The following is a 56,265-nucleotide window of genomic DNA, read 5'->3' as shown; positions in this document are numbered from 1 at the left end:
GTACGTCCACTGGCATTTCGCCTCGACGTCGGCCGCCTCGAGGCCGGATTCGCGCACGAAATCGGCGACGGCCATCTCGGTCGCGTTCCGCCACGCTTGAGCGGGCGGTTCCGGGAGGTCGAGCAGGCGCGCGGAATTCACGAAGCGTTTCAGGTGCGCGTCGAGATTCGTGGGCGTGCCGGCAGTGACGAGGATGGTCTCAAAACAGCCGTCGCCGCGCGTGACCGCCGCGTCGTCCCAGTACACGTGCGGCAGATTAGCGTTTTGCCGCCGCAGGGAACCGCCGAACGGCTCGACGAGGTAAATGACTGCGTTGTTCGGGCCCATGATTCCCCATTATGCCCGCGTACTATTGGGGGACGTGAATAACTACCGTTCGCCCCTTTTAAGCTTCACTGGTGCGGCCGAGCTGCCCGTCGCAACGAGCACGCTTATCGACGCCGCTGGCGTCCCCTCCCACTACGGCGATCCCCTGCGCGAACAGCGTTTCGTGCAACGCGGCGGTGTCGCTGTGGACCGCAGCCACCGGTGCGTGATCCGCGTTGCCGGACCGGATGCCGCGGATTTTTTGAACAACCTCCTGTCGCAGAAACTCGACGACGCCCCCGACGGGTATTCCGCCGCATTCTGCGATCTGGACATACAGGGGCGCATTCTCCACCACGGCGACATCACGCGCGCCGGCGACACGTTCTACCTGGATACCCCGTCGTATCTGGGCGAATCCCTGCTGGAGTACCTGACCAAGATGATCTTCTGGTCGGAGGTGACGGTCGATAAGGCGGACCTCGGCATCATCACTGTGCTCGGCGCTCCCAGCTCGTTCGCTGTGCCGGAATCCACCGGCGCCGTCTTCTCCCGCGAGGTGGACTGGGCCGGCCCGCGCCGCATCGACATCGCCGTGCCACGCGCTCAGCTTGCCGACGCCTACCGGGCGCTCACCAGCGCTGACGCCGGCCTGGAAAAGGCAGGCCTGATGGCGTTCACCGCCGAACGCGTCAAGGCCTTAGAGCCAGAACAACGCGCGGACCTCGACGCGAAATCCATCCCGCACGAGGCACCGACGCTCATTGCCCGCGGCGGCCACGTCGGCGCCGTGCACCTGAATAAGGGTTGCTACCGCGGGCAGGAGACCGTGGCACGAGTTGAGAACCTCGGCCGCTCTCCGCGCCTGATGGTCCTCGTGCACTTGGACGGCTCTGCCCCAGCGGAACCGGAAGCGGGCTCTCCTGTCACCGTGGGCGGGCGCACCGTAGGACGACTCGGCACTGTCGTCCACGACTGCGATTTCGGGCCGGTCGCCCTAGCGTTGGTGAAACGCTCCGCACTCAATGCACCAGGAGATGGCATCACCCTGGACATCGAAGCGGGCGACGTGGAAAACGGCACCATGACCGTCACCGCCGCTGTGGACATTGATTCCCTGCCGGCGGATGAAGGGGAAAAGGCGGGGCGCGCCGCCGTGAATAAGCTGCGCGGGCGCTAGTTCTTAGCGCTTATCGTCGTCAGCGTCCCAGTCGGCGTACTCGGCGTACTGCGGGTCGACCTCGTAATCGTCGTCCTCGTCATGGTCGTCGTCCCACTGGTTATTCGAAGGGGCCTTGCCCGCGAGCTCCCGCTGGAGCGAATCAAGATCCATGTCGGGCGTGTTGTACTTCAACTGGCGTGCGACCTTGGTCTGCTTTGCTTTGGCGCGTCCGCGACCCATGGCGTGACCCCCTTGAGGTGTCTAAAGGGCGGCTCGATTAATCGGCGGCCCTTCTGAAAACGTCTGAAAATTTGTCCTGCATGCCATAATAGCGTGCGCGTCAAATTATGTCGCTTACCTCCACCACCAGCACAAACCGCTCGGGGCGCGGTGTGCGCGCCTTAAGCTACTAGTGCACGTGCGTCCCGACGAGCGTCGCGCGCGCCCCTGCATCCTCCCCTGTCGCGGTGCGCACGACGCCGAGCTCCCAGCAGTCCACGTGGCGCGCGGTGAGCATCGCCAGCGCGCGGTCCCGGTCCTCCGGCGCGACGACCGCGACCATGCCGACACCCATGTTGAATGTCTTTTCCATCTCTTCTTCCGGAACCTTGCCCACGGTGCGGATGGTGCGGAAAATCTGCGGCGGCTCCCACGACGCGCGGTGCATTTCCGCGACCTTGCCTTCGGGGATGACGCGCTCCATGTTGCCCACGAGACCGCCGCCCGTGACGTGGCAGAACGTACGCACCTCGCACTCGTGCGCCAGCGCCAAGCAGTCGAGGGCGTAAATGCGGGTCGGCTCAAGCAGCTCCTCGCCGAGCGTGCGACCCAATTCCTCGATATGGCCGTCGAGCGGCAGCCCTGCCTTTTCAAGCAGGACGTGGCGGGCCAGGGAATAACCGTTGGAGTGCAGTCCGGACGACGCCATACCGATGATCACGTCGCCGTCGCGCACACGGTCAGGGCCGAGCAGCTCGTCAGCCTCGACGACGCCGACGGCCGTGGCGGAGACATCGTATTCATCCTCGCCCATCACGCCCGGGTGCTCCGCGGTCTCGCCGCCGAGCAGCGCGCAACCGGCCTGGACGCAGCCCTCGGCGATGCCGCCGACGATCTCCGCGACCTTCTCCGGCACGACCTTGCCCACCGCGATGTAATCCTGGAGGAACAGCGGCTCTGCGCCGCAGACCACGAGGTCGTCGACGCACATGGCCACCAGGTCGATGCCGATCGTGTCGTGCTTGTCCATGGCCTGGGCGACAGCGAGCTTCGTGCCCACACCGTCCGAGCCGGCTGCCAACAGCGGCTCCTTGTACTTGCCCAGCGCGAACAGTCCGGCGAAGCCGCCGAGGCTGCCGCGGACCTCCGGGCGTGTCGCGCGCTTGGCGTGCGGGGCGAAGAGCTCGACGGCTTTGTCGCCGGCCTCGATATCCACACCGGCAGCGGCGTAGGAGACAGAAGTGTCAGCCTGGGTGTCCGGGTTTTCCGGCTGCTGGTTGTCGGGGGTGGTCATGAAAGCTACATCCCTTCCTGAATGCGCCGAACCGCATCGGCATTGGCATTGTGCTCGGGCAATCCGAGCGGATAGTGGCCGTCGAAGCAGGCGGCGCACAGATTGTTGGCGGGCTTGCCCGTGGAGGCGATCATGTCGTCAATGCTCACGAACGCCAGCGAATCGGCTCCGATGACGCGGCAGATATTCTCCGCCACGGCTTCCTCATCTCCACCCGCGTTATTGGCGATGAGCTCGCCCGGGCTGGCGAAATCGATGCCGTAGAAACACGGCCATTTCACCGGCGGCGACGCGATGCGCACGTGCACTTCTGCGGCGCCGGCTTCGCGGAGCATCCGGATCAGTTTGCGCTGGGTGTTGCCGCGCACGATCGAATCGTCGACAACGACGAGGGATTTGCCCTCGATGATCTCGCGCACCGGGTTGAGCTTCAAGCGCAGACCCAGCTGGCGCAAGGTGTCCGACGGTTGGATGAACGTGCGGCCGACATAGGCGTTCTTCATCAGGCCCTGTGCGAACGGAATGCCAGATTCCTCGGCGTAACCGATCGCGGCAGGGGTGCCGGACTCGGGAACAGGCATGACGATATCGCCGTCGACGGGCGCGACGCGGGACAGGCGGCGGCCGATCTCCAGACGGGTGGCGTTGACCGTTTGGCCTTCCACCACGGAATCAGGGCGCGCGATGTAGACGTACTCGAACACGCACGTCTTCGGCGTGGCGTCGGCGAAGCGTTCGGTGTGGATGCCGGATTCGTCGATGGCGATGAGCTCGCCGGGTTCGATGTCGCGGACGAAGGACGCACCGGTGATATCCAGCGCGGCAGTCTCGCTGGCCACAACCCAGCCCTGCTCGAGGCGACCCAGCGACAGCGGTCGCACGCCATGCGGATCGCGCGCCGCGTACAAGGTGTTGCCGTCGGTGAAAACGAGGCAGAAAGCACCCTTCAACGTCGGCAGCAGATCGCGGGCGGAATCGAGGAGGGTGCGGTCGTCGCGGACGCCGTCGGCAAGCAATGCCGAGACCACGGCAGTATCCGACGACGAGCCCTGCCCCTCGACCCCCTCGGCGGACACGAGCTTGCGGCGTACCGCCTCATCTTCCAGCGTCTTGAAATTGACCAGGTTGCCGTTATGCGCCAGCGACACATCGGTCCCGTTCGGGGAGGTCCGGAACATCGGCTGGACGTTCTCCCACTTCCCGGACCCCGCGGTGGAATAGCGCGTGTGGCCGATTGCCACATCGCCCTGCAACGCGTCCAGAATCGCCTCGTCGAAGACTTGCGAGACCAGACCGCTGTCCTTGAACACCACGATGCGGCCCTCATCGCCCACTGCAATGCCGGCGCCTTCCTGGCCGCGGTGCTGCAAGGCGAACAGGCCGAAATACGTCAGCTTGGACACATCCTCCCCCGGTGCCCATACGCCGAAGACACCGCACTCCTCGCGCGGCTCGTTCTCCTCGGCCTCCATATCCCGTGGGATACCAGTAGGCACCGAATGATCGGTGACGTTGGCGGCATCGGCAGCATCAGCATTCAGGCTTTGCACGTGCACAACCCTAGTGGATTCACCCACCTAGAGAGCAATCACCGGCAAGCCGGCGGTGACCTCCCCGGCGCGGGAACCCGAGGCTTCCACCAGACCCTCGGCAACGGCGGTGTCATAATCCAGCTTCCCCGTGGCCAATTGCAGCCAGACTTCCGGCGCCATCTCCACCACATTGGGAGGGGTGCCGCGGGTGTGACGCGGGCCCTCAACACACTGAACAGCCACAAATGGGGGCACCCGAAGCTCCACCGTGTGTCCGGGGAGTTCGGCGGCGAGGGCGCGCACGGAGCGTCGACAAGCGTCAGCGATCAGCCCACGAGCCGGAACGGGCGTGCTTTCCGGATCCTCGATCCACCCCTTGACAGCCTCAATCGCGGCGCGGGTAGCCGAAGGGTCGTTCTTAGGAGTCATGATCGCAGTCTACGTATTAAACTCACAGGAATGACCGAGACAGCGGAATCTGTAGATAAGCCCTCATCCATCACTCTTCGCTTCATGGCGGCCCCGACGGACATCATTCACGCTGGTGCGCAAGGCGTTTCCGGCGGACGTGTCCTCGAGTGGATCGACAAAGCCGCCTACGCCTGTGCCGTCCAGTGGTCCTCCACCTATTGCGTCACCGCATACGTGGGCCACATTCACTTCACCCGCCCCATCCCGTCCGGACACATCGTGGAGGTGCGCTCCCGCATCGCCATGACCGGCCGGAGCTCCATGCACATCGTCAACGAGGTCCTCTCCGCCGACCCGCGCGAAGGCGTGTTCACCCGCGCCTGCGACTGCCTGGTCATCTTCGTGGCCAAGGACCCCGAGACCGGCAAGGGCATGCAGGTGCCCACCTACGTCCCGCAGACCGACGAAGAAAAGCGCGTCGAGCAGGCCGCGAAGTCCCGCATGGAGCTGCGCAAGAACATCGAAGAGCAGATGGCGGAGCAGACCTACGACGGCGAGTCCCGCGCCCCGCGCATCATCCACCGCTTCATGGCCAAGCCGACCGACATCAACTGGGGCGGCAAGGTCCACGGCGGCACCGCGATGGAGTGGATCGATGCCGCAGGTACCTCCTGCACGATGGAATGGTCCGGTGAGCAGACTGTGGCCGTCTATGCAGGCGGCATCCGCTTCTACCGCCCGATCTCCATCGGTGACCTCATCGAGGTCGACGCACGTCTGACCCGCACCGGCAAGCGCTCCATGAGCGTGGACACCCACGTGCGTTCTGGCGATCCACGCGGCGGCCGCGAGAACCTGCAGACGGCGATCCACGCCACCTTCACCTACGTCGCCACCGACACGGACGGCGACCCGCTGAAGGCCCGCAAATTCGTCCCCGAGACCGAGGAAGACAAGGCTCTCTGGCAGCACGCCGAGGTGCTCAAGGCGATGCGGGAGGAGTACCGCCCCATGCCGCTCGTCTCCCCGAACCCGTCCACCCAGCGGACTGACTAACCGCGGAGCAAACACAAGGCACAGAAAAAGCGCGGGGACCGCTTCACGGCGGTACCCCGCGCTTTGCGCGTAAGCAGGTGTCTAGACCGCTGCGTTCGGCGCATCGGCGTGCGCGAACAGCCCCGGCAGGGTGCCCGCCCACGCGGTGCGCAGCGCCTGCATGCCGACGGACTGACCGGCGCCGGGGGTGCCCTCAGCAAAGGTGATCTCGCCGCTCATATTCGTCGTGCCGATCACGGCAGCCGGGATGCCGAGCTCGACAGCGTCGGCGACAACGCGGTCGACGCGGTCGGAGCTGCACGCCACGAGCGCGCGGGAGGCGGACTCGGAGAACAGCGCGGTGAACGCGTCCTCGTGAACAGCCGAAAGGTCGAGTTCAGCCCCCTTCTCAGTGTCCTTGAGCATCTCGAACACCGCCTGGCCGAGGCCGCCCTCAGACAGGTCGTGCGCGGCGGTGAGTCCGGCAGACGCACCGGAAGATTCCGCAGGTGCGTCTGCCGAGCCGCAGAAGAAGTCCGCGAGCTTCGCCTCATTAGCCAGGTCGACCTGCGGCGGAAGGCCCGCAAGCCCCGCGCCGGAGATGTCCTGCCAGACGGAGCCGCCGAATTCGTCGCGCGTCTCGCCGAGGAGAACGAGCACATCGGGGTCCTCGTTGTTGACCACGCGGTGGCTCACGGAGTCCGCGACATCGTCGATGACGCCGAGCACACCGACCACAGGCGTGGGCAGAATCGGGGTCTCGCCCGTCTGGTTGTAGAACGAGACATTGCCGCCGGAAACGGGAATATTCAGCTCACGGGAGCCGTCGGCAAGTCCGTGCACAGCTTCGCGGAACTGCCACATCACGTCGGGGTTCTCCGGGGAGCCGAAATTCAGGCAGTTGGTCACCGCGACAGGGCGGGCACCGGTCACTGCGACATTGCGGTAGGCCTCAGCCAGAGCGAGGCGCGCGCCCATATTCGGGTCCAGGTACGTGTAGCGGCCGGATGCGTCGGCGGAGACGGACACGCCGCGGCCGGAGGTTTCGTCGATACGCAAAACGCCCGAATCCGCATGACGCGCCTGAACGGTGTTGCCGCGCACGTAGCGGTCGTACTGCTCCGTGATCCAGTCGCGCGAGCACAGCGCGGGGGACGCGACGAGCTTAAGCCACGCATCAGCGACATCCGCAGGCTTATCGACGTCCACCGCTTCCTGCACCCCGTCCTGCCACTCCGGGCGCTCCCACGGGCGCTCGTAGACCGGTGCTTCATCCGCGATGGTCGACGGCGGGGCATCGAGAACAATCTCGCCATTGTGCTCGATGACCAGACGGTCGTTTTCTGCGGTGACCTCGCCGATCTCTGCGCAGTTGACGTCCCACTTGGCGCAGATTTCCTTGAATTTCTCGACGTTTTCCGGAGCCACGACAGCGCACATGCGCTCCTGGGACTCGGAGGCGAGGATCTCCGCGGCGGACATATTCTCCGCGCGCAGCGGGACGGCGTCGAGGTTGACGCGCATGCCGCCGTCGCCAGCTGCCGCCAGCTCGGACGTCGCGCACGCCAGACCCGCGCCGCCGAGGTCCTGGATGCCGACGACGACATTGGCGCCGTAGAGCTCCAGGCAGCACTCGATGAGGACCTTCTCCGCGAACGGGTCGCCGACCTGAACTGCGGGCAGCTTGCGCTCCGCGCCCTCCTCGAAGGTCTCGGACGCCAGGACGGACACGCCGCCGATGCCGTCAAGACCCGTGCGGGAACCGAAGAGCATGACCTTATTGCCCGTGCCGGATGCGAATGCGAGCTTCAAGTCCTCGACCTTCAGCGTGCCCACGCACAGCGCGTTGACCAGTGGGTTGCCCGCGTAGGTGGCATCAAACGAGGTCTCGCCGCCGATATTCGGCAGACCGAGCGAGTTGCCGTAGCCACCGATGCCCGCGACGACGCCAGGCAGGACGCGCTTGGTGTCGTCCGCGTCAGCCGGACCGAAACGCAACTGGTCCATCACGGCGATCGGGCGCGCGCCCATGGCCATGATGTCGCGGACAATGCCGCCGACACCGGTCGCCGCACCCTGGTACGGCTCCACGTAGGAGGGGTGGTTGTGCGACTCGACGCGGAACGTCACCGCGTCTCCGCCGCCGATGTCCACCACGCCGGCATTCTCACCGATGCCAGCGAGAATCTTCGAGGCCATCTCCTCAGTCATGGTCTCGCCGAAATAGCGCAGGTGCACCTTCGAGGACTTGTAGGAGCAGTGCTCCGACCACATTACCGAGTAGACCGTCAGCTCCGCGTCCGTCGGGCGGCGGCCCAGAATCTCGCGGATGCGGGCGTACTCGTCGTCCTTCAGACCCAGCGCGGCATACGGCTGTTCCTGCTCTGGCGTCGCTTTCGCGGCCTCGACGGTGTCATTGTGCACGAGCGGGTTCTTTTCCTGTTCGCTCACGCGAATCACGCTCCGATCTTCGAGATTTCGGCGATGGCGGACTGGATCAGCCCCAGACCATCGGTGGACGGCCCGGTGAGCAGGTCAATGGCGTGCTCCGGGTGCGGCATGAGCCCCACGACACGGCGGTTCTCGCTAGTCACGCCAGCGATGCCGTTCATGGAGCCATTGAAATTATCGGTGTAACGGAAGACCACGCGACCTTCCGCTTCAAGCTTCTCGACGGTCCCCTGCTCCGCCTGGAACCTGCCCTCCCCGTGCTTTGCCGGCACGAGAATCTTCTGCCCTTCCTCGAATTCGCTCGTCCACGCCGTCTCGGCGTTGGCGACTTCGAGATAGGTGTCGGTGCAGTGAAAGTGCAGGCCCTTGTTACGGGTCAGCGCGCCCGGCAGCAGTCCTGCTTCCGTGAGGATCTGGAAGCCGTTGCAGATGCCCAGCACCGGCATGCCCTTGCCAGCGGCTTCCACGACGGCTGTCATCATCGGCGCCATCGCCGCGATCGCGCCGGAGCGCAGGTAGTCCCCGTAGGAGAAACCGCCCGGGACGATGACGGCATCAACGCCGGTCAAGTCCTCGTCCGCATGCCAAAGAGACTTCAGCTCCGCCCCGGCGAGGCGGACGGCGCGCAGCGCATCAACGTCGTCAAGCGTGCCGGGGAATGTGATTACCCCGATGGTCGCTGCCATCTTTTACGCCTCCTCTTCGCGCACGATGACGAAGTCCTCGATCACGGTGTTGGTCAGCAGCGTCTCAGCGACGCGCTGCAACTCCTCGTCCGTGACCGAATCGGCGACCTCCAATTCGAAGCGCTTGCCTTGGCGAACATCCGTCACCCCGTTCACCCCGATGCGCCCCAGCGCTCGGTGCACAGCCTGTCCTTGCGGATCCAGAATTTCGGCCTTGGGCATGACATTTACAACGACTCGTGCCATGAGAATCCTTCACAGTCTTGACGGTCTGAAGACGCCCGTCAGTATATCGGACCGCCCAACCACTCCCCCTCCCCGCGGCGACCTTCGCGCATCGCCCGCTACCCCTGCTGCGCGTTGAAAACAGTTTTCATTACTGGTTAGATGTCCTCTATGCAGAAGCGTCATCTTCACCGTCCGGCCACCGTCGTCGCAGCAGCACTACTTGTCGGAGCCAGCCTGAGCGCCTGCTCCTCCGACAGCGCGGACACCTCCGCCACCGGCACGGACACCGCCGACTCCTCCGACATCCTGGCCACCACCCCAGTGTGGGCTGATGTCGCGGCAGCCGTCACCGACAACGACGTCGAAGCCGTGATCAACGGCACCGACATCGACCCCCACCACTTCGAGCCTTCCGCCAAGGACCTTGCCCGCGTCCGCGAAGCCGGCACCCTCGTCGCCAACGGCGGCCCCTACGACGCCAGCCTCTACACCGTCGCCGAGCAAGACCGCATCATTCACGCCGTCCCCCTCGTGAGCAAAGAAGAGGCCGAGGCCCACAAGCATGCCCACGAGCACGGCGAGGAGGGTCACGAAGGCCATGATCATGAGGGCCACGACCATGACGGCCACGATCACGGCCACTCCCACGGCATCCCCGACGATCCGAACGAGCTCGAGCACGCCTGGTTCTCGCCCGAAAAGGTGAAGGAAGTCGCGGCCGCGGTGAAGGAGAAGGTCGGGGGGTCGACGGAGGACGTCGATAAGCGAATGGGCGCGGTGGAAGAGCAGCTCGCGGCGCTGCCGCACACGCACATCGCGATGACCGAGTCGATCGCGGCACCGCTCGTGTGGGGTACGGAGCTGCACGACATCACCCCGGAGGGCTACATGAAGGCCGCGATCAACGAGGCTGAGCCGTCCGTGCAGGATGTCGCCGCGTTCGTCGAGGAGATCGAGGCCGGCCACGTCGACGTGCTCATCGTGAACCCACAGAGCACCAACAGCGCGACCGAGCAGCTGGCCAACGCCGCGCGAGAGAACAACGTCCCCATCGTGGAGATGCGCGAGACCCCGCCGGAGGGCGTGAACTTCCTCGACTACTTCGACCAGGTCGTCGACGAGCTCGTGGAAACCGTGGGTTCCGTGCCGCACGACGGTGAAGAGCACATGCACGGCGAGGACGCCGCTTAACGACGCTCCCTGCCGCCCGCGGCTACCGCCCTCGCGAACGGTAACAATCCAACGGTAACAATGCTCCAAAACCTCCGTCTATGTCCCTGATCTAGGACATGAGGCGGCAGGGTTACCGTTGAATTGTTACCGTTCGCCTTTCCGGCGAACGTTGATGCCGCCCCCGCGCCTTTCGGCCCCAGCATTGAAATCGATTTTCAGCAGTGGTTTGATCAGACAGTGACTTCTACCGAACCCCGCGTCCCCGCCGTACTCGAGTTGCGTGGCGCCGCCGTCGATCCGCTGTGGTCCGGGCTCGACCTGACGGTGGGGCGTGGGGAATTCATCGCGGTGCTCGGCCCGAACGGCGTGGGCAAATCGACCTTGCTGCGCGCGATTATGGGCACGCGCAAGCTGTCGTCGGGCACAGTGCGGGCAGCTGACCGGATCGGTTTCATTCCGCAGCAGCACATGTTCCCCGCGGACCTGCCCATCCGTGGCCGCGACCTCGTCTCGCTCGCCTGCGCGCACGGCATCGCGCGCCGCCGCCCGCCCGCAGGAAAAGTCGACGAGCTTCTAAGCCGCGTCGGCGCCACGCATTTCGCGGACCAGCGCGCGGGCCTCATGTCCGGCGGCCAGCAGCAACTCATCCGCCAAGCGCAAGCATTGGCCAGCGAGCCGGAGCTCGTGCTTGCCGACGAACCCCTCCTCTCCCTCGACCTTGCCCGCGAAAGGGACACCGTCGACAGGCTGGCTGGTCTCGACGCCGGTGTGCTGTGCGTGACGCACTCGATCAACCCGTTTCTGTCGGTGGTCGACCGGGTTCTTTACCTCGGCCCGGAAGGACATGTGGTGGGGACTGTCGACGAGGTGATGCGCTCGGATGTTTTGAGCGAGCTCTACGGCACCCACGTCGAGGTCGTCGAGGCGAACGGAAGGATGGTGGTCCTGTGAGTGAATCGCTCGCAACGGCCTGGGACACGACGCAGTATCTGCTCGGCCTCGACTTCGTGCAGGTCACGCTCGTCGCATGCGCGCTCCTCGGGCTGCTATCAGGCGTGATGGCGCCGCTGATCGTGGTGCGACAGATGTCGTTCTCCGTTCACGCGACCTCCGAGCTCGCCCTGATGGGTGCTGCGGCTGCCTTGCTGTTCGGCCTCAATGTCGGCATCGGCGCGGTCGCCGGCGCGGTGATCGCGGCGGTCGTTCTCGCGGCACTCGGGTTCCGCGGGCAGCAGGACTCGGCAGTCGGCGTGGTGATGAGCTTCGGCATGGGTTTATCCGTGCTGTTCATCCACCTCTACCCCGGCAATTCCAACCGGGCGCTGGCGCTACTGACGGGCCAGATCGTGGGCATTTCGGGCCAGAATCTGTGGCTGCTCGCTGGCACGACAGCGCTCGTCGCAGTCGCTGTGGCAGTTCTGTGGCGGCCGCTGCTTTTCGCCTCCGCCGACCCAGTCATGGCGGCCGCCGCCGGGGTCAATGTCCGCGCGATGTCCATTCTCTTCGCGGTGCTCGTGGGCATCGCATCGGCCCAGTCAGTGCAGATCGTCGGCGCGCTGCTGGTGATGTCGCTGCTGATCACGCCCGGCGCGGCTGCCACTCAAATCACTGCCAGCCCGGTGCGCGCTGTCGTCTGGGCAGTCGTGTTCGCTGAGGTCTCCGCGGTCGGCGGCATGATTCTTTCCCTGGCTCCAGGCGTGCCGGTGAGCGTGTTCGTCGCGTTCATCTCTTTCGGCATCTACCTGGTGTGCCGCGTGATCGGCGGACTGCAGCGCCGCCGCGTGGGCGGAACGCGCTAGAGATCCCGGTAGTTCACCGGCTTCAGGCCCTCGCCAGCCGCGGCGACGGCGGCGGCGACGAAATCATCGCGGACCTTCTTCTTCGACAGGTTCCTGCCGGAGACGGAAAGACGGACGGTGTTTCCGCGTTTGGCGCTGCGGACAGCGGCGTCGATGATATTCCGGCGCCACCACCCGGCAGCACCGAAGCCCTCGCCGACGGAGAGGTTGCGCGAATAGACGATCTGACCGGTCCGCAGGAAGTGAATGCCCTGGGTGGACGCTGCGAGGCGGAAGTCGAATTTCTGCAGGGCTTCCAGCGTGCCGTCGGACATGCGCCAGCGCGGCGGGGCGAAGGTATCGAGCTCGAAGCCGAGCTTTTCCATTTGCCGGGTCGCGCCTTTCAGACGCAGTTTCGCCTCGTGGGCTTCCAGGTTGGCGAATTCCGCGCGGCGGCCTTGGACAGGCTGGTCAAAGCCATTGAGGATCAGGCCGCGGCCGCCATCCATCTGCTCTTTGAGCCAGCCACGGGTCTTGTCGTCCTTGGCCAGGTGCCACTTCTTGTCGATGTGCGGCGCGACCAGCAGAGAGACCGGAATCGACTCGCGCTCGAGGTCGCTGACGAGCTTCTGCACATCCTTGCGTGTCTCATCGAAAATCGAGGAAACGGAGACGAGCAAGTGACGGGACATGGCCTACATCTTACTTCTAGGGCATAGCGCCCGCTCGGCGAGCTACCCCACCGCGCCCGCTGTATGCAGCGTCCACGCGTACTCGAACGCGGTCTGCTTCCACTTCGCGTAACGGCCTGAGACACCGCCATGGCCAGCAGCCATCTCGGTCTTGAGCAGGAATTGTCCGCCGGTCGCTGTCGCGCGCAGCTTCGCGATCCACTTCGCGGGCTCGACATACAGCACACGGGTGTCGTTGATACTGGTGACAGCGAGAATATTCGGGTAATCCTTCGCTTCGACATTCTCGTACGGCGCATACGTGGCCATGTAGTCGTAGACCTCGGGGTCGTGGTACGGGTCGCCCCATTCCTCCCATTCGCCGACAGTCAGCGGGAGTTCCGGTTTCAAAATCGAGGTCAGCGGGTCGACGAACGGCACGATCGCCTGGATGCCGGCGAATTTCTCAGGCGCGAGATTCGCCACAGCCCCCATGAGCAGGCCACCGGCGGACCCGCCCTCGGCGACGAGCATTTCTGGGGTGGTGAGGCCAGCGTCGATAAGCGTATCGGCGCAGGCCACGAAGTCGCTGAACGTATTCTTCTTCGTCAGCATCTTGCCGTTGTCGTACCACAGGCGCCCCATCTCGCCGCCGCCGCGCACGTGCGCGCACACCCACACCATGCCGCGGTCGAGCAAGCTCAGCCGCGCCACCGAGAAGCCAGGATCCGTCGACGCTTCGTAGGAGCCGTACCCGTAGAGCAAGCAAGGAGCAGGCTTATCGACGTCCACATCTGCCCTCCTCACCACCGACATCGGCACCTTGGTCCCGTCATCGGCCGTGGCCCACATGCGCTCGGCGACGTAGTCTTCCGGGTTGTAGCCGCCGCGGACTTCCTGCTCCTTGAGCAGTGTGAGCTCGCCGGTGGCGACGCGGTAGTCGAGCACCTGCGCCGGCTGGGTGAATGAGGTGTAGCTGATGCGCACCACCGGTGCATCCCACTCCGGGTTGCCGGCAAGCCCTGCAGTGTAGAGCTCCTCGTCGAATTCCAGCTCACGGAAGTCGCCGAACTCGCCTTCCGTCAGGTCGGCGACGGCGAGGCGGCCGATCCCGCCGCGTCGATAAGCTGCGAAAATGAAGTCGCGGTAGGAATCCGTGCCCTCGATGCGCACCTCGTCGCTGTGCGGCATGAGCTCCGTCAGCTCGCGCAGCGGCGGAAGCTCCGCGCCTGCCGCGCAGACGCCCACCGAGGAATTCGGGCCGTGCGCGTTGTGGGTGACAACCCACCGTTCTTCTTCCTTGCCGTCCTGCTCGAGGACGGCAACGTCCACGTTGTACTCCACGCCCGGCTCGCGAGGCCAAAGCACCTCGAATTCACCCTCTGGGTCATCCATGGGCAGCACTCGGTACTCAGTGGTCAGCGACGACGCGGAGACGATGAAGATGTAGCGCTCGGAACGGTCCGCTGCCACGCCGACACCGAATTTCTCGTCGGTCTCTTCGTAAACGAGCACGTCATCTGCGGCATCAGTGCCCAGCTTGTGGCGCCACACCTGGTGCGGGCGCCACGCATCGTCGACACGGATATAGAAGATGTGGTCCTCACCGGCCCAGGTGGCGCCGTAGAAGACACCGGGGATCTCGTCGTCAAGCAATTGCTCCGTCTCGAGATCCTTGACCTTGAGATCGAAGCGCTCGTCGCCGCGGATGTCCGTGGAAAACGCGAGGTAACGGCCCGACGTGCTTACGCTCGACGCGCCCACCGAGAAGAACTCGTGCCCCTTAGCGAGCGCATTGAAATCGAGCAAAACCTGCTCGCCCGGCAACCCGGAACCATCCTCGGGCAGCGTCGGCGGCACCCACGGATCACTCCCGTCCGCGACGGGCACGCGGCAGCTGATGCCGTAGCTCTTGCCCTCCTCCGTGCGGCCGTAGTACCACCAGTCGCCCTGGCGTTGCGGGACGGACATATCCGTCTCCTTCACACGCGACTTGATCTCGTTGTAAATCGCGTCCGTCAGGCCGTCGAGGTGCGCCGTCTGCTGCTTCGTGTAGGCATTCTCCGCCTCGAGATACGCGAGCGTTTCCGGCGACTCTTTGTCGCGCAACCACTCGTAATCATCCACGAACTTACGGCCGTGGAACGTGCGCGTGATCGGGTGCTTCGCTGCTACAGGTGCTGTGGGCGTTTCACTCATGCCCACCGATGGTAGCGCCCGCGCGCTTAAGCGAACTTACGGCCCGACAGACGCTCGTACGCCTCGATGTAGCGGTCGCGCGTGGCCTCCACGACAGAGCCCGGAAGCTCCGGCGGCGGCGTCCCCTCCTTCGGATCCCAACCCGACTTCGGGCCTGTGAGCCAATTGCGCACGAACTGCTTGTCGAAGCTCGGCTGGCTCTTGCCCTCCTCATACGAATCCGCAGGCCAGTAGCGCGACGAATCCGGCGTCAACACCTCATCCGCGAGCACCAGCGTGCCGTCTTTGTCCAAACCGAACTCGAGCTTCGTGTCCGCCAGGATGATCCCGCGCGACTCCGCGTATTCCGCGGCGCGCGAGTAGATTTCCAGCGTCGTTGCGCGCATCTTCTCCGCGAGCTCCTCGCCGACATGCTTGACGACGTACTCAAACCGCACATTCTCATCGTGCTCCCCCTGCTCCGCCTTCGTGGCAGGGGTGAAAACCGGCTCCGGCAACTTCGACGCTTCCCGCAGCCCTTCTGGCAGGGTGACACCGCATACCGCGCCGTTGCTGTCGTATTCCTTCCTGCCCGAGCCCGTCAGGTAGCCGCGGGCCACGCACTCGAACGGGATCATCTCGAGCTTCTTCACCACGAAGGCGGAGCCGAGGACCTCCTCCGGGATCCGCTCATCGTCGAGCGGGCCTGCGAGGTGGTTCGGGAACTCGTCGAGCAGATCGAAGAAGAACTCACTGGTGTAGGTGAGAATCTTGCCCTTGTCCGGGATCTCCGGCTCAAGTGCGTAATCGAATGCGGAAATGCGGTCGGTGGCCACCATCAGCAAGGTGTCGTCGTCGATCCCGTAGATCTCACGGACCTTGCCGGCGGAAAGATGGTTGTAGTCAGAAAGCTCTGGACGCATGCGTGCGATGTTACGCGCCCGGCTACAGGATCTCTCCTGGAGTGTAGCCAGCAGCCTCCGGATACTTATTCGCCCAGGTCTGAATGCGCGCCAAGACATTGTCCACCTGCGACTCCGCCGCGCCGATGAATGCGTGGCGGTCCTCGAGTGCCGCTTGCAGCTGCTCCTGGTCGAGCGGCAGACGGTCGTCGCCCGCGAGACGCTGCACCAGGTTCTGCTCTGCACCGTTCTCTCGCATGTCTAGCGCCATCGCCACGGCGTGCTCCTTGATCACCTCGTGCGCCGTCTCGCGGCCGACGCCTGCGCGGACGCTGGCCATGAGGATGCGCGTGGTGGCCAAGAACGGCAGGTAGCGGTCCAGTTCGCGGTTGATCATCGCCGGGAACGCACCGAATTCCGCGAGCACCGTGAGGAATGTCTCCATCATGCCGTCGATGGCGAAGAACGCATCCGGCAGCGCGACACGACGCACCACGGAGCAGAACACGTCGCCCTCATTCCACTGCTGGCCGGAAAGATCTCCCACCATGGTGAGGTAGCCGCGCAGAATCACCTGGAAGCCGCCGACGCGCTCGCAGGATCGGGCGTTCATCTTGTGCGGCATCGCGGACGAGCCGACCTGGCCTTCCTTGAAGCCCTCCGTCACGGTCTCGTTGCCGGCCATCAGGCGGATCGTGGTGGCGAGGCTCGACGGGCCAGCACCCAGCTGCACCAGGGCGGACACCGCGTCGAAGTCGAGTGAGCGCGGGTAGATCTGGCCCACCGAATCGAAGATGCGCTCAAAGCCCAAGTGCTGCGCGATGGCCTGCTCCAGCTGATTCAGCTTCGCCTCATCCCCGCCGACCAGGTCGAGCATGTCCTGCGCCGTGCCCATCGGGCCCTTGATGCCGCGCAGTGGGTAGCGGCCCAGCAGGTCCTCGATGCGGTCGAGGGCCACCAGCATCTCGTCGGCGGCCGACGCGAAACGCTTGCCCAGCGTCGTCGCCTGCGCTGCCACGTTGTGGGAGCGGCCCGCCATGACCAGCGAGCGGTATTCGCCCGCCCGGTTGCCGATGGCGTTGAGCACCGCAACCGCGCGACCCCGCACCAGCTCGAGCGAGCGGTAGATCTGCAGCTGCTCGACATTCTCGGTCAGGTCGCGGCTGGTCATCCCCTTATGGATGTGCTCGTGGCCCGCCAGCGCGTTGAACTCCTCGATGCGCGCCTTCACGTCGTGGCGGGTCACCCGCTCGCGTTCGGCAATGGAGTCCAGATCCACCTGGTCCACGACCTGCTCGTAGGCCGCGATCGCCTCCTCCGGGATATCGATGCCCAAATCACGCTGCGCGCGCATCACCGCGATCCAGAGCTGGCGCTCCAGGATGATCTTGTGCTCCGCGCTCCACAGCGTCGCCATTTCGGCCGACGCGTAGCGGTTGGACAGGACATTCGCATTACGGGGTTTCATGTCAGTCACGCGCCCCATTATCGCACGTCGTCCCGGGGACGGGGCTGGGGCTTCCGGGGGCCGCTGGATCTAGATTGACTTCGCGCCGCTCTCCCCGGCAAAACCCCAGGTCAATTTTTGTTGCCGCGGTGAATTTGTCGTCTGAATCCAGACCCCTCGCTGCCCTTGTCCGGGTGCACGTGCCGTCGGCCTGAAACCGCGGCCCGGATGCGGAGCTAGCCGCCTACCGAGATCTGGCCGTCGATCGCCGGGCGGGCGATATCGCGGCGGTAGAAGGACCCGGCCAGGTCAATCCGCTCAATGGTCTCGTATGCCGAGGACACCGCCTCTTCCAAGCTCGCGCCGGTTCCGATGACGTTGAGGACGCGGCCGCCGGCAGACACGTAGCCGGTGCCTTCGCTAGAGGTACCGGCGTGGAGTACGTGGGCGGGGTCGTCGAGAAGCTCGCCTTCTGCGGTGATCGCGTCGCCCTTGCGCGGGCTGGCCGGGTAACCCTCAGCGGCAAGCACCACGGTGACGGCGAAACCGTCCTGCCAGTCCAGCGGCTCGATCTCGTGGAGCGTGCCGGTGGCGGTGGCGTAGAGGACCTCGGCGAGCGGGGTGTTGAGCAGCGCGAGAACAGCCTGCGTCTCCGGGTCCCCGAAGCGGGCATTGAACTCTACCACGGCCGGGCCTTCTGCACCCCACGCCAGACCGGCGTACAGCAGACCGGAATACGGGGTACCGCGGCGGACCATCTCGGCGGCGACGGGAGCGACGACCTCGTCGACAATGCGCTGCACACCATTCTCCGGCAACCACGGCAGCGGCGTGTAGGCGCCCATACCGCCGGTGTTAGGGCCTTCGTCGTTGTCGTAAGCGCGCTTGTGGTCTTGCGCGGGCAGCAGGGGCACGACGGTCTCGCCGTCGACGAGGCAGAACAGAGAGACTTCGGGGCCTTCCAGGAAGGACTCGAAAAGCACGGGGTTGCCTGCCGCCAGTACCGACTCCGCGTGCTCACGCGCGGCGGCGCGGTCCGGAGTGACCACGACGCCCTTGCCGCCGGCCAGACCGTCGTCTTTGACCACGTACGTGGGGCCGAAAGCGTCAAGAGCGGCATCGATGTCCGCGGCGTCCGTCACCTGCCGGGCATCGGCGGTGCGCACACCAGCCGCAGCCATGACGTCCTTCGCGAACGCCTTGGATCCCTCGAGCGCCGCAGCCGCCTTCGACGGGCCGAACACGGCGATGCCGGCCTCACGCAGGGCGTCGGCGACGCCTGCGACGAGCGGCTGCTCCGGTCCGATGACCACGAGATCCGCCCCGATTTCACGAGCCAGCGCCACCGTAGCGGCCCCGTCGGTCACGTCCAGCGCGTGCTGCGTAGCCAGACCCGCGATACCGGCGTTGCCCGGCGCGACGTGCAGCTCGTGCTCACCCGCGCCAGCGCCAGCCGCACCAGCATTGCCGTTCAGTGCATGGACTAGGGCGTGTTCGCGGCCGCCCGAACCGATCACAAGGATGCGCATGCGGCCCATAGTATCGCTACCCTTGGCGGGCATGAGCACAGTCTTCACCAAGATCATCAACGGGGAGATCCCCGGCCGCTTCATCTACCGCGACGAGACCGTCGCCGCATTTTTGACCATCGAGCCAGTCGCGTACGGCCACACCCTCGTGGTTCCGGTCGCCGAGGTGGACAAGTGGACGGACCTCGAGCCGGAGATCTGGCTGCACGCCAACGAGGTCGCGCAGGAGATCGGCAATGCCGTGATCAAGGCATTCGGCTCGCATCGCGCCGGCTACCTCATTGCAGGGTTCGAGGTCCCGCACGCGCACATTCACGTCTTCCCCGCCAACGACATGTCGGGCTACAGCCTGCAGAACATCATGCGTGTCGACGACACCGACCCGGCAGAGATGGACGCCGCCGCCGAGAAGCTCCGCGCAGAGCTCGGCACCGGCGAAGACGGCCGCCGCAGCTAGGCCTCGCTCGACGGCTCCTCAGCGCTGCTGTTCCCGGCGGCGCTCTCCAGGCGCGGGAGGCTGACGGTGAATTTGGAGCCTTCGCCAAGCACGGATCGCACCGTGATCGCGCCACCGTGCTGCTCGACGATGGATTTGGTGATCGCAAGGCCCAGCCCAGAGCCGCCGGAACTCTTCGAGCGATTGCGCGAGGAGTCGGCGCGGTAGAAGCGCTCGAAGATATGGTCGGCATCCTCGGGGGCCAAGCCGCAGCCGTTGTCGGTGACGTCGATGTAGACATTGTCGAGGTATTCGCGGATGGTGATCTTCACGGCAGCGTCCTCACCGGCATGCTTGAAAGCGTTGGTGACCAGGTTGATCAGCACCTGGTGGAGGCGGTCAGGATCGCCAGAGACCACGGGAATATCGGCGGCGGCGTTCTCGACTTCAAGGGTCCGCCCGGGGAATGCGGCGTGCGCGGAGCTACTCACGGACAGCACGAGTTCGAGGACGTCGACGGTGCGCATCTCGAGGCGGGAGCCTTCGGCGCGAGTGAGCGCCAGCAGATCTTCGACGAGGAGTTTCATGCGCGCAGATTCTTCGTCGATCTTGCTCAAGACCATGTCGGCGTCGTCGGTCGCGCCGGCGCGGTACAGCTCGGTGTAGCCGCGGACACTGGTCAGCGGCGTGCGCAGCTCATGGGACGCGTCGCCGACGAAACGGCGCATCTGCTCCTCTTTCGCGCGGGATTCATCAAGCGTCTCTTGCAGCTGGCTGACCATCGTGTTCATCGCGTACGACAGGCGCCCGAATTCGGTATCACGCGGCCACGCGGGGGCACGGGAATCAATATTTCCGTCGGCGATCGCCAAAGCGGTGTACTCCAGATCCTTCAGCGGCAGCAACGCACGGCGCACAAAGAAGGTTCCGGCAACGCCCATCATCGCCAAAACAAGCAAGCTTATCGACGCCAACACCGCCGCCAGCGACTCCAGCATCCCGCTCTCCTGCTCGAGCGACTTGGCCACCACAGTCGATGTTCCATCGGGAGCCTGAATAGCAATGACCCGGAATTTCAGGCCTTCCTTCTGGTCGATGATGCACTCCGCGCCGACGGTCCGGGGGCGGCGGTCGAAAACCAGCTCAGACAGCCGCGGATAGCACCCGCCGATATTGTCGATGCGCGGAGGATGCCCCGGCACAGCCGTCATGAGAATGAACTGACTGGGCAAATACGTATCCGGGGAGGATTTGCGGATCTCGGGGCTTAGAGCCCACGTCGTCAAGCCTCTGCGGAGATCCTTGTCCACCCGCTCGTACGTCTGGTCCCGGGTGAGCCCCCACACCGCGACCGACATGCCCGTCAACCCCAGCCCCGAGATCACCATGAGAATGATCAACAACCGTGTGCGCACACGCAACGTGGGCACACGGTTCCTGACCAAGCGGCTGAGCTTCGCCGGAGCTGGCTCCAATCTCGGCGACGCCATTATTGGCGCGGAGTACGCAGCACGTAGCCCACGCCGCGGACGGTGTGAATCAGCGGCGTATCACCCGTGTCCACCTTGCGGCGCAGGTACGAGATATAAGACTCCACGACGTTGCCGTCGCCGCCGAAATCGTAGTGCCACACGTTGTCCAAAATCTTCGCCTTGGACAGCACCACCTCGGCGTTCAGCATCAAGTAGCGGAGGAGATTGAACTCCGTCGGCGACAGCTCGACGATCTGGCCGTCCTTGGTGACCTCATGCGTTTCGTCGTTAAGCGTCAAATCTGCGTAACGGATCGTCGCATCTTCCGTCTCCCCCTCGGCGACATTGCCGCGGCGCAGAATGACGCGCAGACGCGTGATGACTTCCTCGAGCGAGAACGGCTTCGTCACATAATCATCCGCGCCGATGGTCAGGCCGTGGATCCGGTCCTCCACCCCGTCCTTCGCGGTGAGGAACAGCACCGGCGCGTCGAGGCCTTCGCCGCGCAGCTTGCCCAGCAGCTCGAAACCGTCCATCCCCGGCATCATCACATCGAGGATGTAGGCGTCCGGCTTCAGCTCGCGCGCCATCTTCAGCGCCTCCTGGCCGGACTCCGCAGCCTCAACATCGAAACCCTGGAATTTCAGGGACACCGTGAGCAGCTCGACAATATTCGGCTCATCATCGACAACGAGCACCTTGACGTTTTGCGGAGTAGGCGTATCAGCCATGGCAGTCTCTTTCTTCGTTGAATGTGGTGGCACGCTTCCCAAAAGCACGCCACGCGTGAATGACCTATTTAACAATCGGAGACTGAACGTTTCCTGAATGCCGACTGTACCTCTGTTTCGGCTTGCCGGGGGAGTTCCTCCGACATTAGCTAGCACCGCCGCCACCCTCGCCCGCCAACGTGAAACCCCAGCCAGACAACGAGCCTGACCGGGGTTCCCTTTGAGCTGGAGACGAGACTTGAACTCGCAACCTACGGTTTACAAGACCGTTGCGCTACCGATTGCGCCACTCCAGCACTGCGCGAGATTCTACAAGCAGATCTGCCCTGTCCACAAAAGGGGCCTTTCCTCGCGCCACACAGCACGGGCGGATAGTGTGACGGTGTGGCACCGCTGTTCAAGAGTATGCGTGAGTCGATGCGCACCGATAACCCGGTCGCGACCATCGACCAGGCGCGCACGTCTCCGCCGCCTTCAGTCCTGGCGCCTGTCGATCTGACAGACCCCACCCAGGTCGCGGCTGTGATGACGATCGGCGCGCGCGTCGGCGAGATCCTCATTGCCAATGGCACGACCAGTTCGGATGCGAAGGCGCAGATTCACGCCGTCACGTCCTCGTACGGTCTGCACTACTGCCATGTGGACATCACGATGAACACGATCACGATCAATTCCGTGATCGGCACCGTACGCAAGCAGCCGGTGAACGTGTTCCGTGTGGTCACGGACATGTCGGAAAATTTCTCCAAGCTCCAGGAGGTCGACCGCCTGATCCGCTCCATCCGTGCGGGTGCGACGCCGCCGGAAATCGCGGAGAAGATTCTCGACGAGCTCGATGCTGCTGCTCCGCCGTACCCGAAGTGGGTGTCCATTGCCGGTTGGGCGATCATGGGTGCGTCCATCGCGATTCTGCTCGGCGGCGACCTGCTCATGTCGGTTCTGGGCGCCGTGACCGCATCGTTGATCACCGTGATCAATGCGTGGATGGGCAAAAACGAGCTGCCGTATTTTTACCACTGCGTCGTCGGCGGCTTCATGGCCACGGTTCCGGCTGCGGTGTTCTATTCGTTGGCATCCCGCGCTGGCACCACGATCGTGCCCAGCCAGGTCATCGCCACCGGCATTATCGTCCTGCTGGCCGGTTTGACGCTGGTCCAGTCGCTTCAGGACGGTGTGACCGGCTCCCCCGTCACCGCCAGCGGCCGCTTCTTCCAGGCGGTGTTGTTCACCGGCGCGATCATCGCCGGCGTGGCCGGCGGCATCCAGATCGCCGACTTATTCGGTGCTGGCCTTCCCCCGATTGAGACGCAACCGCCGACCCCGACGTACGGCTCCGCCATCGTGCGCAGCCTCGGCGGCGTGTTCGCCGCAGCTGGTTTCGCTCTGGCGGTGTATGCGGAGGTCCCCGCCATCATCGCGACTGCCGCGACCGCCTTCTTCGGCGGCTTTACTTACTACGCGGTGCTGATCCCCTTCGGGTCCGGCCGCCTGTTCGCCACCGCTCTGTGCGCGATCATGGTCGGTCTCGCCGGTGGTTTGATTGCCCGCCGCTACTTGATCGCCCCTTTGATCGTGGAAGTCGCCGGCGTCACTCCCTTCCTGCCGGGTTCCGGCGTGTACCGCGGCATGTACGCCCTGCTCAACGACCAAACCGTGCTGGGCCTGAACAATATCTTCATCGCCGTGAGCACCTGCATGGCCCTCGCCGGCGGCGTGGTCCTCGGCGAGTGGATCGCCCGCCGCATCCGCCGTCCGCAGATGTTCAACCCCTACAACGCCTTCCGCGCCGCGGGCCGCATCACCTTCCAGCAGATCCGCCGCGCGGAGCAAGCGGCAATGCGTCGCCGCGCCGAGCAGATCGCCCGCAACCAGGCGAAGAAAGAATTGGCTAAAAAGCAGGCTCCGCAAAAGCCCGCCAAGAAGCATCCGAAGAAGCCCGTGCCCAAGATGCACATGCCGATCAAAAATCCCCTGGCGAAGAAGCACCCGAAGCAGAACCCGGCCACCCCGCCCAGCACAGGCGGCGATGGCGTAGAATAAACGGGTCAAATCTGTTCACCGCCCGGCAAGACCCCAGGAGGTTTTTCGTGCCCCCAAAGATCACCGACAGCCGCCCCAACCCGGATGCAGCCGTCCACACGGTCGAGGAGCAGACGGCTTCTGGCGCACGCCGCATCGTGGCCACGTACGCGGACGATCTTGTCGACGGTGTGACGCTCATGTGCATGCTCGGCATCGAGCCGCAGGGCTTGGTGTACAAGCGCTTCGCTGAGGACTTCGAGGCGGAGATCGCGGAGGCTGAGGAGGAAGGCTCCACGGCCAAGAAGACGACGAAGAAGGCCACGAAGAAGAAGTCCACCAAAAAGGCGTCGAAGAAGAAGTCGACGAAGAAGACCGCCAAGAAGACAGCAAAGAAGAAGTCGACGAAGAAGACTGCCAAGAAGGCAGCGAAGAAGACCACCAAGAAGACGACGAAGAAGGCTGCCAAGAAGACCGCCAGCGATGAGGGATAACCAGTTCGTCGTCGTCGCGAACCGCCTCCCGGTCGATCACGTCGACGGGCGGTGGGTGGCATCGCCGGGCGGACTCGTCGCGGCACTCGCGCCCGTACTCAAGGCGAACAAGGGCTGCTGGGTGGGCTGGCCCGGGGCACCGAACGCGAGCTTCGAGCCGTTCGACAACGACGGCATCACGCTCCACCCAGTTCAGCTTGACGACGATGACTTTCACCTCTTCTACGAAGGCTTCTCCAACTCCACTTTGTGGCCGCTGTACCACGACCTGATTGTCACACCGGCTTATCATCGACACTGGTGGCAGCGGTACCGCTCGGTGAACGAGAAATTCGCGCGCGAGGCGGCGAAGGTCGCTGCGGTTGGCGCGACGGTGTGGGTGCAGGACTACCAGCTACAGCTCGTCCCAGGGCTGTTGCATAAGCTGCGTCCCGATGTGACCATCGGCTTCTTCCTGCACATTCCGTTTCCCGGCCCGGATCTCTTCCGCCAGTTGCCGTGGCGCGACGAGGTGCTCCGCGGACTCGAAGGCGCCGATCTCATCGGGTTCCAGCGCGCACGCGATGAGCAGAACTTCCGGGACATCGCCACCACAAGCAGCTTATCGACGCCCCGCACCGGCACCTTCCCCATCTCCATCGACACCTCCGAATTCGGGCGCTCCGACGACGAGGCGATCGACAAGGTCCGTGGTTCTGTCGCCAACCCCCGCACCCTGATGCTGGGAGTGGACCGCCTCGACTACACCAAAGGCATCCTGCAGCGTCTCACCGCGATCGAGGAACTGCTCGAGGAGGGCCGACTCGACTCCGTCGCCATGATTCAGGTGGCGACGCCGTCGCGAGAGCGCATCGCCAGCTACAAAAAGACCCGCGCTGGAGTGGAGGAAGCTGTCGGGCGCATCAACGGCCGCTACGGTTCACTCGGCAACCCTGTTGTGCACTACGAGCACCATTCGGTCCCCAAGTCGAAACTGCGGGACTACTATTCCGCCGCCGACATCATGCTGGTCACACCGTTCAAAGACGGCATGAATCTCGTGGCCAAAGAATATGTCGCCTGCCACCCCGAAGGCAGTGGCGCACTCGTCTTGTCCGAATTCGCAGGCGCTGCCGAAGAACTCGACCGCGCGCACCTGTGCAACCCCTTCGACGTGGAGGCGGTGAAGGGGGCGATCGTGGGAGCCGTCGATAAGCAAAATAGCTCTGACGCCCGTGATGCGATGCTGGCTATGCACGCGCACGTCATGGAACACGACGTCACGCGCTGGGCTGATTCCTTTCTCGACGCGCTGCGGGAGGTCAAACGATGAAACGCGCACTCGCCATCGCCGCGTGCCTGCTGCTCGCCGGATGCTCAGCCGAACCCGATCATGTCCTGGGCGGCCGCACGTGGGAAGTCACCGCCGTCTACACCGATCCCGACGTCCCCGGCGCGGTGCCAGCTGACGCCGCCGGACGCGCGCTCGTCGTCTTCGGCGCCGAATCGCTCACCGCGCGCACCGCGTGCGCCCCGCTGCAAGCCGGCGCTTCGATCGACGACGGTGTCGTGCAGCTGAAAGGCGTGCGCGTCGGCGATGTCCGCGAAGACTGCATCGGCGGCTCCCGCCGCGTCCACGACCAACTCACCGGACTGCTCACCGAAGGTGCCGAATTCGACGTCACGCACCTCACCGACGACGTGATCACGCTCAAGCTCCGCAGCGACGCCCTCGACCGCCCCACCATCAAATTGGTCGCGCAATGACGCTCCCCGACCCGCACGACGCGCTCGCGTACCTCGCCCACGCCGAAACGCTGCTCATCTGCATGGATTTCGACGGCACCATCTGCGAACTTCGCCCCGACGCGTACGCCGTCACGCCGGACCCGCGTGCGATCGACGCGCTGCAAACGCTCGCGGGGCTGCCTGGCACCAGCGTCGCCATCCTCTCCGGCCGCCACCTGGACGGCCTGCGCCGCGTCTGCCCGCTCGGCCCGCCCGTCGCGCTCGTCGGCTCGCATGGAGCCGAGCCCACCAGCGGTGGCCCCGCACTCAGCGCCGACGACCGCGCGTACCTCGACGCAATCCAGGCCGAACTCGAGCAGCTTATCGACGCCCACCCCACCCCCTTCGTCGAATCCAAGCCCTACCAACGAGTCCTTCACGTCGCCGCCCTCGCCGAAACCGATCCTGAGACCGCCGCTTCGCTTCTCCAACAGGCCCTCGCCCTGCCCACCGGCGGCCGCCCCGTGACCCCCGGACACAATGTCGTCGAATTCTCCGCCATCGACACCACCAAAGGAACCTGGCTCGCCGCCGAGAAGACCCGCTTTGCTGCGACTCTCTTCGCCGGCGACGACGTGACCGACGAGACCGCCCTCGCGGTGCTCGACACTGCTGGCACTGACGTCGGCATCAAAGTCCAGCGCCCCAGCAGCCCCAACGACACCGCCGCGAATTACCAGCTCGGCTCGGTTGCAGAGGTCGCGAACTTCCTCACCGCTCTCGCGGCGGCGCGACAGTCCGCCCAGGCGTGAATTCGGTCGGGAGAAGAACCTGCGGGCCACGTTGGGTCTGCGCAGCCGGGCCAGAGTCCTGCGCGGCGGCCTCAATCAGCTCGGTGAGTACCCGCCCTACGGTCTCGCCCTTTTGTTTATTGGGCTGCACCACCGTGGTCAGGTCCCGGGCGAGGGCTTGCTCGACGCCGTCGAAACCGGTGACAGACACATCCCCCGGCACGTCCAGGCCAGCGGAAGCGCAGTAGTCCAGGACGCCGAGGGCCATGGAGTCGGTGGTGCAGAGGACGGCGGTGAGATGGGGGGAGGCGTCGAAAAGCGAGCGTGCGGCGTCGACGGCTGAGGCGTGGTCGTTGAAATGACGCGTCACGATGGGCACTTCCCCGATCCCCGCTTCCGCGAAAACCTCCAGCGCACCCTGGATGCGGCCTCGCTGAACGTGCATGTCCGCGTCGGCGACTTCGGCCGGGGTGACGGCGCCTTCGCGGGACTCGTCGCAAAACAGTCGCTTGCCCACGATCCCGACGTGGCGGTGCCCCGCCTCCACCAGGGCACGCGCCGCCGGCTTGATCGCCTCCGCATCGTCGATGCCCACATACGCGCCGCCGTCTGCCGGGTACGGCTGATCGCACACCACGACGGGTACGCCGCGGGCGAGGACAGCATCCAGGTGGGGTTCGGATTGGGGGACGGAGTAGACGACGAAGGCGTCGACAAGCGCGCTCGCGACAAGTGGGCTGATGCCCGTGCCTTGGCTGGGGCCGAGCGGGATGAGGGTGAGCGCGTTGCCCGCGCCCGCGGAACTCTCGCTCAAACCGGCGAGGAAGTCGATCGATGCCTGGTCCTCGAACGCGTACGCGAGGTGCTCCGTGAGAATCACTCCGACAGCCCCCGCTTGGCGTGTGCGCAAGCTGCGCGCCGTCGGGTCCGGCCCTGTGTAGCCGCGCGCCCGAGCCGCCGCCAGAATGCGCTCGCGCAGCTCGGGCGAGAGCTGGTCGGGGTGGTTGTACGCATTCGACACGGTCGTGCGGGACACTCCCACCTCCGCCGCGATCGATGCCAGCGTGCCCCGTCTTTGCGCCATGTGACTACCCTATACAGCGTGATTGTGAACCGCCGCACCACCGAGCACGACGGCATGCAGCGCCGCTTCACCGAAGTGCTTCCCGACGACCCCGCGCCCGACGCACCCGTGATCCTCTTCCTGCACGGCTCGCTCCAGTCCGGCAGCGTCGCGCGCCGCTTCACGGGCAACACATTCGACGCGCTGGCGGACCGCGGGTGCATCGTCATCTACCCGGACGGCGTCGAGCGGCATTTCAATGACCACCGAGTCGGCTTCCAGGAACAAGCACGCCAATTGCTTATCGACGACTCCTCTTTCCTCTCCTCCCTCCTCCCCACCTCCCGCGGCCCCGTGATCGGGTGCGGATTCTCCAACGGCGGCGCGATGATTCAACGTCTCGCGCTCGAGCGCCCCGGCATGCTCGACGGCATCGCCTGCTTCGGCTCCGCGTGGCCCACCGACGACAACTTGCTGCCGGAGATGGCTGCGCTTCTTCCCGACTGGGTTCCCGTGCCTGTCCTGTGCGTTCAAGGCACTGCTGACCCGCTCGTTCCGTACGAGGGCGGGCATTCCGGCATCGGCAAAGCCAACCGCGGAACTGCCCGCTCCGCCATTGATTCCGCGCGCTTTTTCGCCGAGCTCAACGGGCTGAATCCGGCGCACCACACCTCGGGGTCAGGCGAGGGTGTGCGCGTCGACCGCTTCGGTCCTGGTGTGCCCGGCTCGCCTGCGCGGTCCGCGAGCGTCGAGCTGTGGTCCATCGAGGGCATGGGTCACCTCGTCCCGAGTCCCAAGCAGCTCGACGAGAAAATCGGGCCGGGAACGGACAAGGTGGTGGGGGCGGAGCTCGTCGTTAAGTTCTTTGGGCTTTAGCTCTCGACGCGCCGCTGACGCGCGAACTCGCTGAGCACGACGCCTGCCGCGACGGATGCGTTAAGCGACTCCACCCAGTCTTCGGTGGGAATAGACATGATGACGTCGCAATTCTCCCGCACGAGCCGGGAAATGCCCTTGCCCTCGGAACCCACGACGATGACCACCGGGTCCGTCGCCGCGTGAAAGGTGTCCAGGGTGTGCTCCCCGCCCGCGTCCAAGCCGACGACCATGTAGCCGTTGTCCTTGAACTGCTTGATCGTGCGCGTGATATTGGTCGCGCGGGCGACCGGCAAACGCGCAGCGGTGCCCGCCGACGTGCGCCACGCGACACCTGTGACCTGCGCGGAACGGCGCTCCGGAATGATGACGCCGTGGCCACCGAATGCCGCCGTCGAGCGGATCACCGCGCCGAGGTTACGCGGGTCCGTGATGTTGTCGAGCACCACGAACATGCCGGTCTGGTTGCGCTCTTTCACGTCGGCGATGAGGTCGAAAACGTCGGCGTACTTGTACGGCTGGATCTTCAGGCCGATGCCCTGGTGCAGACCGTTGCCGGTCATGGTGTCGAGCTCCCGGCGCGGCACCTCGTGCACCGGGATCTGCCGGGTATTCGCGATGAGGACCGCTTCGCTGAGACGGTCGTCGTGGCCCGTTCCCTGCGCCACGATCAGCGCTTCCGCCGGCACCTTTGCCTGCAGACACTCGATCACCGGGTTACGGCCGACCACCAGGTCCGCCTGCTCGCGCTCATGACGGCCAGAGTCGCGGCGCTGCCGCTCCAGCTTCTTCTTGTGCGCGGAGTGGTAGACGCGGTCCTCGGCCTTCGGGGTCGGACCCTTTCCTGCGAGACCGCGGCGGCGCTGACCACCCGATCCCTTAGTGGAGCCCTTCTTATTCCGCTTCTGCTTATCGGGACGTTCGTACGGCTTAGCCATGATTTATTTTCCCTTCAGCTCCCACGTCGCACCGTCAGCGGTGTCGGTCACTTCAATGCCGGCGGCAGCGAGACGGTCGCGCACCTCGTCAGCGGTGGCCCAATCCTTGTCGGCGCGGGCCTGCGCGCGGCGCTCGAGCTCCGCACGGACAAGCACATCGAGGGCTTCCTGCGCGCCGGCGGAATCGGCGGAGCCCTCGCCACCAGCACCGACCCCGCCGCGCGAGGTCCATTCGACTGGGTCGACGCCTAGCACCGCCGTCATCGCGCGCACGGAACCAGCGAGCTCACGCGCACGCTCCGCGTCACCGTCCGCCAGAGCCTTATTCGCGGTGCGGACAGTGGTGTGGATTTCGGCCAACGCCTTGGGCACGCCGAAGTCCTCGTTCATTGCGGCCTCGAAAGCAGGGGTCCACTGCCCCAGCTCGACGGGGCCGGTGGCGGAGGTGCGGGTGATGAGGTCCTCGATTCGTCGATAAGCGACTGCCGCTTCCTGCAAAGCGGGCGGCGAATACTCGAGCACGCTGCGGTAATGCGCGGAACCGAGGTAGTAGCGCAACTCGACCGGGCGAACGTCTTCGAGCATGTTGTCGATGCTGAGCACATTGCCCAGCGACTTGGACATCTTCTCGCCCGCCATGGTCACCCAGTGGTTGTGCATCCAGTAGCGCGCGAAGCCATCGCCCGCGGCGTGGGACTGCGCCTGCTCGTTCTCGTGGTGCGGGAACTGCAGGTCGAGCCCGCCGCCGTGAATATCGAACTCCCCGCCGAGATACCAGGTGGACATCGCCGAGCACTCCAAATGCCAGCCCGGACGCCCGTCGCCCCACGGCGTCGGCCAGCTCGGCTCACCCGGCTTCGCGGCTTTCCACAACGCGAAATCATGCGCACCGCGCTTCCCGCGGACCTCGGACTCGCCCTGCTCCATCTCCTCGACGCGGTTGCCCGACAGCGAACCGTAATCCGACCCCTCCGCCGCGACCCACGCGGCGACGTCGAAGTAGACGGAACCGTCCGCCGCGTACGCGAAGCCGTTGTCCATCAAGCGCTGCATGTAGTCGACCATCTGCGTCACGAACCCCGTCGCGCGCGGCTCCACGCTCGGCGGCAGCACACCCAGCGTGTTGTACGCGCGCGTGAACTCGCGCTCGTACGTGGACACCCACTCCCACCACGGGCGGCCGTTGTCGGCGGCCTTGGTGAGAATCTTGTCGTCGATATCCGTCACGTTGCGCACGAACGCGACATCCTGCCCGTTCGCCTCGAACCAACGGCGCACGATATCGAACGCCACGCCCGACCGCAGGTGCCCGATGTGCGGCGAAGACTGCGGCGTCGCACCGCACACGTACATCGAGACATGTCCCTTCCGGACAGGCTCAAAATCGCGGAGAGTGCGGGTCGCGGTGTCGAAAATGCGTTGAGTCACAACCGCAGTCTACAGTTCCGCGGAATCCACCTTGAGTTCCGCATAGCGCGCCTCAGGAACGCTGAACGCATAACGCTTATCGACGGCCTCCCACACCTGATCCTCCGAACACCTCACATCTTGGGCGTCGCCGTCGAGCATGGTGAATCCCCACACCAGGCGCCCCTGCGTGCCGGCGGGCAACGTGTACGGACCGACCTTCTGGTTGAGCGTCCAACTGGCCTCGTGGACGTATTTCCAGCCGTACGCGCGGGAGACATTTTTGACCAGGTCGCCCTTCGGCGTGAACGTGCCCGACACCTCGAGGGTTTCCACCCGCTTTTCCTTCACGTTCTGGGAAACCGGGACGGCCTCCTCCGTGAAATTCGCGACGCTGGCTGCGTCGGTCTGCTTGAACCAGCGCCTCGTCGCCGTCACGTACGTGTCCGTCTGCCCCGGGGTTGCGCAGTGGGATCCCGGAGCCAGGTCGTCGTTCCAGCGCTGCGGAAGCTCGAATTCCGGTGCCGCCGCCTGCGCCGGCGCCGCGAGACCGACAACGACAGCAGCCGACAACAGCGTCGCGGTGAATTTTCTCATTTAGGCGCCCCAGTCCATGTTGTCGCGGGTGCTGACGCGGACGTGGCGCTCCTTCGGCATCGTCGCGGTGAACGTGTTGCCGGCGGCCTGCCAGGTGTTGTCGCTGCCGCACACTGTCTCCTGGCCCTCGAAATCAGAGACGATCCAGCCGGCCTGCATCACGGCAGTCTTGCCAGGCGCGACGTTGTACGGGCCGACCTGCTCGCCGACCTCGTAGGACTGCTCGGTGGTGTAGCTGGTGGAGAAGGTGAACTGAATCAGCTTGGCAACATCAAAGCTCAGACCTGCGCTGACGTTCCACGTCTTGGTCTTCGTCTCCTTGATGGAGCGGGTCAGCGGCAGCGGTTCGTCGTTGTAGTTGGACACCGTCCAGGTGCCGGCGGAGCCATCGAAGTAGCTGCGGACGATCTCGACCGTCTGGCCGCGGTCGCCCGGGTTGGCACAGCGCTCGCCGATGGTCGTCGGGTTGGCCGCGTCGAAGTTGCGCTGCGGGAGGGCGTTGGCGGCAGGGGCGAAAGCGAGGGTCACAGCGGTGGCTGCGGCAATGATGCGTTTCATGGTCGATTCCTTTTCTGGTTCTAGTTCTTATTAGAGGTGGGACTGGGTGGGGACAGGGAGATTCCGGTACTCGTCCGGGGTGACGTCGAGTGTCCTTGTGGTGCCGTCCGGGGCCGTCACCGTGGCTTCCGCCCAGAAACCGGTCGGGGCGGTGGACTGCGGGTGGGCCGTGATCCGGGAGTACTTGCCGTCTCGGCCGGCAGAGATCTCCCGGTAGTTGATCCGAGTCATCGTGGTCCCGTATTCGACGCGCACGCGCTCGCCGGGCTTCAAGTCGATCGGTTTCAGCTCGGTGCCCACCGGCATGTACGCCCGCTTGACGGCTCCGACAGACGTGAGCCAGCCGGCCGGGAGGCGGCCGTTGTCGCCCATCCAGTTGACGTACTGGTTGTTCTCGGCGCCGACGACGTAATCGGTCACGGGCCGGAAGGTGTAGTCGCCCTTCGACCAGTTCAGGAAGTCCTGGGAATAGCCGGGCTTGCGGAACGTCGGCGTGACCGCCTCAATGTCGTACGGGTAATACGACATGTCGCCCTTGCGCGCCGGCTGCCCCTCGGTCGGCCAGTCGGCATCGCGACGGAAACTGGCGTCGGGCTTGACGGTCATATCGCGTTCGCTGGCGATTTTCTCCAGGCTCGGCCCCGACGTCGCCGTGTACGTGTCGCCCGCCGGCTTCGAATTCGCCCCTTCAGCCCGGGACGGGATCTCCATCGCCAGATTGGACACAGAACCGTCCGCCTTGATGATGTACGCGAACGCGTAGCGCTCCGCCGGACCGGTGCCGCGGATGACGTTCGCACCCGGAGCGTTTTGGAGCACACCGTCGTCGCAGGTAATGAACATGGAGATGAAGTCTTTCTCCAGCACTCCGTAATCAACACGGAACGACTCGCCGGGGCCGAGCTTGATCGGACCGAAAGTCTCGCCCTCGATCCAGCCGTTGGATTCTTTGAGACCGATGTCCGTCTTCGCAGTGGTGTCCCAGCCGTTCGGGAGCGTCGCCTTCGAATTGGCTTCGATCTTGTGGTTCGTTCCCGTCTCCACTGTCGCGGTATACGGGACGGTCTGGTCGGTGCGGTTAGTGAACTGGAAAGTGCCGTCCGCGAGATAGCGTCGCGCAGTCTCTGCATACCGCCATTCCGGGGTCACACCGGCCCCGCACTTCGTGCCAAAGTTCTCAATCGGGTATCCCTGCGGCATCGCCGGCACAGCAGCCGCTACCGGCGCGTGCGCCACAGCTAACGCCGTGGCGGCGGCCAGACCCCAAGTCTTCAAGTTTCGCATGACTTAAACGTAAACGTGTCATGCGCTGAATAGAACCTGAAAATTGGAGTAAGAGACCTAAGTTCTTAATGTCGGTACTTTCGTTCCACCAGCGCCGTCGCCACCGCCGCCCGTCCCTCCCCCGCACCGGTGAAACCCATGTGGTCCGTCGTCGTCGCACTCACCGACACCGGCGCGCCGAGCGCCTCCGACAGCACCCGCTCCGCTTCCTCGCGCACCGGGCCCATCTTCGGGGTCTGGGCGATCAGCTGAGCCGACACATTCACCACCTCGACGCCCTCCGCGTCGAGCTTGGCCCGCAGTTCTTGAAGCAGCTGCGCCCCCGTCACCCCGGCGTATTCCGGGCGCCCGACCCCCACGAAACTCCCGAGATCCCCCAACCCCGCTGCCGACAGCACCGCATCCACGATCGCGTGGGACACCACATCGCCGTCCGAGTGCCCCTCGCACCCCGGTGTGTCCTTAAAGAGCAGGCCCGCGATCCAGCACGGCTTGCCCTCCTCGATCTGGTGGGCATCAAACGCAGTTCCGACGCGCAAAGAAGTCATGGCCCCGAGACTAGCTGCCCGGCACCTCGAAGACCGTCGGCTCCGCCTCCTCCGTGATGCGCTCGGCCAGCACGAGGTCGATCGGGGTGGTGATCTTGAACGCCATCGGATCGCCCTGCACCGTCGTCACCGGGACGCCGAACCACTCCATCAGGCTCGCGTCGTCTGTGGCGGTGAAACCGGCCGCAGCCGAGCCGACCTGCGCGAAGTATTTCTCGTTGGCGGCGCGCAACGTGGCTAGGTCGAAGCCCTGCGGCGTCTGGACAGCCCGCAGCGTCGCGCGGTCGGGCGTGCCGAGAACCGTCGCACCGTCGTCGGAAACGCGCTTGATGGTGTCCGCGACAGGCACAACTGGCACGACTGCCGGAGCCCCGTCCAGAACCGCGCGTGCCACGCGGGCGATCATTCCGGGTGGGGTCAGGGCGCGGGCGGCGTCGTGGATGAGCACGGTGGCGTCGATAAGCGAAAGTGCTTTAAGTCCTTCCCACACGGAATCCGCACGCTCCCCCGCGCCGTGGATGAACTGCACGTCGTGGCCGCGCAGCAGCCTGCGCGCGAGCGGCTCCATGTCCGGGCTGACAATCACCCCGATCTGGTCGACGATCTCCGACGTTTCCATCGCCGTGACCGAACGCTCGAGCAGCGAACGTCCGCGCAGCTGCACATACGCCTTCGGGATCTCCGCGCCGAGCCTCGTGCCGCGCCCCGCGGCCGCGACAAGCGCGACAACCGGTGAGCTAGTCCTCGCTGTCATCGTCGTCGAAGCTGAGGTCGTCCAAATCGACGTCATCCTCAGGATCGAAATCATCGCGCGGCTTATCGACGAGCCCCTGCTCCACATGCCGCGCAATCACCGACTGGATCTCCTTCTCCATGCCGTCGGCCTTCTTCTCATCCACCGGCTCAGCCAGCGCCAACTCACCCACCAGGATCTGGCGCGCCTTGCCCAACATGCGCTTCTCGCCCGCCGACAAACCCTTGCCCTGGTCACGGCGCCACAGATCGCGCACCACCTCAGCGACCTTATTGATATCGCCCGATGCCAAACGCTCCTGGTTCGCCTTGTAGCGGCGGGACCAGTTGCCGGCCTCCTCCACGTCCGTCTCACGCAGCACCGAGAAGACCTTCCGCAGGCCATCTTCCCCCACCACGTCGCGGACACCCACCAGCTCCGCGTTCTTCACCGGCACACGCACCGAAAGATCAGACTGCAAGATATTCAGGACCAGGAAGTCGAGCTCCTCCCCGCCCATCTCACGCTTTTCAATGTCGGCGATACGGGCCGCACCGTGGTGCGGGTAGACGACCACTTCTCCGACTGTGAAATCCATGAAGTCTCCTCTTTCGGGGGTTCAAAGCAACGTGACGATTCTAGCACCTGCGATCTTCCCGCCGCCCGGCCACCGTCGCGCCCGGCTGCGCTACCCCTTCGCCTTCCCGCCCCTTGCGCCCGGATACCCCCGGATGACCCCCGTTTTGGCGTGGGGTGCATCTCCGCGCGGTCCCCAAACTGTGTATCGGGGCTGCCGAAAGGCTAAAGTGAATCGTTGATACGCCTTAAAGAACTCTCTATGGAGGACATCGACGTGAAGTCCCTGAAGTCGGTCGCACGCCGCGGTGGCGCAGTTTCGGTCGCTGCCGCATCCGCTTTGCTGCTCGCCGCTTGCTCGGCAGGCCAGATCACCCAGACCTCTTCTCAGGTCGCGGCAGTCAACGGTGCCAGCGCCCAGACCGAGGACGGTTCCGTCGCCGTCCGCGACGTCACCGTGCTTCTCGACGAAACGGGCCAGGCCGCCCTCAAGTTCACCGCCACCAACCAGGACTACGACATGCGCGAGCACAAGCTGCAGTCCGTGGAGGTCGACGGCCAGTCCGTGGAGCTCGGCTCCGTTGACGCGATGCCGTACAACACCGTGATCGTCGGCGATTCCGCGGACGGCCTGCGCAACATGCCGGAAGCTGACATGGACAAGATCCAGTACGTCGAGACCGAGCTCGACAACGAGGATTTCGCGTACGGCGGCAACCTGCCGGTCACGTTCACGTTCGACTCCGGAAAAATTGAGACGCTGGCGACCATCTCGGCGCCGACCGCCAAGTCCGGCGAGTCCCACCGTCAGCCGGAAGCTGAGCACTAAACCCTCCAGCGCCCCCGCACGGGCACGCGATGAAGAAACGCACCGTCCACACGTGTTCCGAGTGCGGCTACTCGTCGCCGAAATGGCTCGGCCGCTGCCCTGAATGCGGTGCCTGGGGCACGCTCCAAGAGCAAGCCAACGCGCCTTCCACGTCTGCTGCGCGCCCCTCGTCGACAGGTCTTACGCCCACGAGCGCCGCTCAGCCGATCACGAAAATCGCAGCTCACGCCGCTTATCGACGCCCCTCCGGCATCTCCGAGCTCGACCGCGTCCTCGGTGGCGGCGTTGTCCCCGGGTCAGTGGTTCTCCTCTCCGGTGAGCCCGGCGTCGGAAAATCCACGCTCCTGCTCGAGGTAGCCAGTCGCTGGGCTGCCGCTGACACCGCGTCTGATTCCGCTGACACCGCGTCCGACTCCGCATCCAATTCCGCCCCCGGTCGCACCGCGCTCTACGTCACCGCCGAAGAATCCGCGGCGCAAGTCCGCGGCCGAGCAGAGCGCACAGGTGGACTCCACGACAACCTCTATCTGGCTTCGGAGTCGAACTTGGATGTGGTGATGGGGCACGTGGGCGTCGTTAAGCCAAGTTTGCTCATTGTCGACTCCGTGCAAACGATGCAGGCGCCCGGTGTCGAGGGTGTCGCGGGCGGCGTCGCGCAATCGCGCGCGGTGACCGCAGCCCTGACGACCTTGGCGAAAACGACCAACCTACCGATTCTTCTCGTCGGCCATGTGACGAAGGACGGCAACGTCGCGGGGCCGCGGGTGCTGGAGCATCTTGTCGACGTCGTCCTCACCTTCGAAGGCGACCGCCAAACCAGCCTGCGGATGCTGCGCGGCATGAAGAACCGCTTCGGCGCCACCGACGAGGTCGGCTGCTTCGAGCAGACCGCCGATGGCATCCGCGAAGTCTCCGACCCCTCCGGACTATTCCTCTCCCACCGCGGGCAAACGCCCGATGGGTCGGCTGTCACCGTCGCGATGGACGGCGTGCGCCCCATCCTCGCCGAAGTCCAGGCGCTGACGGTCGACCCGGTGAACAAGTCGCCGCGCCGCGTCGTCACGGGCCTCGATTTCAACCGCGTTCCCATGGTCCTCGCTGTCCTCCAAGCGCGGTGTGGGGAGCGGACGAACGACAAGGACGCGTACGTCGCCACCGTCGGCGGCATGCGCATCACGGAGACCGCAACGGACCTCGCTGTAGCCCTCGCGACCTGGTCGAGTCTGCACAACCAGCCGCTGCCGCCGAAGACTGTCGTCATCGGCGAAGTGGGACTCGCGGGCGAGCTGCGGCGCGTCCCCAACCTCGAGCGCCGGCTCACGGAAGCAGCGCGCCTGGGCTACAAACGCGCCATCGTCCCCGCGGGCAGCGGCCAAGGAGCACTCGATGTCCCCGGCATGCGAATCGCGGAGGTGGGAACGCTGGGGGAGGCAATCGCGTGCGTCGATAAGCGCAACTAGACTGCGTTGCTTATGACCTTCATGCGAGAAACGCTCCAGCGTCTCGCGCCCGGGACGCAGCTGCGTGACGGGCTTGAGCGCATCAAACGCGGCCGCACGGGCGCGCTCATCGTGCTTGGCGACGGCCCAGAAGTCGCAGAGGTATGCGACGGCGGTATCGAATTCGACGTGCCATTCACCCCCACGCTGCTGCGCGAGCTAGCGAAGATGGACGGCGCCGTCATTTTGTCCGACGACGTCACCCGCATCACCAGGGCTAATGTGCAGCTGGTGCCGTCGCCGACCTTCCCGACATCGGAAACGGGCACCCGCCACCGCGCGGCCGAGCGTACGGCGCTGCACACAGGGGTGCCGGTGGTGTCCGTGTCGGCGTCGATGAGCATCGTCACGGTGTACGCCGACGGCAAGCGCCACGCAATCGAAGAACCCGGCGTGATGATGACGCGCGCCCGCCAGGCCATCGCGACTGTGGAGCAGTACCGCTCCCGCGTCGACAAAGCCAACCAGCGCCTCAACGTCGCCGAGGTGAACCGCTACGCCACGGTCGAAGATGTCCTGCACCTTCTCCAACGCCAGCTTCTGCTGCACCGCGCGGCGCGCGACGTCGACGACCAGATCCTCGAGCTCGGCACCGATGCGCGCCAACTGCGCCTCCAGCTCATCGAGCTGCGCGGCAATATTTACCACGACATTGCCATGCTGGTGTGCGATTACGTCGTCGCCGACGGGGCACCAAGCAATTCGCTTATCGACGACACCATCGACTCCCTCGACGCCCTCCCCGACTCCGAACTGCTGAACACCCCCGCACTCGCCAGCATTCTGGGGCTGCCGGCCACCGAAGAAAACCTCATGGAGGATGTCACCCCACGCGGCTACCGCGCGCTGTCCCGTATCCCGCGCGTGCAGAAATTCCTCATCGACCGCATCGTCGCCGAGCTAGGCGACCTAGATGCCATTCGCGCCGCCGACGCCGACGAGATCGCCGCGGCCGAGAATGTCTCGCCGCTGTGGGCGCGACATATCGTGGAAGGGCTGCGGCGCTTCACTTAGCTGTTGCTCGCACCGTTGTTCGCAGCCCTGCCGAGCTGCGGTTTCGTTAGCCTGTGACGTTGAAAGTCACCGGCGCGGAGCTGTTCTCGCCCAGGAAACCGACGGCGGCGTAGGCGCCGGGGGCGGCGGGCTGGCGTGCGTCGCAACGCTCGGGTGCCGAATCCAGCCCCGACCACGCCGCCGTGAACTTCCTCGTCTCGCCCGCCGGGAAGACTTGCTCGCCGGTGATCATCGGCTTGTTGCAGTCGGTGTCGCTCCAGATCTGCTGGTACCCCTCGCGGGCGATCGAGAACGCCGCGAAGCGGAGCTGGTTGTCGTCCGTGTCGATGACGCAGTCACCACCCGTCGGGTTGTGGATCAGGACGCTGAATTTCCGGTTGTCCGCGGAATCATCCTGCGCGAACGCCGTCTTGTTCAGTTCGGTGGTCAGCTGGAGATCTTCAAGCTCGCATGTCTTCTTCGCGGCGAGCGCCTCGGCGTCGGGCTTGTCGGTCTCGGACGCGCCCTTGCTCGGCTCTCCGTCTTCCGTCGCGGCAGCATCGCTTGACTTCGCGTTCGCGTCGGTGCTGGTCGTCTCGGCTGCGGTCGCGTCGGTTTCGCTGCTGGCGGCGTCGGAGCCTTCGGGGTTCGGCTCGGTCGGGGTGGTCACCAACGTCGACGACGCAGGGGCCGGGGTTGCCGGAGCTTCGTCGTCTCCGCCGGAACGAGCGAACGCGGTCAACCCCCACACCACGAGGGCCGCGACAGCGAGGATCACCGCGGCTGCGGCGACGCGTCGCCGGGTGTAGATCTCCTGTGGCAACGGCCTAGCGTCGGCGTGGCTGGCGCGTTCAGCACGGTCTGCACGGTCAGCACGTTCGGCACGGCTGGAGCCGAAGTCGGAGCGGTCGGGTCGGCGGGGCGGTTGGTGTGTCACACCGTGATCCTAACCCGCGAAATGCTCCTGAACGCTTGTGACGCGGCCATCTTCGAGCCTGTATCTTGCGGCGACGACACCGAGGCTGCCCTCAGCGACCTTGCTCTCCAAGGTTGGGATGCGGGCCATGATGTGCTCGGCGGTGACTTCGGCGTGGACTTCCTCGATCCCGGCGCGGTCGTCGCGACCCGCGCGCTTAGCGGCAAGAACACTCGGGGCGATCTTCTCGACGAACACACGCGTCAGGTCCGCCGGCAAATCCCCCTCCTCAAACGACGACGCGGCGGCACCGATCGCACCGCAGCTCTCGTGGCTCAGCACCACGATAAGCGACACACCCAGCGACTTCACCGCATACTCCAGCGAACCAGTCACTGCCGCGTCGACACAGCCGCCGGCGGTGCGGATGACGAAAAGGTCGCCCAAGCCGACGTCGAAAAGCATCTCAACGGGCACCCGCGAATCCGAGCACGCCAGCACGGCGGCGAAGGGGGCTTGGCCGGAGCGGAGCTCGGCGCGTCGATAAGCGTTTGTGTTTGGGTGCTCCGGGCGCTCGCTGGCGAACCTCGCGTTACCCGCTTCAAGGTGCGCCCACGCATCCCGCGGAATCTTCCTGAAAGGCATAGCCACTATTGTTGCATGCATTGTGATTGATCCCGCGAAAGTCACCGCCTGGTACCGCGACAACGCCCGCGACCTGCCCTGGCGGCGCCCCGGCACCACCCCATGGGGCATCCTGCTGTCCGAAGTGATGAGCCACCAAACACCCGTCGCCCGCGTCGCGCCCATCTGGGAAGAATGGATCGCCCGCTGGCCCACGCCAGCCGACCTCGCCGCCGCCCCCACCGACGCCGTCCTGCGCGCATGGGGCACCCTCGGCTACCCGCGTCGCGCGCTGCGCCTCAAAGAATGCGCGCAAACGCTTATCGACGCCCACCGCGGCCACGTCCCCTCCTCCGTTCCCTCCCTCCTCGCGCTGTCCGGCATCGGCGACTACACAGCCCGCGCCGTCGCCGCCTTCGCCTACGGGAAAGCCGTCCCCGTCGTCGACACCAACGTCCGCCGCGTCTACGCCCGCGCCGTCCTTGGCCGCCCGCTTGCCCGGCCGCAAAAAGCCGAGCTCGCGTGGGTTGCGGAGCTGCTGCCCGGGGCTGCGTCTGACTCTGCCGACGCTTCCGATGCCGACGCTTCCGACGCCGCCGTCTTCTCCGCCGGCCTCATGGAACTCGGCGCCCTCATCTGCACCGCAACCAACCCCGCGTGCGACACCTGCCCGCTCCTCGACGACTGCGCCTGGGTCGCGGCCGGCTGCCCGGCGCCGACGGAGGAAGAGCTGGCGCGTCGTAAAGTCCAAAAATTCGAGGGCACCGACCGGCAGGTCCGCGGCAAAATCATGAAGGTGCTCCGCGACGCCGACGCACCCGTTACCCAATCAGCCATCGACGTCGTCTGGCCCGACGACGCTCAACGTTCACGCGCCCTCTACTCGCTCCTTGAGGACGGCCTCGCAGCCCAGGACGCCGACGGGCGATTCCGCCTCCCTTAGCGCTATGCCCGCAGGTCGGCTCGGCTACCGCGCGCTACTTCCAGCGCCCGCGGTACGTCAGCCCGCCGGGCAGGTTGATCCACAAGCCGCCGCGCGAATTCACCGTCATCGGCCCCATTTTGGTCGACATCGACGCACCCGATTTAGACACGTTGATCCACGAATTCTTGCCGACCTTCTTCTTATCCCTGTACAGCAGACCCATAGCGGTTCATCTTACGGCGAAGCGACGCACCGCGCCCCCTACTTTTCTTTCTAAAACCCGTAAGGTCGCAAAACTTCGCTTAACATTCAACGCATGCTCCACACCGCTTATCGACGCTCCCCCGCAGCCCACTTTTCCTGCACCTTTCCCCTTTCACCGCGTTCGGCTGCAACTGCCCTCGCCACCGCTACTGTTACCGCCTTCGCCACTGCCATCACAGCCGCGATAACCACCGTCACTGTGGCTGGGGTCGTCACGCCGGCGTCGGCAAGCGCGCAAACTGTCGAGGAGATCCGCGACGGCGTCCACCACGCCGCCACGACGCCGGGCGGCGACCCGGTCCACGGCTACGACGCGTTTTACGACGACCCGGTTCCGGCCGATCAGCTCGACCGCCCGGGCAAGATCCTGCGAACCCAGCCCGCGCCGCACCTGCTGAATATCCTGGGCCCGGATTTCTACGGCCACGCGAAGCGCATTCTCTACACCTCGACGACGGTGCACGGCGATATCGTCCCGGTCAGCGGCGTGATCATGGAGCCGGCGAACCCGTGGCGCGGTAAGGGACCTCGTCCGACTCTCGTGTTCGGCCCAGGCACACGCGGGATCGGAGATGCGTGCGCCCCATCGCGGGGAACGTGGATGATGGGGCAGGTCAATCTTCAGACCGGTTCGCTCGGCACGAACTATGAGCTGCCGAGTTATCACGCGGCGGCGCTGCTGGGTATGCGGGTGGTGGTCACTGATTACATCGGCCTCGGCACGCCGGGCGCGCACACGTACATGCTCCACGAGGAAGAAGGCCACGCGATGCTCGACGCCGCGCGTGCTGCCCTACCGAACGGCGGACCGGTCGGTTTTTGGGGATACTCGCAGGGTGGCGGGGCTGCGGCGTCGGCAGCCGAGCAGGCCGCGAGCTACGCGCCGGAGCTGGATGTGAAGGGAACGTTCGCCGGCGCGCCGCCGGCGGATCTGCTGAAGTCAATGCACGGCGTCGACGATTCCACGATTTCCGCGGTCATGGGCTACGCGCTGAACGGCTGGCAGGACCGTTACCCGGGACTCAAGGAATCGCTCGCGCCGCTGTTCACAGATCGCGGCCGCGAATTCCTGGCTTCCACGGCCGATGCGTGCATTGCGGATAGTGCCCTCCGTTGGGGTTTGCGCGACTCGCGCGCTTTCACGGCGAGCGGGCAGAAGCTCAGCGAAGCAGTGACGACGAACCCCGAAATGAGCACGCTTATCGACGCCCAAAAGCTCGGCCGCACCTCCCCCTCCTCCCCCATCATGATTTCTACTGCTGGTAACGACGATGTCGTCCCTTCCGACCAAGTCGCCCAACTCGCCCGCGATCACTGCTCTCTCGGCGCCGACGTCACTTTCTACGACAGTGCCCTTCCTCCCCTCACCCCCGGCATCAAGACTGCTGTCAACCACGGTGTCGGCATCTATTCCCATCTGGCTCCCTCCATGAAATGGATGGCTGACCGTTTCGACGGCGTCCCCACCCAATCCAACTGTGGCGCTTTCTGATCCCACTGAACACTCCACCGAACTGAGGTTTTCGATCATGCCCCGCTTCTCCCCTTCTGTTTTCCGCACCATCCCCGCCGCAATCGCAATCTCCTTTGCCAGCACCTGCGTCCTCGACGCACCGGAAGCTCATGCGCAATCTTCGGGTCTGAGCTCCAGTTCCACCGCGCCTTGGTTCGGCCCCTTAAGCTCAGCGCTCGGGGAAACACTCAGTTCAGCGAGCAGCAGCGGCTCTTCTAAGGGCTCTTCCGAGTTGAGCTCCACCACCCTGAAAACAAACCAGCCACTCCCTGACGAGCCGGGCAAGCTGGCGGCACGTGAGCGCGTCGGCAGCTCGCGCAACGAGCGGATTCTCTACACGTCCACCAATGAGCGCGGTCAGATCGTCCCGGTCTCGGGTGCGATTTACCCGGCAAAGTCACGCGGCGAGAATTCGCGCAAGGGCACAGTGGTGCTGGCTCCGGGAACGCGGGGAATGGGCGACCAGTGCGCGCCGTCGGCAGGCTCATCGATGCTGGTCGGCATGGATGGCTCCTCCGTGAACGTCAACTACGAAGCGCCGGTGGCGCAGAGGTTGGCGGACGAGGGGTATCAGGTCGTCGTCACGGATTACATCGGGTTGGGTACGCCGGGGGTCCACACGTATCTGAACAGGATCGACCAGGGGCATGCGGTCATCGACGCGGCGCGCGCGGCGGCGGAACCGGACGAGAAGGTCTTTTTCTACGGCTACAGCCAGGGCGGCGGGGCGGTAGCGGCAGCTGGTGAGTTGCAGCCGGAGTACGCGCCGGATCTTCACCTCGTGGGGGTTTTCGCGGGCGCGCCGCCGGCGAATCCGGAGACGATGCTCAAGCAGGGTAATCCGGCGACGTTGGAGCCGGTGATGGCCATGGTGATCGCGAGTTACGCGTATTCGTACCCGGAGTTCCGGGAGGCAGTCGGCGCGCACACGACGGCCGCGGCGAATCGCTATCTCACGGCTGTCGCGGCGAGTTGTGTCGCTGAGACCGCGGGTTCGTCGGCATCGATCGAGGACCTCGCGCCGGATGCGCCGTCGCTGGACGAGCTCGCGCTTTCCGACGACCGCATCCTCCGCACCCTCCGCCTCAACCGCCTCGGCACCGTGCCCGTCAAAGCTCCAATCCTCATCGCGCAATCGCCGCAAGACAATGTCGTCCCGTACGACCAGGGCAAACAGCTTGCCGACGACTACCGCTCCCTCGGCTCCCCCGTCACCTTCCTGAGCATTCCGCTTTCCGACGCCTCCTCCCGCGCCGGCCTCGGCCACGTCGCCCCCGCGATCACTCAATCCGGCGAAGTCATCCGCTGGATGAACGAGCGCTTCAACGACTAACGCCCCGCACACCCGAGATTCGAGTGCGCAGGGCGCCGTAGCTAGAGCTTAGGCTTTTTCGCCGTCGTCGCCGTCACCGTCGTCTCCGCGCGGGGGATCCAGCGTGTCTGTGCCTGCTGCTCCGTCGGTGTCGGCGTCGGCATCAGCGTCGGCGTCAACGACGGAGTCGCTGCCGGAAGCGTCGGGGCCGTTCTCCGGGTCCGTGGATTCCGGCGGAGTGGTCGCGCGAATCTGCACGTCCTCCTGGCCGTCCTCCGGGGCGATGTCGCGGACATCGTCCTCGTCGAGGTCGCCGAAGGTCTCCTCAGGCAGAGGCTTCGGCTTCGGGCTGAAGGTGAACTCGGCGTTCTCGTAGTCGCGCGGGCTGTCGGTCTTGCCGTCCCAGTTTGTGACGTCGACCTCGATGATCTCGCCGGCACCGATCTCGCCGAAGAGGATCTTTTCGGAGAGCACATCCTCGATTTCGCGCTGCAGGGTGCGGCGGAGCGGGCGGGCGCCAAGAACGGGGTCGAAGCCGCGGGCGGCGAGGAGGTTCTTGGCAGCGTCGGAAAGCTCGATGCCCATGTCCTGGGCGGCGAGGTTCTTCTCGAGGCGCTGCGTGAGCAGCTCGACCATCTCCACGATCTGCTCTTGGGTGAGCTGGTGGAAGACGACGATCTCGTCGATACGGTTCAAGAACTCGGGGCGGAAGTGCTTCTTCAGCTCGTCGTGAACCTTGTTCTTCATGCGCTCGTACTGGGCATCGGCATCCGTGGAGCTGTCGCCGGTGAAGCCGATTCCCACAGCCTTCGAGATGTCGGAGGTACCCAGGTTGGAGGTGAAGATCAAAACGGTGTTCTTGAAGTCGACATTGCGACCCTGGCCGTCGGTAAGCCGGCCCTCTTCGAGCACCTGCAACAGGGTGTTGTAGATCTCCTTGTGGGCCTTCTCGATCTCGTCGAAAAGCACGACGGAGAACGGCTTGCGACGCACCTTCTCGGTGAGCTGGCCGCCCTCCTCGTAGCCGACGTAGCCCGGAGGCGCGCCGAACAGGCGGGAGGCGGTGAAGCGGTCGTGGAATTCACCCATGTCGACCTGGATGAGGGCGTCCTCTTCACCGAAGAGGAATTCCGCGAGCGCCTTCGACAGCTCGGTCTTACCCACACCGGACGGGCCGGCGAAGATGAACGAGCCGGACGGGCGGCGCGGGTCCTTCAGGCCGGCGCGGGTGCGGCGGATGGCGCGGGAGACCGCCTTGACGGCGTCGTCCTGGCCGATGATGCGCTTGTGCAGCTCTTCTTCCATGTTGAGCAGGCGCGACGACTCGGACTCGGTGAGCTTGAACACCGGAATGCCGGTCCAGTGGGCCAGCACGTCGGCGATCTGCTCCTCGCCGACCTCGGCGATGTCCTCAAGCTCGCCGGAGCGCCACTGCTTCTCCTTCTCAGCGCGCTCTTCGCCCAGCTTGCGCTCGGTGTCGCGCAGGCCAGCCGCCTTCTCGAAGTCCTGGGCGTCGATCGCCGCTTCCTTCTCCTTGCGCACGTCGGCGATGCGGTCGTCGACATCGCGCAGCCCCTTCGGCGCGGTCATGCGCTTGATGCGCATGCGGGCGCCGGCCTCGTCGAGAAGGTCGACGGCCTTGTCCGGCAGGAAGCGGTCGTTGATGTAGCGGTCGGACAGGTTCGCAGCGGCGGCCAGCGCGTCGTCGGTGTAGGACACGCGGTGGTGCGCCTCGTAGCGGTCGCGCAGACCCTTGAGGATCAAGATGGTGTCGTCGATGCTCGGCTCGTCGACCTGCACGGGCTGGAAGCGGCGCTCGAGGGCGGCATCCTTCTCAATGTGCTTGCGGTACTCGTCGAGCGTGGTCGCACCGATGGTCTGGAGCTCGCCGCGGGCCAGCTTCGGCTTCAGCAGGGAAGCCGCGTCGATGGCGCCCTCGGCAGCGCCGGCACCGACGAGAGTGTGGATCTCGTCGATGAACAGGATGATGTCGCCGCGCTGGTTGATCTCCTTGAGCACCTTCTTCAGGCGCTCCTCGAAATCGCCTCGGTAACGGGAACCGGCAACCAGGGAGCCCAGGTCGAGCGAGTAGACCTGCTTATCCTTCAGCGTCTCCGGGACCTTGCCGTTGGCGATGTCCAACGCCAGGCCCTCGACAACAGCGGTCTTGCCCACGCCGGGCTCGCCGATGAGCACCGGGTTGTTCTTGGTGCGGCGCGAGAGCACCTGCATGATGCGCTCGATCTCCTTGTCGCGTCCCACGACCGGGTCGAGCTTGCCTTCCTTCGCGGCGGCGGTCAGGTTGCGGCCGAACTGGTCGAGCACGAGCGAGTTGGAACGCTCGCCGCCGCCACCGCGCGGACCGCCCATGCCGCCCTGGCTAGAACCGGCACCGGCAAGGCTCGGGCCGCTGCCCTGGCCTTCGGCGACCTCGGGGTTCTGGCCGTCGCCGCCCTCGTAACCCGAGAGCAGCTGGATAACCTGCTGGCGCACACGCGGCAGATCCGCACCGAGCTTGATCAGTACCTGAGCAGCAACGCCCTCACCTTCGCGGATCAGGCCGAGCAGCAGGAATTCGGTGCCGATGTACTTGTGACCCATCTGCAGGCCTTCGCGCAGAGCGAGCTCCAGCACCTTCTTCGCGCGTGGCGTGAACGGCACATGGCCCGTGTGCGGCTGCGAACCGCGGCCGATAATGTCGATGACCTCGCGGCGCACGTCCTCGAGGTTGATCCCCATCGACTCTAGAGCCTTGGCAGCAACGCCCTCGCCCTCCTGAATCAGACCGAGCAGAATGTGCTCGGTGCCGATGTAATTGTGGTTCAGGTCGCGAGCTTCCTGCTGGGCCAGCACGATCACGCGACGTGCACGGTCAGTAAACCGCTCGAACATGTGGCAACCCCTTTTTGGCTAAGTCTCTAAATTTAAGTTCCACCCACCATAACGCGCACGTACACGAGGCAATCCCGCCTCGAAAGGACAAAACAGAAAAACACCGTAAAACAGCAGCTCCTGGGGCTGTTCGCTGGTAGCGAACGGGGGGTGGGCGTCGTTAAGCGAAATGCGTAAATTAGATGGAAACGAAAAGGAGCTACCCAATGCCTATCAGTCTGTCCGGCCGCAATTTTCTGAAGCTGCTTGATTTCACGCCCGATGAAATCCGGTACCTCATCGATCTGTCGCGGCAGTTCAAGAACCTCAAGCTCGCCGGCACGCCGCACCGCTACCTCGAGGGCAAAAATATCGTGCTTCTCTTCGAGAAAACGTCGACGCGCACACGCTGCTCGTTCGAAGTCGCTGGTCACGACCTCGGCATGGGCGTCACGTACCTCGAACCCGGGTCGTCGCAGATGGGCAAGAAAGAATCCATCGCCGACACCGCGCGCGTTTTGGGCCGCATGTTCGACGGCATCGAATACCGCGGCTTCGGCCAAGAGATCGTCGAGGAGCTCGCCGCGAATGCCGGTGTCCCCGTTTGGAACGGCCTGACCACCGAATTCCACCCCACCCAAATGATCGCCGACATGCTCACCATCGAGGAGAATTTCCCGCAAGGACTGCGCGGCCTCAAGCTCGTCTACATGGGCGACGCGCGCAACAACGTCGCAAATTCCCTCATGGTCGTCTGCGCCAAACTCGGCATCCATTTCGTCGCGTGCGGCCCGAAGGAGCAAATGCCAGAGCAAGAGCTTATCGACGCCTGCACTGCCCTCCCCACCTCCGCCCCCATCACCCTCACCGAAGATGTCGACGAAGCTGTCACCGGTGCCCACGTCATCTACACCGACATCTGGGTCTCCATGGGCGAACCCGACGACATCTGGGAAGAACGCATCCGGCTTCTCGAGCCCTACCGCGTCACCTCCGCCGTCATGGCCAAAGCCTCCCCCGACGCCATCTTCATGCACTGCCTGCCGTCCTACCACGACACCAACACCGAAATCGGCGCTGACATCACCCAAAAATTTGGCATCACCGAAATGGAAGTCACCAACGAAGTCTTCGAATCCCCCCAGTCAAAGGTCTTCGACGAAGCCGAAAACCGCATGCACACCATCAAGGCCATCATGTACGCGACGCTCTCGTAGCCGTTTGCCCACGTCGGCTCGGCTGCGGGGCGCCCAATTCTGCACCGCGCACCCGGCAGCAATCGCTCCAGCTCGCCCCGGCTGAATCCGCCAAGTTTCAGCTCGGCGCAGCCGCGGTGAGGTATCTAGACTTTCTAGGCATGACGAACTCGCGCCCGCCCAAGGCTCGCCAGGTCCCCCGGCTATGGGATTACCCGGCACTCATCGTGCCCCTGCTGGAGATCGTCGCGCTTGTTTATCTCATCGCGGCCGTAGTTGAGGACACCTCGGGCACCGGGACTGACGCAGGATTCACCTCCGCTTTTGTCTTCGTGCCGTTGGTGGTGGCCCTGTTATTCGTCTTCCTATTGTCGTTTCCGCTGCTTTTTCTGCGCGTGACGAACTTCGTGGGAGACGTGGCGTTCATCGTCGCGGGAATCGTCCTGCCGATCGTGATCGAATTGCGTGCCGACGAGTCTTCCTCCCTCCTCGCCCTCTTCTCCACCGTTTTCGCGGTGGTGGGTCTTTCGCTCCTGCTGCGCCGAATCATCGGGTATGCCCTGTGGAAGAAAGGGAAACTCCCCCGCAAGTTCCGCCTCACCCAGGACGCGGACGACTCCCCCGCCGAGACTCCAGCCCGAATCACGAATCAGAGCTCAAACCAAGCCCCGCCGGCCCCAAGGCCTCCGAGTTGAACCAACAGTGATCCTCGGATCGGCCTTCGCGCGCACCTGTACGGCCGCGACCTGATGCGCTAGTTTTTCAGGCGCGCCGAACTGGCCGTGGACATGCCTGATTCACGCGATGAGCGTGGTCAGATCTTGTCTGCGGCCTTTTCGCTATTTCCCGAACAGTAGGTGCATGGCACCGTATTGGTGTGTCCTGTTCGGTACTGGTGTTCCGCGCGGTGAAACCCATGTCGGTGTCCCATCGCGCACCTGTATTCGGCCCCTGTTGTGTCTGCCGGGGTCATCATCGTTGGTGCGGTTGTGATACCTGCACAACACCGACAGGTTGTTCATGTTCGTCGGCCCGCCGCGGGCCCAGGATTCGATGTGGTGGACCTCGCAGTTATCAGCAGCATGCCGGCAATCTGGTACTGGACACGTCGTTAGTGTTGCTCGGGCGAGGTCGCGTTGTTTCTGATTGGCGAACCGTTTCGTGTTGTACAGGTTCACCGGACCTGCCTGCGGGTGGAACAACGCCACCTCGAGGTCTTTGGAGTGATGGTGCATCAGGTACTCCGCACCAGTCATCGTGGTGCCATCAGACAGGCCCAGGATGGTGTCGTCCCCTTGGCCGCCAAGGATCTTGATGTAATCCGGCAGCGGGATTTGCACCAGCGGGCGTGGAACAGCATCAGCGACAGCACCGTCCTTGTGGAGCAGGTCGTGGAATGCCTCGTACATCTGCGGGCCCTCAGGACGGGTGGCGTCGAGTTTTCGGCGCAGCGCGTACTCAAGAGCAGCGATATCCCGCGCATCACCAGTGGCACTAAAAGTGCGTTTACCTTTCCGTTCCTTACCGAACCGCACCGCCGACTCCGGTGCAGGTGTATCCACCTCAGGGACGATGTCTTTGGCGCGGCGCTTCAACGTCTCGTAGTTTCCACGCACCGACAACAACGCCAGGCGGATCTTCCACTTTTCTTTTTCGGTACCCAACGGGCGGATGCGTTGCTCGATGAGCACCAACTGATCCAACGACTTCGCAGTCTGGCGGGCAACACGAACAGCATTAGCCTGCTGGCGGGAAAACCGAGTCTTTCCGTAATAGACCTCGTAGACGCCCTTCCAATCGGCAACGCGGGTGGGGTTGGCGCCGGCGTCGACAAGCTGCTGGGCGTCGAAGCTACCCAGCAGGTCGATGGCGTTGCCTGCGCCGACGTGCGCCGCGAATTGGTTCATGACACAAACGTTAAACGCCCCGCAACCCATCGTCTACGAAACGATGTCTACTTCAGTAGACATCGCCCAAACGGGCAGGCCACAAGGGGCGCTAACGGGCGAAAAGGTCGCGGACAACTGGGTCCGCGAGTTCGAGGGCACCGGCGCGGGCGGCATCGGCGGTAGTGGCGGCGAGGGCGCGGGAGGCGATTTCGCGGCAGGTGGCGAGGTCGTGAAGCGCGAGGGCAACGCGGACGGCGGGAACCTTCGACGGAGCCATGGACAACGACGACACGCCGAGACCGACGAGGACAAGGGCAAGCAGCGGGTCGCCGCCGGCTTCCCCGCCCACGCCGATATCGCTGCCGGTCGCGTCGCCGCCGCGGCACGTTTCGCGGATCATGGAGAGAACGGCGGGGTGCCCCGGGGGCAGTAGCTCTGCGGGGGCGCCCCGCAGTCGGTCGGCGGGCATTGTGTACTGGGAGAGGTCGTTGGTGCCGATGGAGGCGAAGTCGGCAAGCGCGAGCAAATCAGCGGAGCGGATTGCCGCGGAGGGGGTTTCCACCATTATTCCGGCTCTCTGCAAGCCAACAGAACGACACTTATCGACGAACCACTCGACCTCCTCCCTCGTCCCCACCATCGGCGCCATGACCCACAGGTCGGACGACGGAACTGCTTCCTGTGCGGCGGCGAGGGCAACGAGCTGGTTGTCCATGAGGTCTTCCCGGACCTGGGTCAGGCGCACGCCGCGCTTGCCGAGGGCCGGGTTTTCCTCAGGGCCGAGGTCGGCGAAGGCAAGCGGCTTGTCGGCACCCGCGTCAAGGGTGCGGACGACAACGCGGCGGTCGCCGAATGCTTCCAGGACAGCGGTGTATGTCGCTGTCTGCTCCTCGACGGTGGGTGCTTCCTCGCGTCCCAGGAAGAGAAACTCAGTGCGGAAGAGCCCGGAACCTTCCAGATCCAAGGAGGCGGCGGAGACGGCATCAGCGGCGGTGCCGATATTGGCCAGCAGCTTCACCGGATGACCGTCCTTAGTGGTACCTGGACCGGCAGAACCGGCGAGGGCTTTTGCGCGGCGACGGAAGCGCCCCTCAAGTTCCGTGATGTCTTCAGGGGTCGGCGCGAGGATGACGAGGGAGAGGGAGGAATCGAGGGCGAGGGAGGTGGCGTCGATAAGCGACTCGGTGATTCCTGCGACCTTAACGACGGCTGGAATGTCGAGCTGCGCTGCGAGAATCGCCGTGTGCGACGTCGCGCCGCCCGCTTCCGTGACGATGCCCAAGACCTTGCTGCGGTCGAGCGTCGCCGTTTCCGCAGGCGCGAGATCGTGCGCGACGATGATGCTGGGCTCCATGAGATCGGGAATGCCGGGCTCGGGCAGCCCGCGGAGACGCGCCGTCGCGCGATCGCGAATGTCGTAGAGGTCGGTCACACGCTCGGCCAAGTAGCCGCCGATCTTGCGCAGCTTCTTCGCGTAGACCTCCACGGCGGCGTGAACAGCAGCCGTGACGCCTTTGCCGTTCTTCAGCTCCTTGTCGATGCTCTTGATCAGGCCGCGGTCCTTCGCCAATGCGGCGGTGGCCTCGAGGATCTCCTTGGCGTCGCCCACTGCATGCGCCGCACTCTCCGACAACCCGGCAGCGACCTGGTCGAGCGCTTCGCGCACACGCTGTCCGTCGACCTCCGCGTCCGCCGATGCTGGCTCATCCAGGTCGATTCCCACCGCCGGCGCCACTAGCACCGCAGGCCCCGACGCTATCCCCGACGAGACGCCGATGCCGTGGAGAACCACCCTGTCAGTCATTCGCGAACCTTTCCGTGGACGTAGCTAGCCATCGAGCCTACGCCCAAACAAAAGGACCTGGGCACCGCTCAGCTAGGAGCGCCCAGGTCCTCAAACGTGGTGACTGCAGCTACTGCAGCGGCACACCGTTCGAGTCACGGTCGTAGCCGCCGCTACCGGTGAGCACCATGATCATCTCCACCAGCGCCCACAAGCCGACCGCCGTCATCACAAAGAGGCCGATGATGAAGAACGACGTGATGAGACCAAAGAACATCAGTACCAGCTTCGTGACACCCAGGTTGTTCTGTCCCATGTAGAAGTTACCGGCGCCGAAACCGCCCAGGAAGAAGAACAACAAAGCCGCAACGGCCTTGCTCTTCGGCGGGTTCATCATCGGCGGGTACTGGTTGTACGGCTGCGGCTGCGCGTACTGAGCCGGCTGCGCGTACTGAGCCGGCACCGCTGCCGGCTGCTGCGGCTGCTGGACAGGCTGCTGACCCGGCTGTGCGAACGCCGCGTAGTAGTTGCTGGAACCTGCACCGGAATTATTCACGGGCATGCCGTCCCTGTCGTACTGCTGGCCGTAGGAGTTGCCCTGCCAGGAAGTGCTCATCGAAGTGGGTCCTTTCGACTATTCGAATAACAAGTCAGACTGTATCGTGCAGCCAGGAAAAATGCGAGGTCGCGGGAATGTTTTTTGCGCGGCTACGCTTCGGGGCGCACCATCGGGAAGAGAACGGTCTCGCGAATGCCAAGGCCGGTCAGGGCCATGAGCAGGCGGTCGATGCCCATGCCTGTGCCGGCTGTGGGCGGCATGCCCTGTTCCATGGCGGCGAGGAAGTCTTCGTCGAGGACCATGGCTTCATCGTCGCCGTCGGCGGCGAGGCGGGCTTGGTCTTCGAAGCGTTCGCGCTGGATGACCGGGTCGACAAGCTCGGAGTAGCCGGTGGCCAGCTCGAAGCCGCGGACGTAGAGGTCCCACTTCTCGGTGACGCGCGGCTTTTCACGGTGGTCGCGGGTCAGCGGCGAGGTCTCGACGGGGAAGTTGATCACGAAGGTCGGTTCGTAGAGCTGGTCGGAGCAGAGCTCTTCCCAGATCTCCTCGACGAGTTTGCCGTGGCCCCAGCCGGCGTTTTCAGGTACCTTGAGGCCGATTTCGGCGGCGATGGCCTTGAGTTCGTCGACGGTGGAGTCGATGGTCACCTCGGGCTGGCCGGGGAATTTGCGCGCCAGCGCTTCATTGAGGGACGGGTACATCTCCAGGACTTTCCATTCGCCGCCGAGGTCGTATTCGGTGCCGTCGGCAAGCGTGACGGTGGTGGACCCGAAGACTTCCTGGGCGCAGAATTGGACGGCGCCCTTGATGGTTTCGGCGCCTTCTTTGTAGGTGCCCCATGCTTGGTAGGTCTCCATCATGGTGAATTCCGGGCTGTGGGAGGAATCGACGCCTTCGTTGCGGAAGTTGCGGTTGATCTCGAAGACGCGCTCGAGGCCGCCGACGACGCAGCGCTTGAGGTAGAGCTCAGGGGCGATGCGCAGGTAGAGGTCGATGTCGAGGGCGTTGGAGTGCGTCTGGAAAGGGCGTGCGGCAGCACCACCGTGCAGGGTCTGCAGCATCGGGGTTTCCACCTCGACGAAGTCCAGGCCCGTGAGGTACTTGCGCAGCGCAGCAATCACCTTGATGCGGGTCAGCGCGTTTGTGCGGGCGTCCTCGCGCATGATGAGGTCGGTGTAGCGGTAGCGCACACGCTGCTCCTCGTTCATGTCGGCGAACGCGACGGGCAGCGGGCGCAGCGCCTTGGCGGCCATGTGCCAGGACTTCGCCATGACGGACAGTTCGCCGCGCTTGGACGCGATGACGCGGCCGCGCACGGAGACGATATCGCCCAGATCGGTGTCGGATTTCCAGTCAGCGAGAGCTTCTTCGCCGACTTCAGCCAGGGAGAGCATGACCTGGAGTTGGGTGCCGTCGCCTTCTTGAAGCGTCGCAAAGCAAAGCTTGCCTGTGTTGCGCTGGAACATGATGCGGCCTGCGACCGCGACCTCGTCCTGCGTCTCCTGGCCAGCTTCCAGGGTGGTCACCCCGTCAGCGCCAGATTCAACGACAGAGTATTTCTCGCGCAATTCGCTTAACGACGTCGTCCGGTCCACCTCCACCGGGTACGCGTCCTTGCCCTGCTCGAGGAGTTTTTCGCGCTTTGCGCGGCGGATCTGTTGCTGCTCTGAAAGGTCCTGGGTAGTCACGATGCTCTACCGTAGTCGCTTCTGCTTACCAATAGTCAGGAAGGGTCCACACAGGCGGGTCGTCGAGGTGTCCGTGCGGGGTGATCGTGCCGTCGCTTTCGATGGTGTAACTCAGCGCGTCGCCGGATGCGCACCGCAAGGTGTCGTCGTCCGGGTAGGAGCAGTGGTTCTCGTTGACGCGGATCGATTGGCCGGGGCGCAGGTCGCCCTGGCTGGGTCCGACGCCTTCGAACACGGTGTAGTGCATGCCGTCAGTGCCAGCGTAGATCGCGTCGGCCTTGCGCGGGGGCAGGGGGACGGCGGTGACGGTGGGGGCGTCGTTAGGCGTGGTGCCTTGGCATGTCGCGCCGTGCGGGCTGATGGCGCACGTGCCGGTGCGCGCGCCGAGATGGTACGTGAAGATGCTCATGCCAGCGCGTTCGTAATCCGCCGGGTCCACGGGCGTGTCCGCGGCGCGTGTCGTGGTCACCGTCGCCGTTTCGCTTTCCGGGCTTTCGCTTATCGACGACACATGCTCCAGCACCGGCCCCTGCGCCTCCTCCAGGTTCTGCGAGCACCCGGCAAGCGTCAGCGTCGCTGCCGCCGCTGCGGTAAGTGCTGTGCGCCGACTTCTAGCCACGCGTCTTCTCGCAGAGGTTCAAGTACATGCGCTTGCTCTCCGCCTCGCCGCCATTGACGACGAGCAAGTACTGCGCATCCTCCTTTTCCGGTGCGATGCGGTACGCCGGCGGAGTCACTCCCTCCATCTTGTAGGAGCGCGCCGAGCACACGTTGTTGCCGATGACCTCCGCGTCTCCCTCCGGCAGCTGCGCGTCGCGGTTCGCCTCCGTGCCGTAGTCGATGATGCTCACTCCGAGACTCTTATCCGAGCAACGAATACGCGCGTCCTCGCCGCTATTCGGCGTCATCGACTTGCACTTCATGCCCAGCCAGCCCTTTTGGCCGCTCTTTTCGGAGATGATCTGCGGGAAGGTATCCGCCATCTTTTCTTCCGTGGCGTTCCAGTCCTCGCCGCTGTTGCTCCACAGCCACCAGCCGCCCGCTGCGATCGCGAGGAGCACCAGCACGATCGCGCCGACGAGCCACGGTGATGCGCCCTTCTTCTCGGCCTTCGTCGCTACCTCGGACTGCGTGTCCTGCGCTGGCTGCGCGGGTTCGGCGGGCTGCGTCGGCTGCTGGACCGACTGCTGCTGCACAGGCTGGACCTGCCCCTGCTGGACTTGCTGGGGCTGCTGGGCCTGCCCCGGGTAGCCGTACTGCGGCTGGCTCTGGCTTTGGAAACCGTACTGGCCCGGGAACGATCCCGTGTTCGGACCTTGGTAAAGGGGGATGTTGGTCGTCGTCGGGAAAGAGTCCCAGTTCGGGGCCGCGCCGGGCGTGGACTGGGACGGCTCAGTCTGACCGGGACGCACCGCCTCGGCCTCCGGGTCCGTGTCCGGGAAATACTGCTTCGACTTGTTGCGTTTCGAAGCGGCCGCGGCCTTGGAAGCAGAGCTAGCAATAGAAGTGGAGCCTGCTGCAGCCGAGCCGAACTGCGACGTCGGAGAAGAGTCCGATGACGGGGCGGCGGCCATCTCCCGGAGGGCGGGGACGTCGATGGTGGGGGCGGTGGGGTCGTCGAGACGCGTGTCGTAGGTTTTCCGGCGGCCGGAGTCGCCGAGGATGAGGCGGGCGAGTTGGAGTTCGTCGCGGGTGGCGTCGTTAAGCGATTGCGAATTGAGGCGCTCGTCGATGAGTTTGCCCAGCGTTTCCGCGTCCTTGCCGCGGTCGAGTCCGAGCGAGTCGTAGAAATTGTGGTGTGCCAAAGCGGGGGTCCTTAAGCATGGCCGGGAAATGACGGAATATCTGCTGTATTAAACATATCGCGCGGTTTATTTTAAGGCTCAAGCCTGTCTCTTATAAAAATCTAGATGTGGAGAAGAGACAGAGCGAGGCCCTCGACGTTGGAGGGGTGGGGCTCCTGGGTGTCGAAGTCGAAGACGAGAAAAAAAAAAAAAAAAAAAAAAAAAAAAAAAAAAAAAAAAAAAAAAGTATTATAAATGGAGCTTTCCTTAATGTCGATTACACTAATGACTGTTTAATAGTGAGGTGTTTTCCCGTGGTGTGTATGTACGAGGGCGTTTTATGTTATGTTATTCTAGCTTTTTAGATCTCATATCTTGAATTTTGTGT

54 protein-coding genes and 1 tRNA gene (1 of these 55 only partly in view) are annotated in these 56,265 nt (G+C 64.7%); 20 read left to right on the top strand and 35 right to left on the bottom strand.

Annotated features, from left to right (window positions below):
* On the bottom strand, positions 1-327 hold the start of the coding sequence (locus J5Y21_RS08340) for an aminodeoxychorismate lyase (protein ID WP_210574384.1). The gene continues 573 nt to the left of window position 1, outside the view; only the first 327 of its 900 coding nucleotides appear in the window; the start codon lies at positions 325-327; the stop codon falls past the left edge of the window.
* On the opposite strand from J5Y21_RS08340, the gene J5Y21_RS08335 reads away from it, so the two are divergent.
* Entirely contained in the window at positions 326-1,486 is a 1,161-nt protein-coding gene (locus J5Y21_RS08335) for a folate-binding protein YgfZ (RefSeq protein WP_210574382.1), read from the top strand. The genes J5Y21_RS08340 and J5Y21_RS08335 overlap by 2 nt on opposite strands.
* A gap of 3 nt (positions 1,487-1,489) precedes the next feature.
* Here the strand turns inward: J5Y21_RS08335 and J5Y21_RS08330 are convergent, their stop codons facing one another.
* From J5Y21_RS08330 to J5Y21_RS08315, 4 genes are all read right to left on the bottom strand, one after another.
* Positions 1,490-1,708, bottom strand: coding sequence for a DUF3073 domain-containing protein (locus tag J5Y21_RS08330; RefSeq protein ID WP_210574380.1), 219 nt, complete (start codon positions 1,706-1,708; stop codon positions 1,490-1,492).
* A 169-nt stretch (positions 1,709-1,877) separates the two neighbouring features.
* Positions 1,878-2,981 (bottom strand): phosphoribosylformylglycinamidine cyclo-ligase, encoded by a 1,104-nt coding sequence (gene purM / locus J5Y21_RS08325; RefSeq protein WP_210574378.1) that lies wholly within the window; start codon positions 2,979-2,981, stop codon positions 1,878-1,880.
* 5 nt (positions 2,982-2,986) lie between these two features.
* Complete coding sequence (purF, locus tag J5Y21_RS08320) at positions 2,987-4,453, bottom strand: amidophosphoribosyltransferase (protein WP_210574425.1); 1,467 nt, start codon at positions 4,451-4,453, stop codon at positions 2,987-2,989.
* Positions 4,454-4,558: 105 nt separating this feature from the next.
* Positions 4,559-4,942 (bottom strand): sterol carrier family protein, encoded by a 384-nt coding sequence (locus tag J5Y21_RS08315; protein WP_210574376.1) that lies wholly within the window; start codon positions 4,940-4,942, stop codon positions 4,559-4,561.
* Between the two features lie 30 nt (positions 4,943-4,972).
* Between J5Y21_RS08315 and J5Y21_RS08310 the strand changes: the two genes are divergently transcribed.
* Positions 4,973-5,980, top strand: coding sequence for an acyl-CoA thioesterase (locus J5Y21_RS08310; RefSeq protein ID WP_210574374.1), 1,008 nt, complete (start codon positions 4,973-4,975; stop codon positions 5,978-5,980).
* 81 nt (positions 5,981-6,061) lie between these two features.
* Here the strand turns inward: J5Y21_RS08310 and purL are convergent, their stop codons facing one another.
* Genes purL through purS form a run of 3 tightly spaced genes read right to left on the bottom strand, consistent with a single transcriptional unit; the run spans position 6,062 to position 9,342 of the window.
* Positions 6,062-8,410, bottom strand: coding sequence for a phosphoribosylformylglycinamidine synthase subunit PurL (gene purL, locus J5Y21_RS08305; RefSeq protein WP_349236975.1), 2,349 nt, complete (start codon positions 8,408-8,410; stop codon positions 6,062-6,064).
* Between the two features lie 5 nt (positions 8,411-8,415).
* A complete protein-coding gene (purQ, locus tag J5Y21_RS08300) occupies positions 8,416-9,096 on the bottom strand; it encodes a phosphoribosylformylglycinamidine synthase subunit PurQ (protein ID WP_210574372.1) in 681 nt (226 codons plus the stop codon).
* A 3-nt stretch (positions 9,097-9,099) separates the two neighbouring features.
* Complete coding sequence (gene purS / locus J5Y21_RS08295; protein ID WP_210574370.1) at positions 9,100-9,342, bottom strand: phosphoribosylformylglycinamidine synthase subunit PurS; 243 nt, start codon at positions 9,340-9,342, stop codon at positions 9,100-9,102.
* 150 nt (positions 9,343-9,492) lie between these two features.
* On the opposite strand from purS, the gene J5Y21_RS08290 reads away from it, so the two are divergent.
* From J5Y21_RS08290 to J5Y21_RS08280, 3 genes are all read left to right on the top strand, one after another.
* A complete protein-coding gene (locus tag J5Y21_RS08290; protein ID WP_210574368.1) occupies positions 9,493-10,515 on the top strand; it encodes a zinc ABC transporter substrate-binding protein in 1,023 nt (340 codons plus the stop codon).
* Positions 10,516-10,734: 219 nt separating this feature from the next.
* Positions 10,735-11,448, top strand: coding sequence for a metal ABC transporter ATP-binding protein (locus J5Y21_RS08285; RefSeq protein ID WP_210574366.1), 714 nt, complete (start codon positions 10,735-10,737; stop codon positions 11,446-11,448).
* Positions 11,445-12,296, top strand: coding sequence for a metal ABC transporter permease (locus J5Y21_RS08280; protein WP_210574364.1), 852 nt, complete (start codon positions 11,445-11,447; stop codon positions 12,294-12,296). Before J5Y21_RS08285 ends, J5Y21_RS08280 begins: the two co-directional genes overlap by 4 nt.
* Here the strand turns inward: J5Y21_RS08280 and J5Y21_RS08275 are convergent.
* From J5Y21_RS08275 to purD, 5 genes are all read right to left on the bottom strand, one after another.
* Positions 12,293-12,967: a DUF2334 domain-containing protein gene (locus tag J5Y21_RS08275; RefSeq protein WP_210574362.1), complete on the bottom strand. Its 675-nt coding sequence runs from the start codon at positions 12,965-12,967 to the stop codon at positions 12,293-12,295. The two genes, J5Y21_RS08280 and J5Y21_RS08275, sit on opposite strands and share 4 nt — an antisense overlap.
* A gap of 42 nt (positions 12,968-13,009) precedes the next feature.
* Complete coding sequence (locus J5Y21_RS08270) at positions 13,010-15,145, bottom strand: S9 family peptidase (RefSeq protein ID WP_210574360.1); 2,136 nt, start codon at positions 15,143-15,145, stop codon at positions 13,010-13,012.
* A gap of 26 nt (positions 15,146-15,171) precedes the next feature.
* Positions 15,172-16,047: a phosphoribosylaminoimidazolesuccinocarboxamide synthase gene (locus J5Y21_RS08265; RefSeq protein WP_210574358.1), complete on the bottom strand. Its 876-nt coding sequence runs from the start codon at positions 16,045-16,047 to the stop codon at positions 15,172-15,174.
* Positions 16,048-16,069: 22 nt separating this feature from the next.
* The gene (purB, locus tag J5Y21_RS08260; protein ID WP_210574356.1) at positions 16,070-17,512 is read right to left on the bottom strand and encodes an adenylosuccinate lyase; all 1,443 of its coding nucleotides are present in this window, start codon (positions 17,510-17,512) and stop codon (positions 16,070-16,072) included.
* 197 nt (positions 17,513-17,709) lie between these two features.
* Positions 17,710-19,002, bottom strand: a complete 1,293-nt coding sequence (purD, locus tag J5Y21_RS08255; RefSeq protein WP_210574354.1) for a phosphoribosylamine--glycine ligase — start codon at positions 19,000-19,002, stop codon at positions 17,710-17,712.
* A 31-nt stretch (positions 19,003-19,033) separates the two neighbouring features.
* Between purD and J5Y21_RS08250 the strand changes: the two genes are divergently transcribed.
* Positions 19,034-19,459, top strand: coding sequence for an HIT family protein (locus tag J5Y21_RS08250; RefSeq protein ID WP_210574353.1), 426 nt, complete (start codon positions 19,034-19,036; stop codon positions 19,457-19,459).
* On the opposite strand, the gene J5Y21_RS08245 is transcribed toward J5Y21_RS08250, so the two are convergent.
* The 3 genes from J5Y21_RS08245 to J5Y21_RS08235 form a co-directional block, all read right to left on the bottom strand.
* Positions 19,456-20,928 (bottom strand): sensor histidine kinase, encoded by a 1,473-nt coding sequence (locus tag J5Y21_RS08245; RefSeq protein WP_210574352.1) that lies wholly within the window; start codon positions 20,926-20,928, stop codon positions 19,456-19,458. The two genes, J5Y21_RS08250 and J5Y21_RS08245, sit on opposite strands and share 4 nt — an antisense overlap.
* Complete coding sequence (locus J5Y21_RS08240; RefSeq protein ID WP_210574351.1) at positions 20,928-21,641, bottom strand: response regulator transcription factor; 714 nt, start codon at positions 21,639-21,641, stop codon at positions 20,928-20,930. Before J5Y21_RS08240 ends, J5Y21_RS08245 begins: the two co-directional genes overlap by 1 nt.
* Positions 21,642-21,864: 223 nt before the next feature.
* Positions 21,865-21,937: transfer RNA gene (locus tag J5Y21_RS08235), tRNA-Thr, on the bottom strand.
* A gap of 121 nt (positions 21,938-22,058) precedes the next feature.
* Here J5Y21_RS08235 and J5Y21_RS08230 point away from each other — a divergent pair.
* Genes J5Y21_RS08230 through otsB form a run of 5 tightly spaced genes read left to right on the top strand, consistent with a single transcriptional unit; the run spans position 22,059 to position 26,673 of the window.
* Positions 22,059-23,681 (top strand): threonine/serine exporter family protein, encoded by a 1,623-nt coding sequence (locus J5Y21_RS08230; RefSeq protein ID WP_246875089.1) that lies wholly within the window; start codon positions 22,059-22,061, stop codon positions 23,679-23,681.
* Positions 23,682-23,728: 47 nt separating this feature from the next.
* Positions 23,729-24,154, top strand: coding sequence for a histone (locus J5Y21_RS08225; RefSeq protein ID WP_210574350.1), 426 nt, complete (start codon positions 23,729-23,731; stop codon positions 24,152-24,154).
* On the top strand, positions 24,144-25,466 hold the full coding sequence (locus tag J5Y21_RS08220; RefSeq protein WP_210574348.1) for a trehalose-6-phosphate synthase: 1,323 nt from the start codon (positions 24,144-24,146) through the stop codon (positions 25,464-25,466). The genes J5Y21_RS08225 and J5Y21_RS08220 overlap by 11 nt, the downstream gene beginning before the upstream one ends.
* On the top strand, positions 25,463-25,900 hold the full coding sequence (locus J5Y21_RS08215; RefSeq protein ID WP_210574346.1) for a hypothetical protein: 438 nt from the start codon (positions 25,463-25,465) through the stop codon (positions 25,898-25,900). Before J5Y21_RS08220 ends, J5Y21_RS08215 begins: the two co-directional genes overlap by 4 nt.
* Positions 25,897-26,673: a trehalose-phosphatase gene (gene otsB, locus J5Y21_RS08210; RefSeq protein WP_210574344.1), complete on the top strand. Its 777-nt coding sequence runs from the start codon at positions 25,897-25,899 to the stop codon at positions 26,671-26,673. The genes J5Y21_RS08215 and otsB overlap by 4 nt, the downstream gene beginning before the upstream one ends.
* Here otsB and J5Y21_RS08205 read toward each other — a convergent pair.
* The gene (locus tag J5Y21_RS08205) at positions 26,633-27,736 is read right to left on the bottom strand and encodes a LacI family DNA-binding transcriptional regulator (RefSeq protein ID WP_210574342.1); all 1,104 of its coding nucleotides are present in this window, start codon (positions 27,734-27,736) and stop codon (positions 26,633-26,635) included. The two genes, otsB and J5Y21_RS08205, sit on opposite strands and share 41 nt — an antisense overlap.
* 18 nt (positions 27,737-27,754) lie before the next feature.
* Here J5Y21_RS08205 and J5Y21_RS08200 point away from each other — a divergent pair, with 18 nt between their 5' ends.
* A complete protein-coding gene (locus J5Y21_RS08200) occupies positions 27,755-28,591 on the top strand; it encodes a hypothetical protein (protein WP_210574340.1) in 837 nt (278 codons plus the stop codon).
* Here J5Y21_RS08200 and rlmB read toward each other — a convergent pair.
* The 8 genes from rlmB to J5Y21_RS08160 all read right to left on the bottom strand — a co-directional run bounded on the left by rlmB (position 28,588) and on the right by J5Y21_RS08160 (position 35,254).
* Entirely contained in the window at positions 28,588-29,529 is a 942-nt protein-coding gene (gene rlmB / locus J5Y21_RS08195) for a 23S rRNA (guanosine(2251)-2'-O)-methyltransferase RlmB (protein ID WP_210574338.1), read from the bottom strand. The genes J5Y21_RS08200 and rlmB overlap by 4 nt on opposite strands.
* Positions 29,530-29,532: 3 nt before the next feature.
* Complete coding sequence (gene cysS, locus J5Y21_RS08190; RefSeq protein ID WP_210574336.1) at positions 29,533-30,957, bottom strand: cysteine--tRNA ligase; 1,425 nt, start codon at positions 30,955-30,957, stop codon at positions 29,533-29,535.
* A 9-nt stretch (positions 30,958-30,966) separates the two neighbouring features.
* Positions 30,967-31,533, bottom strand: coding sequence for a hypothetical protein (locus J5Y21_RS08185; RefSeq protein WP_210574334.1), 567 nt, complete (start codon positions 31,531-31,533; stop codon positions 30,967-30,969).
* Entirely contained in the window at positions 31,534-32,091 is a 558-nt protein-coding gene (locus tag J5Y21_RS08180; protein ID WP_210574332.1) for a hypothetical protein, read from the bottom strand.
* 30 nt (positions 32,092-32,121) lie between these two features.
* Entirely contained in the window at positions 32,122-33,375 is a 1,254-nt protein-coding gene (locus J5Y21_RS08175; protein ID WP_210574330.1) for a hypothetical protein, read from the bottom strand.
* Between the two features lie 65 nt (positions 33,376-33,440).
* The gene (gene ispF, locus J5Y21_RS08170; protein ID WP_210574328.1) at positions 33,441-33,923 is read right to left on the bottom strand and encodes a 2-C-methyl-D-erythritol 2,4-cyclodiphosphate synthase; all 483 of its coding nucleotides are present in this window, start codon (positions 33,921-33,923) and stop codon (positions 33,441-33,443) included.
* A 10-nt stretch (positions 33,924-33,933) separates the two neighbouring features.
* A complete protein-coding gene (gene ispD, locus J5Y21_RS08165) occupies positions 33,934-34,677 on the bottom strand; it encodes a 2-C-methyl-D-erythritol 4-phosphate cytidylyltransferase (RefSeq protein ID WP_210574326.1) in 744 nt (247 codons plus the stop codon).
* Positions 34,661-35,254, bottom strand: coding sequence for a CarD family transcriptional regulator (locus J5Y21_RS08160; protein ID WP_210574324.1), 594 nt, complete (start codon positions 35,252-35,254; stop codon positions 34,661-34,663). Before J5Y21_RS08160 ends, ispD begins: the two co-directional genes overlap by 17 nt.
* Before the next feature lie 240 nt (positions 35,255-35,494).
* Between J5Y21_RS08160 and J5Y21_RS08155 the strand changes: the two genes are divergently transcribed.
* The 3 genes from J5Y21_RS08155 to disA are packed head-to-tail and all read left to right on the top strand — an operon-like array spanning position 35,495 to position 38,574.
* On the top strand, positions 35,495-36,061 hold the full coding sequence (locus J5Y21_RS08155) for a hypothetical protein (protein WP_210574322.1): 567 nt from the start codon (positions 35,495-35,497) through the stop codon (positions 36,059-36,061).
* Between the two features lie 29 nt (positions 36,062-36,090).
* Positions 36,091-37,521 (top strand): DNA repair protein RadA, encoded by a 1,431-nt coding sequence (radA, locus tag J5Y21_RS08150; protein WP_210574320.1) that lies wholly within the window; start codon positions 36,091-36,093, stop codon positions 37,519-37,521.
* A gap of 12 nt (positions 37,522-37,533) precedes the next feature.
* Positions 37,534-38,574 carry a DNA integrity scanning diadenylate cyclase DisA gene (gene disA / locus J5Y21_RS08145; RefSeq protein WP_210574318.1) on the top strand — a complete coding sequence of 347 codons (1,041 nt, stop codon included), beginning with the start codon at positions 37,534-37,536 and terminating at the stop codon, positions 38,572-38,574.
* 46 nt (positions 38,575-38,620) lie between these two features.
* Here disA and J5Y21_RS08140 read toward each other — a convergent pair whose 3' ends face one another.
* Both J5Y21_RS08140 and J5Y21_RS08135 read right to left on the bottom strand, forming a co-directional pair.
* Positions 38,621-39,490: a hypothetical protein gene (locus tag J5Y21_RS08140; RefSeq protein WP_210574316.1), complete on the bottom strand. Its 870-nt coding sequence runs from the start codon at positions 39,488-39,490 to the stop codon at positions 38,621-38,623.
* A 9-nt stretch (positions 39,491-39,499) separates the two neighbouring features.
* Positions 39,500-40,114, bottom strand: coding sequence for a carbonic anhydrase (locus J5Y21_RS08135; protein ID WP_210574314.1), 615 nt, complete (start codon positions 40,112-40,114; stop codon positions 39,500-39,502).
* 22 nt (positions 40,115-40,136) lie between these two features.
* Between J5Y21_RS08135 and J5Y21_RS08130 the strand changes: the two genes are divergently transcribed.
* Entirely contained in the window at positions 40,137-41,036 is a 900-nt protein-coding gene (locus J5Y21_RS08130) for an A/G-specific adenine glycosylase (RefSeq protein WP_349236974.1), read from the top strand.
* Positions 41,037-41,070: 34 nt separating this feature from the next.
* Here the strand turns inward: J5Y21_RS08130 and J5Y21_RS08125 are convergent, their stop codons facing one another.
* A complete protein-coding gene (locus J5Y21_RS08125; protein WP_210574312.1) occupies positions 41,071-41,241 on the bottom strand; it encodes a DUF4236 domain-containing protein in 171 nt (56 codons plus the stop codon).
* Between the two features lie 93 nt (positions 41,242-41,334).
* Between J5Y21_RS08125 and J5Y21_RS08120 the strand changes: the two genes are divergently transcribed.
* Both J5Y21_RS08120 and J5Y21_RS08115 read left to right on the top strand, forming a co-directional pair.
* Positions 41,335-42,774 (top strand): lipase family protein, encoded by a 1,440-nt coding sequence (locus J5Y21_RS08120; RefSeq protein WP_210574310.1) that lies wholly within the window; start codon positions 41,335-41,337, stop codon positions 42,772-42,774.
* 37 nt (positions 42,775-42,811) lie between these two features.
* The gene (locus J5Y21_RS08115) at positions 42,812-44,128 is read left to right on the top strand and encodes an alpha/beta fold hydrolase (protein ID WP_210574308.1); all 1,317 of its coding nucleotides are present in this window, start codon (positions 42,812-42,814) and stop codon (positions 44,126-44,128) included.
* Positions 44,129-44,176: 48 nt separating this feature from the next.
* Here the strand turns inward: J5Y21_RS08115 and J5Y21_RS08110 are convergent, their stop codons facing one another.
* The gene (locus J5Y21_RS08110; RefSeq protein ID WP_210574307.1) at positions 44,177-46,999 is read right to left on the bottom strand and encodes an ATP-dependent Clp protease ATP-binding subunit; all 2,823 of its coding nucleotides are present in this window, start codon (positions 46,997-46,999) and stop codon (positions 44,177-44,179) included.
* A gap of 206 nt (positions 47,000-47,205) precedes the next feature.
* Here J5Y21_RS08110 and argF point away from each other — a divergent pair, with 206 nt between their 5' ends.
* Positions 47,206-48,195, top strand: a complete 990-nt coding sequence (gene argF, locus J5Y21_RS08105) for an ornithine carbamoyltransferase (protein ID WP_210574304.1) — start codon at positions 47,206-47,208, stop codon at positions 48,193-48,195.
* Between the two features lie 140 nt (positions 48,196-48,335).
* On the top strand, positions 48,336-48,869 hold the full coding sequence (locus tag J5Y21_RS08100; protein ID WP_210574302.1) for a hypothetical protein: 534 nt from the start codon (positions 48,336-48,338) through the stop codon (positions 48,867-48,869).
* Between the two features lie 144 nt (positions 48,870-49,013).
* On the opposite strand, the gene J5Y21_RS08095 is transcribed toward J5Y21_RS08100, so the two are convergent.
* The 6 genes from J5Y21_RS08095 to J5Y21_RS08070 form a co-directional block, all read right to left on the bottom strand.
* Entirely contained in the window at positions 49,014-50,081 is a 1,068-nt protein-coding gene (locus J5Y21_RS08095) for an HNH endonuclease signature motif containing protein (protein WP_210574300.1), read from the bottom strand.
* A 91-nt stretch (positions 50,082-50,172) separates the two neighbouring features.
* Positions 50,173-51,867, bottom strand: coding sequence for a phosphoenolpyruvate--protein phosphotransferase (gene ptsP, locus J5Y21_RS08090; RefSeq protein ID WP_210574298.1), 1,695 nt, complete (start codon positions 51,865-51,867; stop codon positions 50,173-50,175).
* Positions 51,868-51,976: 109 nt separating this feature from the next.
* On the bottom strand, positions 51,977-52,462 hold the full coding sequence (locus J5Y21_RS08085) for an NINE protein (RefSeq protein ID WP_210574296.1): 486 nt from the start codon (positions 52,460-52,462) through the stop codon (positions 51,977-51,979).
* Positions 52,463-52,554: 92 nt separating this feature from the next.
* A complete protein-coding gene (gene lysS, locus J5Y21_RS08080; RefSeq protein ID WP_210574294.1) occupies positions 52,555-54,093 on the bottom strand; it encodes a lysine--tRNA ligase in 1,539 nt (512 codons plus the stop codon).
* Positions 54,094-54,118: 25 nt separating this feature from the next.
* Positions 54,119-54,712: a hypothetical protein gene (locus tag J5Y21_RS08075; protein WP_210574292.1), complete on the bottom strand. Its 594-nt coding sequence runs from the start codon at positions 54,710-54,712 to the stop codon at positions 54,119-54,121.
* A complete protein-coding gene (locus tag J5Y21_RS08070; RefSeq protein ID WP_210574290.1) occupies positions 54,705-55,898 on the bottom strand; it encodes a hypothetical protein in 1,194 nt (397 codons plus the stop codon). The genes J5Y21_RS08075 and J5Y21_RS08070 overlap by 8 nt, the downstream gene beginning before the upstream one ends.
* Between the last annotated feature and the right edge of the window lie 367 nt (positions 55,899-56,265).

It is taken from the genome of Corynebacterium sp. Marseille-P3884 (assembly GCF_017942225.1).
In the GTDB taxonomy this organism is placed as follows: Bacteria; Actinomycetota; Actinomycetes; order Mycobacteriales; family Mycobacteriaceae; genus Corynebacterium.
This window is presented reverse-complemented; position numbering and strand designations above follow the sequence as displayed.

Excerpts from the sequence above, each read along its gene's own strand:
- J5Y21_RS08335 (WP_210574382.1), top strand. The coding sequence starts at position 326 with ATGATTCCCCATTATGCCCGCGTACTATTGGGGGACGTGAATAACTAC.
- J5Y21_RS08330 (WP_210574380.1), bottom strand. The coding sequence starts at position 1,708 with ATGGGTCGCGGACGCGCCAAAGCAAAGCAGACCAAGGTCGCACGCCAG.
- purM (WP_210574378.1), bottom strand. The coding sequence starts at position 2,981 with ATGACCACCCCCGACAACCAGCAGCCGGAAAACCCGGACACCCAGGCT.
- purF (WP_210574425.1), bottom strand. The coding sequence starts at position 4,453 with ATGGAGGCCGAGGAGAACGAGCCGCGCGAGGAGTGCGGTGTCTTCGGC.
- J5Y21_RS08315 (WP_210574376.1), bottom strand. The coding sequence starts at position 4,942 with ATGACTCCTAAGAACGACCCTTCGGCTACCCGCGCCGCGATTGAGGCT.
- J5Y21_RS08310 (WP_210574374.1), top strand. The coding sequence starts at position 4,973 with ATGACCGAGACAGCGGAATCTGTAGATAAGCCCTCATCCATCACTCTT.
- purQ (WP_210574372.1), bottom strand. The coding sequence starts at position 9,096 with ATGGCAGCGACCATCGGGGTAATCACATTCCCCGGCACGCTTGACGAC.
- purS (WP_210574370.1), bottom strand. The coding sequence starts at position 9,342 with ATGGCACGAGTCGTTGTAAATGTCATGCCCAAGGCCGAAATTCTGGAT.
- J5Y21_RS08290 (WP_210574368.1), top strand. The coding sequence starts at position 9,493 with ATGCAGAAGCGTCATCTTCACCGTCCGGCCACCGTCGTCGCAGCAGCA.
- J5Y21_RS08275 (WP_210574362.1), bottom strand. The coding sequence starts at position 12,967 with ATGTCCCGTCACTTGCTCGTCTCCGTTTCCTCGATTTTCGATGAGACA.
- J5Y21_RS08270 (WP_210574360.1), bottom strand. The coding sequence starts at position 15,145 with ATGAGTGAAACGCCCACAGCACCTGTAGCAGCGAAGCACCCGATCACG.
- J5Y21_RS08265 (WP_210574358.1), bottom strand. The coding sequence starts at position 16,047 with ATGCGTCCAGAGCTTTCTGACTACAACCATCTTTCCGCCGGCAAGGTC.
- purB (WP_210574356.1), bottom strand. The coding sequence starts at position 17,512 with ATGGGGCGCGTGACTGACATGAAACCCCGTAATGCGAATGTCCTGTCC.
- purD (WP_210574354.1), bottom strand. The coding sequence starts at position 19,002 with ATGCGCATCCTTGTGATCGGTTCGGGCGGCCGCGAACACGCCCTAGTC.
- J5Y21_RS08250 (WP_210574353.1), top strand. The coding sequence starts at position 19,034 with ATGAGCACAGTCTTCACCAAGATCATCAACGGGGAGATCCCCGGCCGC.
- J5Y21_RS08245 (WP_210574352.1), bottom strand. The coding sequence starts at position 20,928 with ATGGCGTCGCCGAGATTGGAGCCAGCTCCGGCGAAGCTCAGCCGCTTG.
- J5Y21_RS08240 (WP_210574351.1), bottom strand. The coding sequence starts at position 21,641 with ATGGCTGATACGCCTACTCCGCAAAACGTCAAGGTGCTCGTTGTCGAT.
- J5Y21_RS08230 (WP_246875089.1), top strand. The coding sequence starts at position 22,059 with ATGCGCACCGATAACCCGGTCGCGACCATCGACCAGGCGCGCACGTCT.
- J5Y21_RS08220 (WP_210574348.1), top strand. The coding sequence starts at position 24,144 with ATGAGGGATAACCAGTTCGTCGTCGTCGCGAACCGCCTCCCGGTCGAT.
- J5Y21_RS08215 (WP_210574346.1), top strand. The coding sequence starts at position 25,463 with ATGAAACGCGCACTCGCCATCGCCGCGTGCCTGCTGCTCGCCGGATGC.
- otsB (WP_210574344.1), top strand. The coding sequence starts at position 25,897 with ATGACGCTCCCCGACCCGCACGACGCGCTCGCGTACCTCGCCCACGCC.
- J5Y21_RS08205 (WP_210574342.1), bottom strand. The coding sequence starts at position 27,736 with ATGGCGCAAAGACGGGGCACGCTGGCATCGATCGCGGCGGAGGTGGGA.
- rlmB (WP_210574338.1), bottom strand. The coding sequence starts at position 29,529 with ATGGCTAAGCCGTACGAACGTCCCGATAAGCAGAAGCGGAATAAGAAG.
- J5Y21_RS08185 (WP_210574334.1), bottom strand. The coding sequence starts at position 31,533 with ATGAGAAAATTCACCGCGACGCTGTTGTCGGCTGCTGTCGTTGTCGGT.
- J5Y21_RS08180 (WP_210574332.1), bottom strand. The coding sequence starts at position 32,091 with ATGAAACGCATCATTGCCGCAGCCACCGCTGTGACCCTCGCTTTCGCC.
- J5Y21_RS08175 (WP_210574330.1), bottom strand. The coding sequence starts at position 33,375 with ATGCGAAACTTGAAGACTTGGGGTCTGGCCGCCGCCACGGCGTTAGCT.
- ispF (WP_210574328.1), bottom strand. The coding sequence starts at position 33,923 with ATGACTTCTTTGCGCGTCGGAACTGCGTTTGATGCCCACCAGATCGAG.
- ispD (WP_210574326.1), bottom strand. The coding sequence starts at position 34,677 with ATGACAGCGAGGACTAGCTCACCGGTTGTCGCGCTTGTCGCGGCCGCG.
- J5Y21_RS08160 (WP_210574324.1), bottom strand. The coding sequence starts at position 35,254 with ATGGATTTCACAGTCGGAGAAGTGGTCGTCTACCCGCACCACGGTGCG.
- J5Y21_RS08155 (WP_210574322.1), top strand. The coding sequence starts at position 35,495 with ATGGAGGACATCGACGTGAAGTCCCTGAAGTCGGTCGCACGCCGCGGT.
- radA (WP_210574320.1), top strand. The coding sequence starts at position 36,091 with ATGAAGAAACGCACCGTCCACACGTGTTCCGAGTGCGGCTACTCGTCG.
- disA (WP_210574318.1), top strand. The coding sequence starts at position 37,534 with ATGACCTTCATGCGAGAAACGCTCCAGCGTCTCGCGCCCGGGACGCAG.
- J5Y21_RS08135 (WP_210574314.1), bottom strand. The coding sequence starts at position 40,114 with ATGCCTTTCAGGAAGATTCCGCGGGATGCGTGGGCGCACCTTGAAGCG.
- J5Y21_RS08125 (WP_210574312.1), bottom strand. The coding sequence starts at position 41,241 with ATGGGTCTGCTGTACAGGGATAAGAAGAAGGTCGGCAAGAATTCGTGG.
- J5Y21_RS08120 (WP_210574310.1), top strand. The coding sequence starts at position 41,335 with ATGCTCCACACCGCTTATCGACGCTCCCCCGCAGCCCACTTTTCCTGC.
- J5Y21_RS08115 (WP_210574308.1), top strand. The coding sequence starts at position 42,812 with ATGCCCCGCTTCTCCCCTTCTGTTTTCCGCACCATCCCCGCCGCAATC.
- J5Y21_RS08110 (WP_210574307.1), bottom strand. The coding sequence starts at position 46,999 with ATGTTCGAGCGGTTTACTGACCGTGCACGTCGCGTGATCGTGCTGGCC.
- argF (WP_210574304.1), top strand. The coding sequence starts at position 47,206 with ATGCCTATCAGTCTGTCCGGCCGCAATTTTCTGAAGCTGCTTGATTTC.
- J5Y21_RS08100 (WP_210574302.1), top strand. The coding sequence starts at position 48,336 with ATGACGAACTCGCGCCCGCCCAAGGCTCGCCAGGTCCCCCGGCTATGG.
- J5Y21_RS08095 (WP_210574300.1), bottom strand. The coding sequence starts at position 50,081 with ATGAACCAATTCGCGGCGCACGTCGGCGCAGGCAACGCCATCGACCTG.
- ptsP (WP_210574298.1), bottom strand. The coding sequence starts at position 51,867 with ATGACTGACAGGGTGGTTCTCCACGGCATCGGCGTCTCGTCGGGGATA.
- J5Y21_RS08085 (WP_210574296.1), bottom strand. The coding sequence starts at position 52,462 with ATGAGCACTTCCTGGCAGGGCAACTCCTACGGCCAGCAGTACGACAGG.